We start from the raw sequence: 57,671 nt of genomic DNA on the forward strand, positions 1-57,671 counted from the left end.
TCATAGCGCTTTGGATTTTATTATTTATATTATCTTAGGGGCTATCTTGGGTGAAGCTATTGTGAACAATATTCCCCTTTTACCTTCTCTAATAGTATGTTCACTCATTGTTTTCATATATAAGATAATGGCGTTTTTAACTTATAAAAGCCATCGAGTAGGAAAATATATTAAAGGAGAAAAAATTATACTCATAAAAAACGGAAAATTAATTAAAAAAAATCTCGAATGCACTCGAATTACAAGGAACGATATATTGCAATCATTAAGACTGCAATATGGCCTTTGTAATCTTCAATTAGTAAATACAGCTATTCTTGAAAGAGGAGGACAAATTTCCTTTCAAATGAAACGTCGCCATTCTACTTAATAATCTATTTTATAATAATTTTTTAGAGAACTAGTGTTGCCCAAATTAATACATCAACACGCACATTTTTGTCATTTTTATTTTTTTATGATATCTAAATCAGGTTCTATAAAATCAGCTATAGATGGAATGTAACTTCGGCTTAATCGTATACTATAATGTTTCTAATAAATCTTTTTCTAGAGAAAACAAAGTCTCGATAATTAAAGCTAGTTTTCCAAACAAGAATATAGAATTATTTATTTAAGAATTTAAGGGATTAAAATATGAGAAAAGGAGTTTTTGCTAATTTAAAATATGATTTTCAAGCTTCGATAGTTGTGTTTTTAGTCGCTCTACCTTTGTGTCTTGGTATTGCGCTGGCATCAGAAGCCCCTTTATTTTCTGGGATTATTTCTGGAATAGTTGGTGGTGCTGTTGTTGGATTTCTTAGCAGTTCAGCTCTGGGTGTTAGTGGTCCCGCTGCAGGTCTTGTAGCAATAGTTCTCGCTGCACAACAATCATTAGGCTCTTGGAACACATTTTTATTGGCTGGATTTATCGCAGGAATCTTTCAGATTATAGCTGGTTTTCTACGTGGTGGAATTATTGCTTATTATTTTCCATCCTCAGTAATCAAGGGCATGTTAAGCGGTATTGGCATTATCATTATTTTAAAACAAATTCCTCATTTAATTGGTTATGATGTTTCTCCTATTTTAACTGACTTAACTGATGGTCGGCTCGAATTTTTTTATATTAAAAAAGCGGTTGAGAACATTAACTTTGGTGTGGTCATTATTAGCATGATTTCACTTTTAATCATGATATCATGGCAATACTTAATTAATAAAGGGTACAAACTATTTGAGATGTTACAAGCTCCTTTAGTGGTCGTTTTGTGCGGACTTGTTCTGACTTTGCTTTATAAAAACGGAAGCCTTCCCTTTCACTTAGAGCCATCAGAGCTCGTACAAATTCCTGAATTTAAAAGTATTACTAATTTGGCTCAAGCAATAACTTTACCTAATTTCAATCAACTTGGTAACATGGAAGTATACCAAGTAGCAGCCATTATTGCTTTAGTCTCAAGCCTAGAAACTTTATTATGTGTTGAAGCCACTGATAAACTAGACCCTTATAAAAGAATTACACCCACAGACCGAGAATTAAAAGCTCAAGGAATAGGTAATATGCTTTCTAGTTTAATTGGTGGATTACCCATCACACAGGTAATCATACGTAGCTCTACAAATATTACCTTTGGTGCTAAAACTAAGCTATCCACTATTTTGCACGGAGTATTACTTTTGGTTTGCGTACTCACTATTCCCATGATATTAAATCAGATTCCACTAGCATCATTAGCTGCAATTTTAGTCATGATTGGATATAAGCTAGCTAGTCCATCTGTATTTAAGCAAATGTATCAAAGGGGATGGGAACAATTTCTTCCCTTTGTTGTTACTGTGGCAGGAATTGTAGTGAGTGATTTACTTTTTGGCATCAGCGTGGGCTTTGCTGTAGCTATTTTCATTATTTTACGCCACCATTATTTAAACGCCCATGACACTAGTATAGTTATGGAAAAAGGCATGGTTTATCACATGGAATTGGCTGAAGAAGTATCTTTTTTAAATAAAGGCAGCATAATCCACCAATTTCGGAAAATTCCCCCTAATTCTACTGTAATCATTGACAGCAGCCGCTCAAAATATATTGATAATGATGTGCAAGAGGTGATTAACAATTTCTCAGAGAGTGCTAAAACAAAAAAAATTACCATTAAAATACGAGGAGTCTCATTTCAAAATAATAATAACTCTGGTCACTAGTCAGATCTTATTAAAATAAGAACTTCCTTTCTAAATTTATTCATTATTGCGTTTAAATTTCGAGATCATTTTTTGAAAAGAAAATATTATAATAACTACAATTGCCCCTGATAGAATACCAATAATAAAGTCTATACCTAATGACATAAGAAGAGTGAGATTTTGTGTTTTATAATGGAGGCTAGGTATGCCATGGGAAATGATACTCCCGCCCACTAGAAACATGACAATAGTTCCTAACAAAGATAAAGTTTTCATCAAGATTGGAGCAGCTCCAGTTAAAAGAATTCCAATTTTTTTAACTGGATTTCTTTTTTTCACTAAAATGAGGCCAAAATCATCCAACTTGACAATAAATGCGACTAATCCGTAAACCCCAATAGTCATTATCAAGGAGATGAAAATTAAAACGATAACCTGGTTAATTAATGAAGCAGTAGCCACTGTACCTAAGGTGATTACTATAATTTCAGCTGATAAAACAAAATCGGTACGGATAGCACCTTTTATTTTTTCCTTTTCGAAAAGATGCTTATCCATGTTTTCTAACTTTAGCGTATCATCCACAGCGCCTTTATTCTTATGAAGGTTGCTTATAATTTTTTCAAAGCCTTCATAACATAGGTATAACCCCCCAATCATTAATAAAATATTAACAAGTATTGGTATAAAAAAACTTATTAAAAGAGCTAAAGGAATTAATATAAGCTTATTAATAAGAGAGCCTTTTGCGACAGCCCATATCACCGGTATTTCTCTATCGGCATGAATTCCTATAACTTGCTCTGCATTAAGTGCCAAATCATCACTCAATACCCCTGCGGTTTTTTTGGTAGCGACTTTGGTCATTATAGAAATATCATCAAGTGCAGAGGCTATATCATCTATAAGTGCAAATAAGCTTGTGCCTGGCATTCTGACTAATCCTTAATTTTATTAAAAAAATTCAACCTAATCTTCCTGAGGCTATTATAAATATCGCTTTCTGTACAACATCATTTTTTGATGGGAATATTTTTCCCGTTCATCATGAAGTTAAATTGTTCAAGGAACGCATTAAAGTTTTTCATTTGGTTTAAATTTGACGCTCACCCACCTAGTTTCGGCATTTATAGTGTCTAATGATTTATAAATGCCGATCAAATAAAGCCTATTGGTAGCTATAAATAGGCCAAATGCTACTATATAATTTTGACACATTTATGTATCGCAAGAATAAAAATTTTTGAATTTTTATTCTAATAAGTCCGAAATATGCATATATAGAGGAATCGACCATTGAATCAGAAATGTTTGGGGAGTATTTTTATCACAGTGGTCAGCCGTCTCAACAAAATAGTCAACTGATGCTAAGTACAGGATTTACTATCCTTTCTGATAAAATAGATCAACCTGGAAATCAGGTGATTTTAGCGAAAAAGGAAACAGATTAAATGCGTTCTCCACCTCAAGAAACAATTCAAAAGTTAATTAATGAGCGCTATTCAGAAGCAGGTGCTGTTTTTTGGTCTGGTTCCTGTTTTAATCAAGCGTTTCAATTTACTGATCCTAGAGGATTACAAAAGATTACTGAAAAAATACTTAAACCCTATGGCGGTTTTTTGTGGGAAGGCTATTACTCTGACGCACCACAGGATGCAAAAATACCAGAGTCCATAACCTTAGCCAAAAACAATGATTATGAGATTTATTTCGAAGAACGGACAAACCCTGAAATCACAGCTATTTTATCTGCTGGGTTAAAATCCTACAACGAAGAAATGATTGGTGCTTACAATCATGCTCCCTTTACCCTCTATATAAAATCTATCGACAAAGGCATTGTTTTAGCAGGTTGCTATGGGGATATCACTCGAGACAATTGCTATGTGGATTGCATTTGGGTTCATCCTAATTCTAGAAAAAAAGGATTAGGGCACAACCTTATGGAAAAGCTTGAGGTCTTTGCAAGACAAAAAAATTGTCAAGTGATTACGATTGAGACGGCCGAATTTCAGGCAAAATCCTTTTACGAACAGCTTGGGTATGTCGTTATATCCATGACAGGGCATAACTGCTTTTTGGGTTCCAACGTTTATCTGATGAGAAAATCACTGTGAACATCAAAGAATTACACGCTGCTTTAAAAGTTGAGGCAGCAACATTGGATGATTACCCTACTCTCCAAAATATGGCACGATTTTATGTATATGAACTTTCGCGGGACTGCGGTTTTATTTCAGAAGATTGGGCTTTGCCTGCCGATGGTCTTTATGAAAGCTTTGATTTTAAAAATTACTTTGAAGAGTCGACAAGAAAAGCTTTTCTTATCAAAGTAGGTAATGAATTGGCAGGTTTTGCTCTATTAAACCAAGAAGGACTTTACCCTGATACTGCCTGGAATATGGGAGAATTTTTCATTACTGCCAAATTTCAAGGCAAAGGTTTGGGGTATTTGGCTGCTTCTGAACTATGGAAAATGCATCCAGGATTATGGGAAGTTTCAGTGATTCCAGAAAACAAGCGAGGGCTTAGCTTTTGGCGCAAGACTATTTTAAGAATTACAATGAGCAATTACCAGGAAGAAATTAAAACAATCAATTATGATCCGTATCAACCACAACGAGTAATTTTTCGTTTTAAGAGTAACGCACATGAATGTAGGGAACCCTTAGAAAGCAAGAAGGAATATCAAATCCTCTTTGTTAATGAACTTGATGAAGCAACCGAACAAAGAATGACAAAAGGATTTGTTGCCTATGAGGCTCAGCATGGTATCGATGTCAATTATCGACGTTTTTCAGTGACCATCTCTTCTGCCCAAGGGGACATTGTTGGTGTGATTAATGCCTTTACTGCGTTTGCAGAAATTTATGTTGATGACATTTGGGTAGACAGTGCTTATCGTGGTAAAGGGTATGGCAAGCAGTTATTGCTTGCTCTTGAGCATCACTTCAAAGGTCAGGGATTTAATAATATCAATTTAGTGACCAGTGCTTTTCAGGCGCCAGAATTTTATAAGAAATGCGGCTTCATAGCAGAATTTACGCGAATTAATAAAAAAAATCCCAAGTTAAGCAAAACCTTTTTCGTCAAATTTTTTAACGAAGAATCAGAAACACAAGGCATTCTTAAGGCAAGTTCATCGTGAATAAAAATCAACTGCAAACAATCTGTAAAAAATTAAAGATTCACCAATCTGATGACTTGCCACAAAGAATTTATGGTGGTCTTTTACATAAAATGTGGTATTTGAAAAGCAATGGCTCGCAATTTGCTGTAAAACAGCTCAATAGCCAGATTCAATTGACTGCAGAAGTTAAATCTCAATATGAATTGACAGAAGAGATAGCCTTTCAATTTTCTCAGCGTGCTATACCTGCAGTTCATGCTCTCAAAATAGAAAATAATTACTTAATCCTTTCAGAAAATAAGGCTTTTCTTATTTACCCTTGGATAACAGCAAAAGCGTTGGATAAAGACGCCATATCTGAGGTGCCTGCGCTTAAAATAGCTACTCTCTTAGCTAAAATTCATCGCATTAATCTTGATGTCCCTGAACTGATCTCTCAAGAATTTGATATTCATCCCAATGAAAAAATTAGGTTGTTAATAGACCAATCAGTGAGCCAAAATTTAGTGTTTAAGAAACAACTAGAAAATAATCAATGGATAATCATCGAACTTAACAACCTCTATCAAAACGCAATACCTATTTTACAAAGTAGTAGTGTGGTAAGCCATGGCGATCTGGATCAGAAAAATGTGTTATGGGATAAAAATGATGCTCCTTTTCTCATCGATTGGGAGTCTGCTCGAAAACTTAACCCCACCTATGAAATGATCAATTGTGCTCTGGATTGGAGTGGCATTACTACCCCACTGTTTAATAAATCCTTATTTATGAAGATGCTAAAAACATATGCCTCTTCCGGAATAGGAATAAATAAGGATCATTTTGAAGCTGCGTTCTATGGTATTCTTGGCAATTGGATCAATTGGCTAGTATACAATATAGAACGTTCATTTAGCTCGGATAAAGAGCAACATGCTATTGGTGTTGAACAGGTTATTCAGGTTTTGCCCACTATTCTTCAAGTCAAAGCGAGTATTGCAGAATTAACTCAATTAATGTCCCAAGAATTGTAACATAATGAAAACTGACTATTCATAGAGGTATGAACGTCTACTCAAATCGCCTAAGTAAGATTTTAGTTTTTGAAATTTGTCCTTAACTTCAGCATCTTTGCAGTATCCACTCCCTGTTTCATCTCAACCAGTGCATTTATAACCGCTCCTAACTTGAATTTTGCATCATCAAAACGTTTAGGGATAAACTCATCTTCATCGCCATCAATCACTTCTCCAGTTCCAAGGCCTCTTTCAAGAGCGCTGGTAACTGTACTAAGCTCTGATTCAAACTCCAACAATAATTCATTATGGTCCTTTACAGATTGCAAGACTCCATGCAGCTTTTCCACTACATTTTCTGGAATATAAAGGGTACCTTCACAGCATTTTCTATATTCACGCTTTTCAATGGGTAATGACAGTAGTTCATCAGCCTTATGTTGACTCATTTGAAATATTTGTTTAATGGATTGTTTTAGTTCTAATGGAGTTGGTGGCGAATTGCCATATTTCAAAGAGGCTAGAAGTTTATCACTAGCAGTCACCCTTCCATCTTTACTATGTTCTTGCGCTGTCTCGATAGGGGTCTGTCCTTTCTTATTTTGCACTTCAAGACTAGCACCACACGCTAATAATTTTTTAATGAGATGCAAAGGCTCTTTTCTATAATTATAAAAATTCTGCGCTGCATAGTGCAAGGCCGTCATGCCTTTTTTATCAGTATTATTAATATCAGCACCATGTTTTAATAATAAATCAATAATACTATCATTACTTGGGCCACCAACAAGGACTTTTCCACAACTTACCATTGCTCGCTGTAACAAGGCCTTATTAGCTAGAATTGCCTCTAGCAAGTCTTCATGGCCTTTAAATACAGATGGTTCTTTTAAACCTAAGAGAAGTTCTAGTACGTCTCTATCTGTCAGTTGTTCTATAGGATCTGCTCGCTCTAAGATACCACGGACACGTGTTAAATAATTTTCTTGTTCTTTACCTAAAATTTGCTTTTCCTGCTCAACAAACTTTGCAATATTCTCTTCTTCACGTTCCAATTCTGGAAAATCATCAATTTTTTTTAAATCTTGAATAGTTAGAATATCGCGACTTAAAGCTATTTTCGCTATCAGCTCCTCACTGCCATCTTTACCTAGCATTGCACGTGCATATTCTATGGTGTTAACTTTTAATTCTTTAGCCGTTTTGGTTGAGGCAAATAAAGATTTTCGAACAGCGACTTGATCTTGGCCATGATAAAAAATAACACTGTTTCCAGCCTTCCAAATATTTCCTGCCATCGATGTGATAGGAGCTTCCGGCGTCAGTGATCGGAAGCCCGTCTGCGCATCTTGAATATCCCATGGCCCAGTCCCACCAAACGTAATTTCCGGATGATTTACTGATACTCTTTCTAAAAATGTTTTTTCCTGCTGGTTCGCTGCAGCATCAAGCTGACTGTCTGTATTGCAGCCTTCTAAAGTCACAAAAACTTCGCCATGATGTTCGGGCAATGCTTGTTTAAAGCCAGATAATAATTTATCAAAATTCTTATCATATAAATGCTCACTTGGCCCATGGCAATTACCCAAACCATAATAGCCACCATTACCATGCCCCATAATAAATAATTTCGGGTTTTCTTCGAATATAGTATCTAGTCTTTTTGGTAAATTTTGTTTGAGTTCATCCCAACTACTATAGATTTTTGGGGATTTATCACACTGATCGAAAAAATAATACCTCAGCTCGGAGCCCTCTAAATAGACACCAATTGGGAGAAAGTGTTTAAAACGTTGTTTTAGGCGAGGGTTTACCACCACACCTCTTTGCTCTTCAGGCACTGGATGCTCTGGATCTGGTTTATATATTAAGATTTCTATTGCAGCATCTTTCATGGCTCAACTCGACAATATTAATTCATGCTAATAGATTGATCTTATCAAAAATGCTTAGATCAAATGTATATATATTGTACAAATATTTCTGCTTTTAAAATGCTCTTTTTGTCGCGGGATATGATGATAGATTTGCGACAGATTTCGTGACGCGCTCCTAAGTTTACAAAAAATCCTAAGGCCGAGGTGAAAGAATTTTTTAACCAATTTGGTCTGAAATGATGTTTCAGTTCAGTGTTACAAATACACGGCGCATCTGTACAATTTATATACAATTAATCGTTCGTAACTCGATATAATGATAGCTAAAGGATAAACCTATGGAGATAAATCATGAACGCTTATGTTAAAAATTTTGATGAATATAAAGAAATCAAATCTTCACACTACATTTGCAAATCCTTGAAACCTGCTTCAATAGCATATACGGATGAAAAGCCTTGTGAGCATTGCTATCCCGAAAAACGCTCTCATTTTCGAATGAAATTTTTTAATTTATTTGATTACTTTATACTCAATCCATTTATCTATATTTTGTCTAAACTCTTTCTCTTAACAGAGCATGATTTTTTACGGTTCAATAACCTATTAAATCAGTTGGTCATCAATATTTTCCAAAAAATAAAACTATATACGAAGACTCAGGCCATTGATAGGAAACAATTTAATAACAGTCTCCTTGCATTTTGGGATGAAGCACAAAGAAAGGGTCTAGAGCTGTATAATTTTAAGGAATCTAACTTGCATACTTTGTATTTTAAGTTGGTCTACAATAGAAAAAAATATTATTTCATGCAGACCCCAATCTCTCTTATTTCTCAAAAAAATACACGCTTTGATGAAGATACCAAATATGATAATAAATGGACCCTCAAGAAAAAATTATTAAATAGTCAAATTCCATGTCCTTTAGGGAGGGTTTTTATTTCCAGCAAAAACGCCTACAACTATGGCATTTCATTAGGATTTCCTCTTGCGGTTAAGCCATTATCTGAATCTCTAAGTATTCATACTTCATGTAATATTCAAACACCAAATGAATTAAAAGAAGCAATAAAAATAGTAAAGCAAGTTGATTTTCGCGTACTGGTTGAAAAACACATTCCTGGTGATGTTTACCGATCATTAATTTTGAATGATTCGTTAATCGCTTGTGTAAGGCGACAACCTGAGAGCATTATTGGCGATGATGTCACCACACTTCAAGAGTTAATTGATAAAAAATGCAAAAGTACGTGGAAAAAAGTTAATGGTAAATATTCATACAAAGTTACTCCAAATAGTAACTTGACAAAAACTTTGGCAGCGCAGGGAGTTGATCTTAATACAGTAATAAACAAGGGACAACAAATCTTTATTGCAAAAAAAGTTACCATGAGTAGTGGTGCAAAAATCAGTAATGTTACCGACCTAATACATCCCGAGAACAAACTGTTATTGGAAAAAGTACACAAAATACTCAATGTACCGCTTACAGGCCTTGATTTTATTTGTCAGGACATTTCTCTTCCATGGCATAAGCAACAATTTGGAATTATTGAAAATAATAGCTTCCCTTACATTGATTTACATCTCAATCCATCTGATGGGGAAGGAATTAATGTAGCAGGTAAAATTTGGGACTATGTACTCGATGTTTTAAGTAAAAAAAACGAGTAACCCGGGAAATGTACATTTTATATACAATTGATTTTTTTTAACTCGGTATAATAACAGATAAGTAAATCTCTATTAGGATGAAATCATTATGAACTTGCACTGGAGTATTCTCATGAAAAAAGACAAAGAAAAACATCAGACCATCCCTGAACCAACCATTACAAGTGGAGCAAAAGAACAAATCTCTTCAGCTGCACTAACGTTACAACTATTAAACAAAGAAAAAGAAAAAATTAAAGAGAAAGAAAAAAAAGAGTTTGCTGATGAAGCCGCAAAAGTACGCTGTCGGACTTGTTTTAAAGAAATAGCCCCTACCCGTCGTTGTTTCGGACATGGTGGAGGAGGCGGTGGAGGTGATGGTGGCTCTGGTAATACCTCCGAGGAAAAAGCAAGTTCTGGTGAAGATAAATCGCTCACTAAATCAGGGAAAATAGTTGAAACTACCGATGAATTGATAGGCCAGTTTGCTTCTATGGAAGATAGAGAAGCACTTGATTTAGAGTCTAGTTTTGACCCAGAAATAATTGAACAATTAATTGCTGATGGGAAATTGCTGGTTGATAGTGATCGCGAATCAATGACCCTTACCATTAAATTGCTTTGTGAACCTAATGAATTAACTGAAGAACAAAGAGAAGAATTAAAAAAATTCATAGAAGCAATTATAAAAGAATTCAATGAATTTAAAGAAGAAAATAATCTTTCCGATGATTGTTTACAACTCATTCAAGATGAGGAAGGAAACATACGTTCTCTTCGTATTACTATGCCCACTTTAGCCTTATACGATGCATTTATCCAACGGCTGGCAAATAATTTAGTACCCATACCCAGCCCAAAGGCACAAGAAAAGGATGAAGCCACGAAAGAGCGAAGTTTTGCTCCAAATCCACTTTCGATGGAGCCTAAGCCGTCTAATAAGTTCTCTAAACAAGAGGAAATTGAGCAAAATAAGGATATAGAACCTAAAAAGACGGAAAATGAGGGAGAAGAACAAGTAATCTTTAACCCATCTCCTTTCAATATGAAACCTTGGTAAAGTAAGGACTAATAATTGTTTATTCAACTAAATGACCTATTCTAATCTAAATAAAATCCATTAAATTATCATTTAATGGTTTAAATTTTAGTATACAGTCAAAAAGAAGCAGCTTTATAGTGTTGAAACACGTTCAGAGGATATTTTACTTTTTTTCAATTTCTCTAAAAATTCGTTAGCCAGTGTGGGAGGATTTCCTTTTGCAGTATTAATAACAGCATCAAAGTCTATGCCCTCTGAAATATTAAGCGAAGCACGTTCTTGATTTTCAAAAAAACCAAACCGATTAGCTAGCTTACTATACTCCTCAATAGTTTTTTTAGAGCCTATGCGTGGTAAATCATCGGGGGTTGATTCCAGCGCCTCATCGTTAATCTGCAGTTTGATCACACGATCTGAGGTAGTTATTATCTGAACTTCTTCGTCGTAACTTTGTTGTAGTGCGTTCAGGTCAACAGGATTTTCTAAAAATAAGGGATCACCATTTTTGTCTGTATTTGCATGTTTATTGACCATGTAAAACAGTTCATTTCTTGAAAGTATGTGCTCAGAAGAATCATCAAATAATTTATCTGCCGTAACTAATGTTGCTAACTGATGAAATGGAAATAACCCTACCCGTTTATCCATAGGATTATCGATGTCAGCTTTACGATTTCTCTCTTGAATACGCTCACTTAATTTCTGCACAGGGCAATAAGCAAAAACTATAGAAGTGCTTAATGTTTCGCTTGGATTTTCTTCACTATATTGCTGCGCACGCTTTTGAAAATAGTCTAAACATTCTTTAGCACTTTCATCTGGGGATGGCACAAGATCGATAACAATGGATTGCCCGGAATTGTCCTTATTGAACACCTCATCATAAAGCCTTACCATAGGATCATTAATTTTGGTAACAGAACGTAATTCTTTAGCCAGTTTAGATATTTCGCTTTCTATAAATCCCGCCTTTGTTAGGACGTCTTCGAGATTAGGAAGTAAGGGATTAGGGAATCCATGGGCTGTAATTAGATGACTGCCTTTGGATAGAGTAAGTACCCCTGTACCACATAATGTTAAAATTTCCTCTTCAGTCATTAGTGCTTGAAGGTTTTGTATAACACCCGATGCATCAAGTTTCTCAAACATTAATAACTTTAGATCACTCGGACTCATATTAACAATTTTACCCACCACTTCATCAATACTCGAAGATTGCCACCCGTGTGTTGTAACCAACTCTCTACACAATGATGATTTTCCTGCGGTTGATGATCCTAATAACAAAACAACATGCATGGTAAACCTCTTTAATAGGGGAACAATAGATACCGCGTAAGCTCTCAGAGCATAGTAAATTGCCTCTTACTATGTCCCGAGATTATACAAAAAAGATGCTTCATTTTTCTTAATTCAGCCTATTTTGCAAAAAATTTACATTGAATGATATTTGGCTTTGAGGAGGAAGTTGTGGAGCTAGTGTAAGTAACCACTTACAGCTTTAAAACCTCTGGCATGAGCATTTTACAAGATCTAAAACTTATTCTAATATTAATCTAAGTAGGCTTTATTGGAATGGCACTCTTTTGATCAAAGCCTAAGCTTTGGAAAAGACTATTGAATATATAATTTTTTATTTGCTGGTTTATATGTCTAAGAGAGATTGTTACACACTAAAGTTGAAATTAAATGTGACTAAAATTCCTGTAGATGAAAGAGAAGCGAACATTTTTGCTATTTATTCATTATTATCGAAAGAAGACCTCTTCAAGGGAGCTGAAGGAATTCTTCCTCAGGTTATCACCAAGATAAAAAATATTATAGAAAATATTGATCTAGATAACGAAATAGAAATTTGCGAATCAATACTTAAGATTAAAGAGGAAATAAAGAATCACCTCAATGATGCTTCTAATTCAAATCTAAACGATTTATTAACCGCATTTAATTGCACAACTAATTTAACTTATAAGACAATCCTGAGTTTTCGGCAAGCGAGCGTGACTAAAGACAGAGTTGTTGTTTAGCCTATAGCCTCAATGATTTTAGGAGGCGACTCAATGATAAATGGCACCAATAAACTAGAAACTGTCAAACAAGCCTTTAGACACTGGCGATCCACAAGAACAAAACGCGGGCAAATCCCCGATGAGTTATGGGAGCAGGTCAAGGGACTATTGGTTGATTATACTCCTTCGAAAATCGGCAGTCATTTAGGGATTAGTCCAATCCAAATCAGGAAAAAATTAGTACCTGTCCAGAATACTAGTCCGCAGTTTGTTGAGGTAAAAGGAAAACCTACGAGGCTTGATTCAGAGTTTCTATCAAATAGCGATGCGCCTTGTAGTGTTGAACTTCATCGCCCCTGTGGCAGTATACTGAAAATCAACGCAGTACCGATGAGTAGGATATCAAAACTCATGCTGGATTTTATGGGGTAACGATGCTGCAGATTACCCCACAACATCGGTTGTTACTTGCTGTTGAACCCGTTGATTTTAGAAAAGGCATCGATGGCTTAAAAGCCTTATGCCGACAAAAGCTACTTGATGACCCATTCAGCGGTACCGTATTTGTTTTTACCAATCGCATGCGTACCTCAGTGAAACTATTAGTGTATGATGCGAGTGGTTTTTGGCTATGCCAGAAACGGTTCAGTCGAGGCAAGCTGGCTTGGTGGCCTAGTGGATTGGGTCCCTCTGTTCAATTACGCTCCAGTGAGTTATTGATACTGCTTGCCCAAGGCCATCCCATAAAAGCAAGCCTTCCAGACGATTGGCGTTCTATGGCTTATGCGGCCAGTGATGATTCTAATGAAGCCAACGTGTTTTCGTAATTCCAGGGAAGCCAGGCTTGAGGTTCTTTAACAATTTGGTCTTTGTAAACCTGCAGTGCAACCAGGTATTCAAAGGGATTAATGCCGGATAACTCACAGGTATAAATAATGCTGGTGAGTACGCCACCTACCATAGCGCCGTATTCGGTTTTATAAAAGAACCAGGTGTTACGTCCTCGGATAGGGATTTTTAACCCTCGCTCCAAGTCATTGTTGTGGATGGGCGCACCAGGAATTTGTAGAAAACGGGTGAGTCTCTCCCAATGCTTCAGCATATATTTTATGGCTTTGCCTAAGGAATCATTAGGCTCGACTTGTTTGGATGACAGCAGTTTCTCCATGTACGCTCGGGCTTCAAGCATTGCAGTTTTGCTGTACTTCTGGTGGTAGACTAGACGCTGTTGTTCATCATGTCCAAGTTGTTTTGATTCCTCATCCATCTTAAATGGAATAGAAAGCCATTTCATGATAGGCAAACAGTGTTCCGGGTAAAATGTTTGTAACTCTTCAAACTTACGAAAGCCATGAGACAAGCAGTTACATACAATGGTGTCATGGGTCACTGGGATATTATGACTTAGTGCATCACACATTTGGATGACCTTGCCATTATTCTTATGGCGCTTATTAAGAAGGCGCTCCATGTTTTCGCCAGAGTGACGTTGGCTGTTATAAAAGAGTGCTATTTTATGGGCGCCGTTTTGTGCCAATATTCCTGTGGTGTACATGCCAGTTCGTTTTTTATCAGGGTTTAGTCTGTTGTGCCGAATCGTATCTACAATTCGAAGCACCGTATCGTCATTGTGAATTAAAGAGCCATTCGCTGCGAGTTCCTCTAAAGCAGGGAATACTAACAATGCACATCCAGCTAATTCTTCCATGAGTTGCCATTGGGTAGAGGAGGGAATGGGAAAGCCAATGAGCGATTGAAAATATTCTTGTCGATGAAAAGGCATGGCCATGTAGTATTTTTGTAAGGCTAACATGGCTTTAAAACTTGGATGATATTTTTCCTGGTGGACATGAGCCGGAATATTAGCTGAAAATATCTCATTGCATAAAGCACATCGCAGCTTCTCAATCCAATATTTATTAACGGATGCTAGATTTTGTCCTTTTATATTAATGAGGATGCCAGGATTGATGGAATAAAGCCTGCCACCACAGTGATGTGGGCATAGTTGTCCAGCACTTAGGGACTCTAAGGCAATGGTGTGTTCCTGTGCATTGATGTAGGCAGTATGTGGAAGGCGTCCATGTCCTGTGGGTTCTTTGGGCTCATTGCTCTCATCATTTGATTGGCTGGGCGCAGGTTCTTCTGCGGCAGTGTTATTTTGTTCTACCTTTAAAGATTTGTCGTGATGTTTAGTAGTCTTGTCAAAGATAAGCCGCTTTAAATTGGATACAGTGATTTTATGCTCGATCAGTGCCCTCGGGATCCAAGAAGCCAGGTTAATACACCCAATGACAAACGGTTTTGTGCACTCAGGTAGGTTTGATGAGTGCACTAATGCAACGATCTGATCAACTTCTTCCTGTGATTTCTCAATGACAATAGGTAATTCTTTTGCTGGTGTCATTAGCAACATTGCTCCTCTTAATGGCAGCAAGATTAGCTAGCAGTCGTAATAAAATCAATAGGTTGTGCTGAAAATCAATGATTTTTGTTGCAAAGTCACGTTATCTATGGAGTTACGTCTTGATAAATATGATTTAAACAAAACCGTCATGGTTATAAATTTGCATATCGCGATGAATCTTTATGCGCAAATTTAAATCATTTATGCTCTAGCGCTATAACCATGATATTCCAAAATGTATATGGAGTTATTTACAAATTTCATAACTTATTAAGTAAGACTTAAGAATTTTTATTTAATAATATTCGCCTCAGAGTTGTGCAATAGCTCTAAAAACTCTGGACTAACTTTATTAATAAATTAATTAGGAAAAAGTATGACTAAAATTGTTTATTCCTTCGATTATGATGGCTGTTTAAATCCCGTCCGTTTCGCTATAGATCCGGATGACTTTCTTCAAATTAACGAAGATTTGCAGCAATTACTCATAAACAAAAACCGCAATTATGATAAAGCATACGTTTTGATTGGTTCCAATCGTCAATCTTTTGGTACCGAACAGTATAATGCCGATGAAAATATAAATGGTTATGCTTTTGAGAATATTCCTTGTTTTGCTAAAGAAATCGGAGCTGAATTTATTCCATTCTGGATGACTGATATATACAATGGTTTAAAAATGGGAACTGCTTTTGAATGTGCTACCAATGAATATACTAATAAAACGGTTGGTTCACATGCATCATACTTATTCGATGAGCTCAAAATCACCCTGATTTATGCGCAATTACAATATATCGCTTTAGCAAATCCAAATGATGAAATACATTTTGAGTTTTATGATGATAAAGCTACTATTCTTAATGCATTGTCTGATTTTTTCAAAAAGAACCAACAACTTATTCCAAGCAATATAACACTTAAATTAAAACAATACTTTGGTGTTAATGATAATTATAGGATTACAGAAAAAGGAGATATCTCTGGCACAGGTATACCTAACTCTAATTATCAAGAGCTTTTAAGAAAACTCGGTTTTGCCATACTAAGCAGAGCAGAGCATGAAAATATTTTATTGGATACAAACAATAATCCAACTACTGCTGAAAAAGTAATACTCAATAATTATAATGATTATTTCACCTTTCCCATTACAGCAGACGAGTATGAATATTTAAGTTGTCCAGAAAAAATTGAACAGACAAACATAAAACACAATGATAAAGTAGATTTAGCGAATCAAACAGAATATTTATTACACTCTGTACCATTGTGAATTAGTCAAATTTATTCGTAAGCGTTCAACAAATTAACTGCTACTTTGCAAGGGTCGCGCTACCTCGTGAAAGATTCCGGGACGTCCCAGTCCCCGAAATCGACTCGCCAACTCATCGGTACTGCATTGATTTTCAGTATACTGCCACAGGGACGATGAAGTTCAGCACTACAAAGCGCATCGCTATTCGATAGAAACTCTGAATCAAGCCTCGTAGGTTTTCCTTTTATCTCAACAAACTGCAGGTCCGTTTTCTCTACAGGCAATAATTTTTTCCTGATTTGGATTAGACTAAATCCCTAAATGACTGCCAATTTTCGAAGGCGTATAGTCACCCAATAATCCCTTGACTTGTTCCCATAACTCATCAGGAATTTGCCCTCGTTTTATTCGTGTAACTCGCCTGTGTCTAAATGCTTGTTTGACAGTTTCTAGTTTATTGGTGCCATTTATCATTAAGTCGCCTCCTAAATTCTTCGAGGATATAGCTAAACAACTGAACTGTCTTTAGTCACGCACGATTGCCGAAAACTCAGAGACAATCCGTAGTGCTTTATGTGCTAAGAATGAAACCATGAAAAATATTTTGTCTTCTTATGATTAAACTCAGTGAGAATGAATCTATAAAAAAAACCTCTCATTAAGATAAACGAAGTTGAATTTGTTCTATTGATTACTGAGACATACTCTACTCTGCGAGGCCTCTGTGTATCTTATTGTTTTTCTGTATGCCTACATTTTATTTAGTGATATGAAATTTGCATCACTTTCGAGTAGCAGCTAATGGGACTCATAATTTCGTTCATAGAGGGATTCGCTGTCAATTCGGTGCGAATTTTTCGAAAATCACAACAATCTGGATTGGAAAATGCGTTAATGAGATCACGTGCGTTTTTAGTATAATTACTTTCTTCAGACTTAATAATTTTATCTTTAATTTCAATAATGGCACTTGCTATAGCCTCCTCTTTGGAAGGATCAAGGTTTCCTACAATATCTCGCATCTCTTTGATGATATTTGGAATGGAACCGTCTTGGTTTCTTAGTATTCATTATTATTTAATCCAGAGTAAACCGCTAAAACATTTTCTTCTCTTTTCATTCGTAGGTATTCTGATAATATTTGATCCTGACTTTTACTTTATTTGGCAGCGTTGGTTTATCTGCTACGTGACTTCCCTCCTCTTTTTTATCATCAGGAAAACTTGATTTATTGTCAGGTTGAAGTTTTTTATCAGAAGAGTGGATTTCAATCTGTGTCGTATTTAATTCAGGTCCACCCATTGGCGCTTTGAGCTCGCTTGAGGTAACACCCTACTCTCTTCCAACAAGATTTGAGCTAAAAGACATATTATTTCTTCTAAAAGCGCAAAGGAGCAATATTTTATCACTTAAATTATTAATCAATCATTAAGGGCTTTGTTTGAGCCAATAAACGTCCTAGTTTGACTCGTCTGACCTAGAAGAAAGTATACAATTAGGAATTTTCTTGGTAGGTTTTATTATCTATTTTGAAGAATTTTAAATTTAACTTTTCAAACTTTATAAATGAAGCTGGATATTAAATTTTCCAGCTTCACTTATTATATCAATCTTTTGCTTCGCAAGTTATTTTTGTGCAATCGCGACAGTTTTGAGCTGCAAAAGCGAATGATTGTGCTGCAGGACCTTGAGTATTTGCCATTTTGTCATCAGCTGCTTTATCGGAAGGATTATCACTGCTACTCGCATTAGTAGTACAAACCCATTTAGAATTCATATCTGTTTGAGTTGCAGCATAACTTACAGATGCCCCTAAAATAAAAAAACTTACAATTAACTTTTTCATAACTCTCCTTGTTTAAATATTTATTATTAATGTTTAATTTGTTCTCGGAAGTCTTTAACGGCTTTCTCAGCTTCATCTTTTGAGTAACCATAGTGTTTTTGCAGTTTTCCAAAAACTTCTTGATGATTGCCTTCAATAACTTTAAAGTCATCATCGGTTAATTTACCCCAAGTTTTTTTCATTTTACCTTTTAGTTCTTCCCATTTTCCTTCAAATATGTCCTTATTCATTTAGCTCTCCTTGATTATTTGATTTTAAAATATAGAAGACTGGTTACTAAAAAAATCTATCTTTAATCCTATTAATCGCTTATTTCACAAGTTATTTTTATACAGTCCCGGCAGTTTTTAGCAGCAAAAGCAAAAGATTTGGCTGCAGAACCTTTGGTGTGTGCCATTTTGTCATCAGCAACCCTATCTTTATAATTAGCACCACTACTGGCATTAGTAGTGCAAATCCACTTAGAGTGCATATTAGTATGATTTGTTGCAGCAACGCTGACACACGAACCTAAAATTAAGGCACTCATAATTAACCTTTTCATAATATTTTCTTGCCTTATCTTTATTAATATAACCTTAAAATACTTACAGGATTTTTATTGAAAATCTATTGGGGTATTCCTTCAGGAAAAATTGTTTTATCGAAACAAATGGCTGTATTTAATACATCTCATTTAGCTAATTGCACCAGATTACCTTCTCATTAGGAATATTTAAGCCTGAATTAAACTGTTAACAAACAATGGGTTATGTCGATTCAATCAAACCATTAATCCATTCAAAGTAAACTGTCGCAAACACGACAAGTTTAAAATAGTTCTTTAATGAAAAATCATTAAAATGTTGGTGAGTAAATAATAAAGGTAAATAGTTATGTCACATGTAGATAAAGTAAATGAATTTTTTTGTGGTGATTCCTTTAACAAAAAGGGTATTTATAAGCGACTTTTAGATTTTTCACACTCCCCATATAGCGGGTGGAGTTTTTTCAAAGCGAATAAAATTGTTGATGTTGGCGGCATCGCGTCAGGAGTTATAGCGCTAATGGAAGATATCGCAACCAAAATACTTCTTTCACCTGTTTTACTTCCAGCAATCGCAATAACATCTTCCTTAGCGCTAATTGGTGCCATTATATCTGGTATAGCCCATATAACGAGCTTAGGTGTTGCTGCGGTAATGGATCACGTTCAAACTCAAAATAAAGAAGACAAGTTGTTGCCTTCTCTTAATTAAATGCTCTCAAAAATCTTACAGGAACGGTTCTAAGACCGTACCTGTTGGTTTGGGATGAAAAATCCTAACGAATCATCCTAGACTTCGTCATTAATTCACTACTGAAGAGTACTGTAATAAAATTAGCTAAAAAAACAAATTAGATGAAGCACTTGAGCTGATTAGCTTAACCCACAAAGCAAATCATTAAGTGTAGATGATAAAAAACTTCTTGCTTAAACTTATTTGCCTCTTGAGAAATCGGGAAGAGGCCTCTATAGGGCTCCTAACGATGCCACAATGTGGCATAACTGCAAGCCAGAACCAGGTAGTTCTGAGTCGTTTGAGGCGTATCATTAACCAACAGGAAAGTAAATACTGAACCTTGAACCTGATAAGATAGGAGAATCCTCTAAAATAATATGCCCTCCATGTAGTTCTACTATCGACTTGGTAATAGCTAAGCCTAATCCCATGTGTTTATCAAAAGATTCTCCTGTTTCCAGCGTTACAAATGACTGGAATATAGCTTTCTTATTCTCATCTTCTATCCCAGCTCCATCATCATCAACATGTATAACGATAGAAATATTGTTTCTATGTAAAGTAACTTGTATTTTATTGTTTGCAAATTTTAATGCATTACTAATTAAGTTATTAACAGCAAACTTTAATAACTCTGGGTCAAATTCTACAATGCTTTTTTCATCATCAAATACTTCTAAATTAACCTTCAACTCATAACCCTGGTGGCTGTTAACTAATTCCAAAAGCCACTTCCTTATATCTAAAGACTGCTTTTTTATTTTCATTTCGTTACTTGTGCTTTGTGAATATATTAAAAAATAACTTACTAATCGATTTAGATCTTTAATATCATCTCTTAAGCTATTTATATGCTTCGCAGGATCCTGGTTCTTTTTAAAAGCCTTTTCCATTGCATCTAAAGCCAATTGCATCGTATATAACGGAGTTCTAATTTCATGAGCTACAAAACGAGACATATTTTGTTGCGTTTTGATTAAGTTCTTTATTTTACCTCCCATACTAACAATATTATTATGTACACCATAAAGAATAGAGAGCCGGCTAAATTTAATTTTTTTATCAAATACTCCCCTACTGTAGTTATTAGTTAATCCAAATAGCTTTCTCACATTGCGACTAAATATCCAGGTAAACAAAAACACAGTCAAAGTCGTTAAAATCGTAAAGCTTATAAGATAGTACAACTGTATTTTAGGCACTTTAATTAAAAATTTGGGGTAATTTATAGGTCCTAGAATTAGTACCTTATTCAAGTGCTCCAACTTAAAATAAACTTTTGTAATGAGCCCATCAGGCTTAGGGAGTTCATACTGCAATCCCTTGATATATTGTTTGCTCCTAATAGTTAAAGGTAATTTTTTGCTATCTGTAGATACAATTTGTAAAGGAATATTATATATCGACTGGAAATGCTTAATAATTTTAGGCCAATTGTCTTTTTTTGAGGTTTTAAGCTTAGTTGTAATAAGATGGATCATCCATATTGTATTATCTTGGATCGTAGTATACATTGTTGTCTTATCTTGGATTTGCAAGACATAGTTTGTGTCACCTATTTTTTGCAAAGCAAATATATCTGGCAAGAAATAATTTAAAAAATAGTGCACCGGGCCGGTCAGTATTACTATCTTACCTTGCCTTAAATCTTCTTGTTGCTCCTTCGAAATTTTTAACTTATCCATTTTTAGTATTTTAGCCTTAGGCCTATCAGCTGGCTGAATAGAATCAAGGACGTCACCCCATGAAGATGGAGGATTATTTTTAAGCAGCTGTTGAATAACAGTAAAATTACCATTTACAAAAAGACGATTTATTGTTAATCGATTTAAATCAATAAGGTGAAAGTAAATAAAGTAAAAACTACCCAAGATTAATAGGGATATTATTACTGACAGCGTGACCGTCTTAGCGTAAAGATTAAGCATATTTATTCCCAAGCCGCAGATACAAATATATATCCTTTTTTATGGATTGTTTTTATCCGATAGGGCTTTTTAGCATCATCATTCAATGCCTTTCTTAAACGTGATATTTTTAAATCAATACCTCTATCAACTCCATCATATTCGTGCCCAGAAAGAGCGTACTGAATGTTATCTCTACTAAGTAACCTATCATGATTCTTAACCAATAAAGCAAGGACTTCAAAATCACTACTGCTTATTGAAATTTCTTCACCAAAGAGATGAACACTCTTAGTGCTAAAATTGATAGAAAAATTGCCAAATCGAAATTGATTTTGATTATTAACTAAATTAGGTCGACGTAACAATGCTTCGATTCTTGCTTTTAAAACCTCGTCTGCAACAGGTTTAGTAAGGTAGTCATCTGCTCCTAAGTTTAAAGAAGAGACTTCACTTTCAATATCATTAATGGCGGTTAACATGAGTATTTTCCCCAAATACTCCTCTCTAATGGTGTGACATATTTGATCTCCATTCATGCCAGGAAGCATTATATCCAATATGACTATATCAGGTTGCTCGCGAATAATACGATAGACAGCCCTATCACCCCGTTTTTCAATAGATACATCATAACCTGCTTCTTGTAGGCTTTCTTTGAGATAATTGGCTAATTTAATGTTATCTTCTACAAGCAATATTGATTTATTTGTCATTCTTACTGTCTCAGCCTCTTTAAATAAGAAAAACCATTTCACAAAATTAAGTCTGAAATGCTGTGTCAGTTAAGTTTTACATAGATATAAGGAACTAGGCAAATACAGGGTATTTATACATTTTATATACAATTGATTTTTTTTAACTCGATATAATAACAAGTAGGGTTATTTTTGTACTGATTCATCATCATAGCTAAGGAATAAGTGTGTAGAGATAATTTATGAAATCTAAAAATAATTTTGAGAATAAACTTGATAGCATTTTATTAATTACTCATTCAGTTAACTTAACCCACGATGTCAAATCCTCTAGGGAACTATCAGAAATGCAATTTGCTTCGAAGCAATCAACAAGCTCTTTGGAAAAATTACAAGAAAAAAATCATATTCCAGGTATTGCTACAGCAATTATTTCTAATCAAGGAGCGGTTACGACACAATCAGTAGGAGTCACAAACTCAACTGTATTTGAAGCCGCCTCATTAAGTAAACCTGTATTTGCGTACCTTGTTTTAAAATTAGCGCAAGATGGAAAAATTAATTTAGATAGCCCACTCTATAAATACGGCCATTTTGGCCCTCCAGAAATACAATCTCATGAAAATTATAAACAATTAACTGCACGTATGATTCTATCTCATCAAGCAGCTTTACCTAATGAATCAGTATTACCAGAATTTATTTCTGAAACTAAGATAGGGGAAAAATTTAATTATTCCGGTGTAGCTTATCAGTTTTTAGGTGAGGTGGTGCAAAACATCACTAAAAAGCCACTGGAAATTTTGGCGCAAGAAACATTTGAGAGGATTGGCATGGCAAACAGCAGTTTCATGCCCCCAACAGGTTGTAGTCTCATTAAACTTCCAGATGACGCGCCAAAACCAATACCCGAAACCACGAAAGCATTATTAAAAGGTACATTAGATAGACATGGTCAATTAAGTATCCTTTATCATCAAGATAAATTATTTGTCGCAGAAAAAGCAGTAGATGGCCAGATACAAATAACCGAAAAGGATCTGAGTCAAGTAGCAGAAAGCAGCCTCGAAGCAATGAAAAACCGCTTTGCCGACATACCAAATAATCCTTTCTGGCTATCAAAACCTATATCCATTGAGGCACGAGAATTACCTCTTGTGACTGCTATTGTCGGCCATCCTCCAAAACACGCCGCAACGATAGCAATAGGTCATAACTCAGATAATTCAGTGGATCTTAAGCAAAAATTTTATATTGCTCACCCTGGAGCCTCTTTATACACAACTGCTGAAGACTATGGCAAATTTTTAAGAGAATGTACTACCGCTGAATTTATTCGAACGGAAATGTTTGGAATGAGGAGATCAGAAGAGGAAGATAAAGAAATATATATTCCAATTGTTCCCAGTTTAGCCGGTAAAGATACCAAAGCGCAGGATAATCTAGTATCTTCGGATATTTTAATGCAAATAGCGTGGGGGGTGGGGATTGGCTTACAACGTAATCCAGATGGTAGTTTGATTGCCTTTCATTGGGGTGATAATGGAAGCGGGCGAAATTTGGCAGCGATTAATCTTTCCACTAAGGAAGCTGTTGTTTGTCTCACCAATAGTGCTAATGGTCCAGCAGCTTTTCGGATAATTGCAGAGCCTGTAGTTGGAGATTTAAGTGCTACAAGTCAGTGGTTGTCCCTACGAGAGGGATTACCTATGAATCAACGTGCCACAGCAAATCCAACTCAAGAAATGAGACAATATTTACAAGAGCAAAAACAAGCATCAATAATTAGTGTAGGTTCAAACTTAAATAAATGCTGGTGATTCTTACTTTCCTGGGTATAGAACCCAATTTTTACCAAATCAATGAGTTCATCATTTGAGTAAGTAAAATATATCTCAGGCGATAAAAACCGCTGTTTACTTGCGTGTGAAGACTGTTGGGCAGCTCCTTACACAAAACCGAATATCTAGCCTTCACAGGATCCAAAAAATCCAATAGTCCCACATAGACTCTGCAATATTTTACAGTGGGTCATTAGTTTTTATAAATTTGTAATACTCCTTTGAACTACCTTATTGAATCATTCACCAGCCCCCTTCTGGAAATTCCTTGAAGTTGATTGTACTATTTAATAATAGATTGAATATCCTATAGATTCTTGCTTAACTAAAAGGATAAGAGTATGTGCAAGTTACTATTACTTCGGTTCATGTTACTTATTTCACTTTTTGCATCACCGTTAGTATCTGCTGTTACGAATAATGAAGTAACAGATTGGGCGCAGAAAATATTAATGGATACTATGTCAATTAGTTATCTGACTACACCTAATGAAGAAAAAGAGGCTGAAAAAAATTTCTCTCATGCTGCCTGGGAGCCCATGAATAACTTTTATTTTAATGAATCCAAAATAATTAAGCATTACAAGCTTACACTTCATCCTAGGCCATTGAACCACCCAACTTTAATCAAAGAAGAGCTTTGTTTTGGGTCACCGTGCTGGCGAGTTAATCAAACTTATAATGTTCCTGAGTTGCATCTTAATGTTGCTTTCTCCTTACTCATTACTAGTCAAAAAACAACTAATAAGTCACCTTTTATAGTGAAAAGTCTTGATATGAAAGTGGAACATTATTAAATCATGCACCGAGATAACCTAGCAAACATATTGAAATGCAAAAAATGCTCGGCTCAGAATTATTCTGCTAAGTATCCTTTTGTTTGATTGAAATTCTCATAAGTCGCCAAGCTTGTTTGATAGTAGCTCGTTTCTTTTTGCCAGCCACCTCTTAAAACATAGGCTAAACAACAGAACAGTCTTCAGTCCCTCATGCTTACCCAAAGGTTGGAAAATATTGGATCAAAAATGGGATGCCTAATTATTAATTCACAATGTCGTATTTCCGACAGTAAGCATCATTTAACATTCATCGCAATTAGTTAAAATTTAAACTATTAGATTAAGTTTATAACAGGAGAATATGATGTTTACCAAATTACCTCTTATATTAAGAAGAACGCCCTCTCACCGCCCTTATTCAGGCGGGGCGGCTCGAAATCCTAGCCCTATAAAGTTAAATGGCCCAAAATACTTGGAAATACAAATAGAGGCAGCAATACTTGAGGGTCTTGAGCAGAAACAATGGGAACAAGAGCTCAATACTTATAATAAAGTCAAAACGATGCTTGAACCTCAAGCAACCGAACATCAAGAAGCAGTACTCCAAACTATGACGCCTAAAGAAGCATCCGCTAAATCTCTGGATGTGGCATTTAGCCAAATACGAGGATATCTAGGGGATACACTCACTAATTTCATAGAGCCTCCTCTTCGAGCTTATGCTTTCCCTAAACTTGAAAAAGCATTTACTTATTTAGCAAAAGACGGGCGAGTGAGTAAAAACATGGTAGATAATGTTTCAAAATATGCGTTATATATGATTCTCACGCTTGCAAGTTTGTATGTTTATGAAAAAATAAAATCACATAAAGAGGAGATTGAAACTCTTGAAAAAGAAATTCAAGAACTTGAAAAGCAATATACCGATAAAAATTTTGAACACAGCGATATCCGAGACGAAATATTAAAGAGGCAAAAACAGCTTCTTGCAAAACAAGATGAATTGGAAAGATATACAAATATCATTGAAACACTTGGGGAAATAAAAAAAGAAATTGCTTTAGAAGCAAAAAAACAAACATATACAGCACAGATGAAAGACCAATTTTTTTCTGTAATCAATCCAGATGGATATGAAAAAGAAAAAGTTAAGTCTCACCTAATCAAACGACATAGTGACACTTCAACTGGTGATGAGCTTGATAAATGGGCCAGTGTCCATGGGGCAACAGTTGAAGCCAGAGAAAAAATCACTAAAATCAGGGTAAAATGCGATAATATAAAACAAGAAATAACCAAACTCGAGTCAGAATCTGAAATGGTGGCACAACGAGCCCAAGAGATTGGAGAAAAGCTTGAGAGCAAGCAAATAAAACTAAATAATAAATGGTGTTACTCATTCTTTAGTCACTCAAAAGAACAAACCAAAGAAGAAATCCCCACACCAAAGGCACGCCTTGAATTTTAAACGCTCATTTTAAGGGGCTGCAAGTAGCCCCTTTTCTTTTTTTTATAATCATGTATCTTTAATTTGATTTATTTTTTACTAAGGAAACATTATGTTTAACAAAGATGAAGCAAACAAATGGCCTCTCAAAGATAAATACAAGTATCTCAATGAACATATAGAAATAACTAGAAATAAAGAAATGGAAAATGAAATGTTGTTCTTTAGTACCCTATCAAAAAAAATGAGAGAGCACCCCTCAAAAGAAAACTTAGAGGCGTTAAAAAAATCAGATGAAAAAATCAATGAAATGATAAATTACAGTGCAACTACTTTCATTAAATAACTTTACCGCCAAGGATGGCAGCAAACTCAACCCCATAAATCATATGTCTAACATGGATTTGAGCTATAATTTACTTAGGTTTATGTGCAGTTCAAAACATCATAATGAACGCTATATCTAATATGAAAGCTCATACAAGCTTTCTGTACAATTGCTATCATGATATTTTTGAAAATACACCTATAGATTTCTGGGGATACCTATATTTTGATTTTCAAGGACACTACTTACAACTCATTTCAGAAAAATCTATTATTGATGATATTCTAAATAAAGAATTATACATCGAACAAAATCTTTGTAAAAAAAACTATCAACATGACAGTCTCTATGTTTGTAACGTGGATAGTGATAATGTCATAGCATCAGGAATAAAACATTGTTTATTAGAACGTGATTTCACCTATTTTGTGGATATTATTCGCCAAGACTCAAACCGAGTTGAAATGGTTACCTTCGCCTCTTCTCACCAAACGAATCACATGAACAATTTTGCATTTAACAATCTTGACTATCTCAATATGATTGCTCAAAACCTGTCTAAAAGAATTAAAAGATTACATACGAAAGATAATTTTTTAATTTTACCTAAAGAATGCATAATCCAGATGAATGAACGAATTAGTTTAGGAAATAGCGATAAACCGGATAGTCTTAAGGATATTCTTCTAAAATCCTCTCATCAAAAAATGGTTGAGCTCATTAAAGATGACGTATTCGACTATAATCAACTTCCTTTTAGTTTTTTAGCGGCTAAAAATTTCACTCATAGAGAAAAAGAACTGATATATTTATATTATCATGATTTTAATTTACAACGTATTGCATCTATTTTTGAAATTTCCAAGCGTACCGTCGAGAGGCACTTTGAGAGTATAAAAAAGAAACTTAATTGTGAAAACATCGGCCAAATAATTCCTGCTTTAATTAAATACGATCATTCAATAAAAAAAATCATCAGCCTATAGAGTGCTTAAAAAAATACGACATTTGATTTATATAACTCAAAAATGCGAATTAGGAAGATACTATAACTTGCATTGTTATATATTTGGGCAGATAAAAGAGGTAAATATGAATAAGAAAAAGCTAGACCTATCAAACTTTGATTTTAACGAAGTTAAATCAGAAGCATTAAGTCAATTAAAATCACGCTAATCACACCCATCTCTCTGATTTATTTGGATTTTAAAGCTCCATCAGAATGAACTGACAGAGCTTTTAAAAGTGACTAACTAACTTACTTACTAGCTGCAGCTTTCTTTTCTTTTTCTTTAGCAATCACTGCTTCAGCTACACTGCTTGGGCAAGGAGCATAGTGAGAGAATTCCATTGAGAATTGACCACGACCAGAGGTAAGAGTGCGCAAGGTACTGATGTAACCAAACATTTCTGAAAGAGGAACATCGGCCTTAATGCGGACACCAGCTGCACTGGGTTCTTGGCCTGAGATCATGCCACGACGACGGTTCAAATCACCAATCACATTACCTACATCCTCTTCTGTACTATAAACGTCAACCTTCATAATTGGTTCAAGCAATTGCGGAGCAGCTTTTGGTATAGATTGACGAAAAGCGCCTTTTGCAGCAATTTCAAATGCAATTGCTGAAGAGTCAACGGGGTGATAAGCACCATCGGAGAGGTCAACTACAACATCCAATACAGGAAACCCTGCTAAAGTGCCTGTATCCATCATTGAGCGAAAACCTTTCTCAATTGCCGGAAAGAATTCTTTGGGGACGTTTCCACCCACAACGGAGGTGGTGAAAGTAAATCCAGTGTTTGGCTCACCAGGGGAGATAGTGTAGTCAATTTTACCGTATTGACCAGCACCACCTGATTGTTTCTTGTGGGTATAGCTGTCTTGAATCGATTTGGTTATTGTTTCGCGGTAAGCAACCTGTGGTTGACCTACTATTAATTCAACGTCATAAGTACGCTTCAGAATATCCACTTTAATATCAAGATGCAATTCACCCATACCGCGAAGAATGGTTTCACCTGAATCTTCATCGGTTTCAACCCTAAACGTTGGATCCTCTGCAACCATTTTACCAATAGCAATACTCATTTTTTCGGTGGAACCCTTATCTTTTGGCGTGACTGCGATAGAGATAACTGGCTCAGGGAAAACCATTGCTTCAAGGGTACACTCGTGATTAGGATCGCAAAGAGTGTGGCCAGTGCGAACGTTTTTCATGCCTACAATTGCAATAATGTCGCCTGCTTCAGCGCTTTGCAATTCATTACGCTCATTTGCCTGCATTTCAACCATACGGCCGACACGCTCTGTTTTACCAGTAAAGGAGTTAAGGATCGTATCACCCTTATTGAGCCTTCCTGAATAGACGCGTACGAACGTTAGAGCACCAAAACGGTCATCCATGATTTTAAATGCCAAGGCGCGAAATGGCTCATCAGGAGAAACAATAGCAAATTGACCGTTTGGCTCGCCTTCAGCATTGGTCAATGGTTGTGGATTCACTTCATGAGGAGCAGGCAAATAGTCAACCACTGCATCCAATAACAACTGCATTCCTTTGTTTTTAAAGGCTGAACCACAATAAGTTGGGAAGAAGGCTAATTCAAGAGTGCCTTTACGGATACAACGCTTAATTTCTTCTATAGAAGGCTCTTCTCCTTCTAAATACGCCATCAGCAAATCATCATCCACTTCAAGTGCTGTTTCAATTAATTGTGCACGATACATTTCAACGTCGTCATGCATATCGGCGGGCACATCAGTGACTTTGTAATTTTCTGGCTGGCCGGACTCGTCCCAAACATAGGCTTTACGGGTTAATAAATCGACAACACCTACGAAGCTGTCTTCATAGCCAATAGGCAACGTCATAATTAAAGGATTTGCACCCAATACTTTTTTAATTTGTTCAGTTACTTTCAAGAAGTTCGCGCCAATACGATCCAGTTTGTTTACGAAAATCAAACGAGATACTTTTGAATTATTCGCATAGCGCCAATTGGTTTCTGACTGAGGCTCAACACCGCCAGAACCACAAAATACCCCGATACCGCCATCGAGTACTTTCAATGAACGATATACCTCTACAGTAAAGTCAACGTGTCCTGGGGTATCAATTACGTTGAAGCGATGACCCTTCCAGAAGCAACTTACCGCTGCTGACTGAATGGTAATACCACGCTCCGCTTCCTGTTCCATGAAATCGGTTGTTGATTCACCATCGTGAACTTCACCTATCTTGTGGATTCTACCAGTGAGCTTAAGAATACGCTCAGTAGTGGTGGTTTTTCCGGCATCTACGTGGGCGAAGATCCCAATGTTTCTATAAAGGTTTAAATCAGTCATAGCACTCTTATTAAAATTTAATGGTTAAAAAATTGTCGCATATTGTACAGGATTTTATCCTGATTTGCAGCAGAATTTGCCCTATTAACTTATTTATTTTTTCTTATTGGTTTATAAAACAGAACAGCTAGCACTCGCTAATTCATCTTTAGAAAACTCTATTTTTTTTCTCTGTAAAATTTCATCGCGACTAAATTCAATAACATTTTTGTTTGCTATACATCGCCAATTTTGCATGTTAGTTATATATTCCTTCTCTTTAATCTTAAATACATCGGGTATGAATGCTGCTGCATTTTCTCCCGCATTTTTATCTCTTGCTGAAGCAAATATAAAAGCCTCTACTTTTGCCTCCCTCATTTCCGTACCTAATAGTTGGCTGTGCTCATAATTTGTTTTACTAGAAATTTTATCTTGATATTTTTGAAATGGCGCTTTTGTTAAGTCAATTCCATTTTTTGTTTTTATATAAGCCTTAAATGCGGTCATTCGAATCTCAATGTACTCTAAATTAGCCGAAGTATCATCAAAAAATTTCAACCGGTAAAAGGCTACTTCTGCAAATGCTGTTTGCAGAGATAAAGACCCATACCACAGTGAAGGTTCATAAGTATTGCCAAATCGAGATCCATACTCAAGCGGAGGATATCTGAAAGGAGTAAAAATTAAATAATGCTTACTATTGGTCGCTTGAGGTTTTGAATTGTCTAGTAATTTTTCTAAAAGATCATGTTCTTCGCTACTATCAACTAAATCTCTAGAGCTTGAGCTATATTGATCCTCAACTATTCTCCAAGGCTCCAATTCTAAATATTTGAAAAATTTCACCCCCTCACATTCAGTCCAAATACTCATAATTTACCGCGCATTGCATCTAAATAGTTAAGTACACGCATTAAACCAGGAATAGTTTTTATTTCTTCAATAGGTTTATTTTTAAAATATTTATTTTGACTATTGAGCCATAATTTAGCTTTTTCATGATTATTTCCAACCATAGCATTTAAGCTTCTGTATATCCTTAAAAGTAATAAAGCAATTTCACCTTCTTTTGTATGAGGTGAAATTAACTTTTTTCCCTGACTGAGGCGAGATGTGCTAGGCTCACTTATTCCAATGATTTTGCTTAAATCTTTGCCCGTTAAAGAATAAAACTTTGCCACGTTGCATAAAGCCTTCGACAAAACAATTTCTTCTTTATGATGTACATTATTAGAAGTTTTCATTTTGACTCTCCTTTCATTTGAAATTATAGTAATACTATATTTCATATGCAAGCTATTTTTTATTCTATTTGAGAATACTAATCATACTAAATAAAATGAGAGTATTAATTTATTCATTTTTAATGCTTAAATTTAATGAAAACTAAAGAGTACACATATGGAGTAAACTTATAACAAGTTAAGTAAAATCTTTCGCTGGCAAGATACTCATTACCTTATTGAGGGTGAAGAAATCTCGGGTTCAGCAGAGGGATTGACATTGAATGCAGAGGGGGGATTTATTGAATTTTGCTTACAATAAGAAATGACATCTGCTTTACTTCCCATTATGTAGTGCTTACCGTCAGAAAAAGCATAATTGTCACAACCAGACTGTTTAAATAAAAATGCATACCCTTCTTTCGCTTGGCGACGGAAAAAATCATCTGCTTTTTTATTGTCTTTATCGTCTGGAAAATGTAGCGCATTGTTTTTGATATTATCTTCACCAAATTCTTTTGCAAAATTTTCAAAGATTTTCTTTAATGCCTCATCACTTATAGATTCAGCCTTATATGGTTTAGTAGCATGCTTATACAGTTTTTGTACCTGTTCTAATTCTTCTAGTGATGGAAGTTCATCCATTGCTTCGTCTTCGCTTAGTTTTTCTTGCAGCTCAATTAATTCCTTTTGCCTACCCTGAGCCAATTGTCCTAGTCTCGCTTGAATTAGTAAAGCTACCTCTTGTTCACTGAGGATTTTTTTTAATTCTTCAGGGGTCAGCATAACATTTTATCCTTTGCTCTGTACTATTTGAAAACAATACATTAAATAAGCAAAAGAAAATCATATTGATTTATAATTTACATTATTTTGACAAATTGAATTTTTTATATGACATAAAATTTCATCATCTAGCTGGATGATGTGCTAGCTATTCTTTAGAGGAGACAAAACTAGGCGCATTCCAGAGTCTAGATAGCTTGATCAAGCGCACGGCGCTATCAAGGGCAATTCAACCGTAACAGATTCGCTTGTTTGATAAAATGGATTTATCACTTCGCTGCATTCATTTCCTGAGATCTTAATGCAACTGAGAATGTCTTTGGGCATAAAATTTAATGCCACCAAATAACCTTTACCAACACTTTTGCTCTTATTGAGCGTTGCCATTTGTGTCGCATTAAGCATCACCTTGTAACAAGACACTGTTGTCCTTCTTGCTTCCAGCGCTTCCTGTGCGAACAGAGCCTCAGTGGAAGTATAGAGCATCCGAGACACCAAAGGATTTCTTGCATAGTTCCAAGCGCTTACTTGCTGCATATTATCTATTATTTCAACAATGGGAATGTAATAGGTTTTCAGATCATTTTTTTTTATTGAAGGAGTATCCCTTTGGGTAAAAAAAGTTGCTTGTACCATTTATATTCTCCCTGTATTTATCCATTTGTTTCACATAGAACTACTTATATACACCAGTTTATGGTGTTTTTAATAAATTCTTAATTCTTATACCATATAATTTGACTATTAACCACACACTTTTAATTAATTATGAACGAACTTGGCAGCACAATTACAAAAGCAAATGCAAAATTAGCAATCTTCAAAGAACTTGCCCGTAAAGAAAGTATAAAATGGTTTCACGATGATTCGCGTTATCAAGCTATTAGCTACATCGAAAAAAAACTAGCATTACATGATCATATGACCATTAGCGAGTTAGAGAAAGCCATTCGTTTTATAGAGGAAATGAAGATCTCTACCGAAAATAAAAAAATAGAGAGTTTCAAAAATGTACTTTCTAAAGACTTTCATTATCGAACTCTAGCTTCTTTTGATATTGATGAATTTACAACCAGAGTAAAAACATCTCAAAAACCAGAACCAAACGTTATCATTAGTAAAACCAGCTCCTTATGTGGTTTTCTTGCAGAAGTCCATAGTACACTCATTAGCCACTATGAACTCTCCAAAGCGCATACGGAAGGGCATATTCCGGTGAGCAAGATCCACTATACTGCTGATTTAATGAAACAGACGCAAATAGCACAGGACATTGAAAATACAACAAAAGCAGCTACAACCAGTGATAACTCAACGTCTGTTATGGATATTCGCCGTGGAGGAACGACCTTTTATGGGGTAAAGATAGACACCGGAAAAAACGATGTCTATGCTCTTTCCACTATCGAAAATTTTACGGGTGATAAAATTGATGTCCTTGGCTCTAAAGCTAATAAAATTTTTCATTTTGGTGGCCAAGTACTACATGGGATAATTTTAGACGAATTTGAAAACTCGATGGAATTAATCGATGGAGCTCAACATTTGACTGAGGGTTTAAAGCCCACTCTTACGCGCGGGCGAGTCAATTGGTCAAAAAATTCAGAAACCGGTCAAGTGTATGCAACAGTGGAATTAAAAATCCTTGCTTGTGCTTTTATCGATCCCATCAATACAAGTAAAATGCCGAAACATTTTGCAATAAGAAGTGATGGCACCACTTTAGACACAATTGATGAAAGCATGCTTCCTCATCTCAATCGAGTCGCTACGCGGGATGAAAATGATATTGTACCTATTTGTACTTTTAGAGCCAAATTGGATCTGACTCAAGACCCACACACTCAGGAGCATTATTTAAAAATGAAAGAATTTATTGTGAATATAAATACCCCCGATATGATTTCTCGTAAAGATCCGAATCACCAGCCACAACCTAGTTGGTATTATGATATTTAAAATATCGCTAGTCATAGATACTATTCCACTACATCACTTAAAATGCATCAGATTTAGCTAGACTTTAGAGTCGTTATCTAATGACCTTACTTGAACAAATAAGCATCACTACAAATAACATATGTGAGATGGGTGACAAACAACTCGATGTTTCAGTCAAGACTTGAATTCTTCGGGCTACACATCGATTTATTTAGCTCCACAGAATCTTGAATAAGCAATCGAAGCGTTTGCACGCTTAATTGCATAGCCACTTTATGATTTCCTTTCGTTGTTTCTGATTCTTGACGAGCTCTGATTGCCTTCTCTACTCCTTGTAATAACTCAGTATTACAATCTTCTTCGCCTAGCAGCAGTTTTATGGAAAAAACATTTCTTACTACAGATTCTACTGGAGAAGTTTTTATATATTGACTTAGAATAGTTACAGCCATTTCTGTAGGCTCAAGATTACCACGAAACCGTTCTTCTTTTATGCAATCTAGTCCACCACCACATCTATGAGTAAGTAACCGAAATAATTCTGGAATCCCAGGGAATTCTTTTTTCGCTTTCATAGTAACACCACCACCCATAATGACAAATAAATAACCAAACCATATATTTAGTATACAACAATTTTAAAACAAGCCATTTTGATTATTTTTTGAATAAGTGGATATGAAAGCCTTTTTAAAACAATAGAGTCGTTAACAAATGGATTACGGCAATGATGCATTTAAAAAATTAATGAAAGTATCTAATAAACAAGCATCAACAACTGATGGAAATTTATTCTGAAAGAGTTTTAGGGGGTTGATCCTATAAGATTTATGAATTAAGGCGCAAAAACGGATGAGTCTATACAAAAAATCAAATAATTATCATTAAACACTTAAAATAATCTTATTGCGCCATTATTTAGCATAAGTTTCATTATCAACTTGAGACTAATTATCAGACTTGATTACTACAATCTTGACATGTTAAATATAGCAACTCCAGCTATTGCAAGATGCTTTACTCATTTCAGCGACTTTTTCCAGCTGTCTTGTAAAATAACTAGAAATAATACCAGAGGCTACGTTTTCATCTTTGAATTGGCTCTTTACATAACTCTCACGTATTTCTTGAATGGTATTTCTGCAGACATTGATATAAGTGTAAAGTAAATTTTTGTATAATCCTGAAGAGAGTTTAAAATCTTGATGAAATTTTGGTAATGGCGATTTTAACATCTCCTTATATATAGTTATCATTTCTTTTATGTGACTAATCGACATAGGAATATTAATTAATGAAAAGCCTTGCGCAGCGGCATGTAAATAATCAGAAAACCCATTCGGGAGTCTATTAGCTGAATCAACATCAATCAAGACTATTCCATCTTTATTATACCCCCAGTTTTTTTGATGCAGATCTTGGATGAATGTAGATGCTACCATTAATTTAGCTGCTTCTTTTTGAGGAATATTTTTTAGATCACTTTTATTTTCATCCATATATTTGAAATCTATTTCTGCATGACCAGAATAAAAGTTTTCATGTGTCCCATTATTTTCCCTAAAAAATTGATCGTTGGGTGTTTGTATTTTTAAATTATTTCTACCAAAATTCTGATTGAATTTTTCATAGCTTATCAGCCCAGGCTGGTTATGAGTTGCACTATTTTCTTGCCATGAATGATGAGTTGGTAATTTTTTTAGGAAGAATCGCGTATTATTAAAATGGCATATTTTTCCTTGACTTACGCCATCTTTTTTAGGTCCGCAATTCATATTCTCAGTAATATCAATTATGGGTTGATCATGAATGGTTGCCTGTTTTTTAGGTAATAATGGTTGTTGCTGTCGTTTCGGATGCATGGAGTTAATTAACCCTGGCACCAGCGAACGTATTAGATAAGGAGCAATTATGGTAAATAAAATAATAGTGCTGTAATTCCATTGAAAAGATTGAGAATCATCCTCTAGTTTTTTACGCTTGGTTTTTTTGCTAAAAAATTCTTGTTGTTTACGTTGTAATGAAAGTTGCTCTGGAATATGCCGGCCTTGTATGTGTTGTACATGCTTATTTAACTTCTGTTTCATATGACCTATATTTGATTAAAATTTAAACAATATATTATATTATTATTCTTAATAAATTATTAAATTGCTCTTTTTAGCCATTTAAAAAACACGATCAATTTAACCAAATAATGGAAATAGGACATCTCGAAACTAGAGCTGTTGACCGTCATTAACCAGTGCAAATGCTTCATCCCAAACTCATCGAAGGAATCAAGCGATTTGGAGGGACCCTCTTAAGGAGGCATTTAAAGCTCGTAGCGATTGCAATCCCTTGAGGATTGCAGTGCCCATGTTTATCACTTGGAACCATGTATTTCTTATTGCAATTAAAAAAAGATGGTCGTGCTTAATCAAATACCGACTGCTTAAATCAAATATTAAAGAAAATTAATATCTACCCTTTTCTCATCTAATCGGGTTTTATTGCTAATATAAAATTATACTATTTTTTAAACTTATTGTTTAAATAAGGATATGTATGAAAAAAAATGGTAGTAAAATTAATATATTCACATTCATCTTAATATGGTCAATGTGGCTTTTAGCCAGTTTAACTTATTTCCATCAGTATTTTTTACGTCAAGTAGTCAGCACTTTGTCTCATTATTTAATCAATGATTTTTTCCTAACTATTGTTGATCTAACCGATTTAGCAGCTCTTTTCTTCATAGCCTACGTTATTACTTTACCCTTTAGTGGGGTTTTAATTGATCGTTACGGCGTAAAAAGAATGTTACCTCTGGCATTGATAATAGCTGCGATATCCTGTTTTTTATTCTACCTAGCTAAAACTGATATTGAATTAATCATAGCCCGCTTGTTGATGGGTGCATATGCAACTTTTACACTACTTTCTTCTTACACCGTTATTAGAAAATATTTCCCTACCCATCTATTCCCATTACTCTCTGGTTTAACCCTCACCATAGGTTTAATAGGCGCTATTTGTGGTAGTTTTATTCTTCTCAAATTCACTACCCCATTTAATTGGCGTGATTCCTTAATTTATGCAGGTTTCTTTGCTTTAGCACTTGCATTACTGTTCTTTATTTCTGTCCACTTACATGATGCAAAACACGGTAAGCATAAAAGCAATAATACAAATATTAAAATTTTTTTTAAGGACTGCACCTTTTTTTTAAAGAAATGGAGTAACTGGTTCACTGGCTTTTATGGAGGTTGTATTCTTACGCCTATCATTGCTTTTGCAAGTTTCTGGGCAACACCATTTCTAACCCTTCATTATCATATGAATCAATTAAAATCGACCTATTTTATTTCATCTGCTTTTATTGGCTATGCGCTGGGTGCTCCAATTATTGCTGTTTTAGCTCAAAAAGTTGGCCTAAAAAAAATGATGATTCTCTCCTCTGCTTGTGCTTCCACTGTGTTAATTTTAATAACGACTGCTAATTTCAACGAGTTTTTCTTAATGATTTGTTTCTTATTATTAGGTTTTACTGCTGGTGCATTTTCTTTAAGTACTATTCTAATAAAACTATCCATTCCTGACGATATTACGGCCAGTGCTTTTAGCTTTAATACTATGATAGCTCAGTTATTTGGTGCCTTTATCTTATGGGCAATGGGAGAAATTATTTATTATTTTCATAAAACGAATCTCGTAAATAAACAAAATCTATATTCAGAAACAGTACTCCAACATACCATGTATTTACTCATTATGGTTTCCTTGTTAGGCCTAGTTATTGCCTGTATTATACCGTCTCTAAAAAAAGAGTCCGCGAAATAAAATTGGAGCCTGGAATAGGAATAATTGTTTTTGGAGCAGCCAGTAAATACTCTTTAATAAAATTATTACAATTATTCCATCAGTGCTGCAATAAATCCTCATACACTCATAAATTTATTTTTTCTTCTCGATCCCCACATTCAGGCAATAGGTTCATAGAGTTGACTCTAATAGAATCCCCCTTCTTGCTCCGCACTTTAGCGAACGGTTGGTAGTACTGAGAGTCTTTATAAATAGCATATTTTCTATTTATAAATTTTACTTAATGATTACAAAATAATCACAACGAATGTATACTACACTAAAATCACATTATAGTGATTGATTAAAGAGAATAATTATGGCACCCAAACCGATCAGTCAAGAACAGTTAAATAAATTACTTGGTAAAGTACCTGATGAACAGAAAAAAGAAGAATTAAAGTTTTGCATTGAACAATACAATCAAGCCCTCTTCCAATTAACAGAGCTAAAAAGAAATTTCGAATGGAAACTCATACTAGAACCCTCTCTTTTTAAAAAGGCGGAACAAAAACTTGCATCAGCCTATAAAGATTTAAAGTCAGGTCATGTATTAGATAGTAAATCGTCTGATTGGGCGAGACATATGGAGCACTATAAAAACGCTGTAGAAAAACTTAAAGAACAACGAATCGATAAGAAAATAAAAGAAAAATTCAAATCCTTTTTTGAAGGGCGCGCTCAAAAAGCAAAGGCAGATGAATTCGTCGAAGCATACAATAAAAAAATGGCAGCTTTAGAGCAAGAAAGAGAAGAATGGCAAAACAAACACGATGAATTAGGAAATGTACTGTACGATCCGATCATGGAAACAGAAGTAGATAAGCAACTTAAAATCGTACAAGCACATATGATTCAAGCAATGCAAGCCGTCACAGCAGCGGAAAAAGCAAAAAGACTGAGCCTCGCTAAGGAAGCACTTGCTGGAGTAGGTATAGCTTTGGCAGGAGCAGGTTTAGGCATGACCGCCGCTGCTGCGGCAGGCAGTGCTTTACCTGTGTGGGGAACAGTTATCGCAGGGATAATAGGAGGTGCAGCAGGTGGAATTTTTGGGGGCATAAGAGCATTTAGAAATTATGAAATCGCTAAAGCAACACTTCAGGCTAGAGTAGATAAGGTTCTGGGAGTCATTGCTGAATATCCCACAATAGATAACTCTACACTAATGAATCCAGGTATAGCACAGCTTAAATCACTAGATACTTTTGACTGGTTGGTGGGAGGCCCCAGGAAAACTGATTTTCAAAGAATATATGAAAAATACACTTCATCCGGCAAAAACCTTGAAGAAAGTGATAAAAACAGACTCGATGTAATGTTACAGAGTAAATTTGCTGAAGATAGAGGCGCTTACTTTCTTATGCTGCAAGATATGATCCGCGAGGGTGCTGCCGATGCAGCGCTACAAGTAGCTGCAGGCCTCACTCCCGTAGCCCCATTTGATCCCTACGCAGCACTCCTCATATCCTCACAATTTACTATAATGTGCACTGCTCAAATAGGAACAGCTCGCGCTATGGCAAATCTAGCCCCGTCTGATGGCATGCCGATGGGACATGTACCCGTGGGTAACAATAAAGAGTTACTGCATGAAGCTGCTGCAGGATTAGCCTCTAATGCCGAATGTTTAATATCGCTTGCACATCAAATTAATATCTGCACCACTATAGAACCAAGGATGCTATGGATAAGTTAGGACTCTAATAGACCTAATTATTCTGTGAGTGTAGTGAATTTAAAAAAACAACAAAATGAGCTATTTCCACTGTATAATTTATAACAAGCTCCATCTATAAATTAATCTTAGGAGGCAATTAATGAAAACTACAGATGACAAACATAGCAAAAGAAAAGAACATCAAAAAGATAGTTTGCATACTACTGAAGATGCTACTCAGCAAATGGTATCAGAAATAGTGGAATATTGCAGAAAAGGGAGTAAGTGGGGTGTAAGAGCGATTCTCGATACAGTTAAAGAGCAACAACGTGGCTTTCTGTTAAATCAACACGATCGTTTTGGCGATACAGCACTAACAGCTGCTGCATCTGGGGGGCATAATGGTTTGCTGCAATACTTACTTGAAATACCTGGTGTAGATCCCAACATAACCACTGAGGGAACAAGATTTACACCACTCATCCTTGCTGCAGCCCACGGAAATTCCCAGATAGTCGACAATTTAATTAAATTATCAGCAATAAATCCAGAAATAAAAGATATTAATCAAATGACCGCTGCTGAAGAAGCAACCTATTCTGGTCATTTAGAAATATCAACCATGATCACAAATAGAAAAATATAACCGTGCTATGAGCACCCTCCTGCTTTTACAAAGGGTAACTCTTCCAAGCGTCACCCTTTGTAAAAGCGATAGTCAATTTTTCCTTGAGTTTACACCTATATGCACAGCCACGGGACCCAAGAGGACAATGACTTATTGTCCTTGTTGTTAACAAAGAATCCCCCATTCCTTTATTTTCTGCTTTGTTAATATAGATTTAATTTAATACAGATAAAATAAACAACAGTAATCACTTGGGGAAACATCATCGTATTAAGTGATTATTGAATGAACAAGAGATCATGCGAATACTTGCTAACTACGTATGACCTTAAAAAACTTTTTTATGACAGTGAGCTTAGTAAGTTACAAGTTTATAAAAATGCATTGTTATTTAAGATTAGCGGAGAATTCATTATGCCTATTACTAATAATGACATTAGACCCTATATTGATGAGATAAATAGCGCAATTCAGCAAAATTCCATCAATAAAGCTGTTTCAGCATTTTACAAGCTTGGTAAATATATTCATAGCGAATATCCTGAAGAAACAAAAAATGTCGAAGACACTCAAAAAGCACTAAGAAAAGCTACCATAAACTTTTCTGATTTAGAATTACCTAATCTCGAAATGGTCAGTTTTTTGATTGCGGCAAGAGAAGAATTAGCGACCAGTAATTGCCTGGAATCAAGTGATCTATTAGGGGCCCAATTAATTGGGATCAGCAGTTATTTGGCAATCATGGATGAACCTAACCTTGCTTTGGGTGAAGAAAGTAGAACAACTAAGGCATTTAACCACCTAGGCGAGATCATAAAGATTTATCCAAAAGAGTTTGAAAACAATATTAATAAAATAAAGTGCGTTTTTGAGGAATTTGATAGGATAAAAGATAATCCCGAAGAGTTTGAGCAAGAGAGAACTGAATATACTTCTATTATAAATCTTGAATTTCCAAAAGAGATTGGAAAAGTATCGCCTGAGGCACTAAAAAGGGTAGGAGAAGGAAAAATAGACTCTCGTTTATTAGGACAACATCCAGAAACTATCGATAAAATGTGTGCGATTATGACTCTATTAGCAACATTAGAAGAAAAAACTATTGAGAGAATCAGAACAAGAGAACAAGAAAAAAAGAATGTTGAAGAGCAATGGCCACAGTTAAAAATTCTTCAAAGAAATCTAATGGAAGCAAATAATAAAGAAACGCAAGCCCGTGATAGACTACACCAATCATCTAAAGACGAAAAAGTACAGGCCCTACATGAATTTAATGAAGCAGCAGAACATGCAAAGAATGCAGAGAAAGAGATAGAGGAAGAGCGACAAAAGATAAAAGATGAACCTGGGATCAAACAAGCCCAAATCACTATAGATCAGGCCAAAAATGATAAAGTGAGCATCTTTGCTTTTTGTAGAAATATACAAGCACTTTTAATTCAATATTATTCAGGTGATCTTGAAGCAAAAGTACGTCTTAGTGAGCAGATTAATCATGAGCTTCAAGAATATCAGCAATTGATTCATCAAATTGACAGTAAGCTTCTCAGACAATTAGCAAAAATTAGTATTCCTGCTAATGAGTTAACAAAAATAAACAATTTAATTGATTCATTTAAAGCATTAGAAAAAGAAGTAGAAGAAATTACTGATAGTAATTTTGATAAAAAAGAAATTTTAGATTTTATTAAAAATACCAAGGAGGAATTTAATGCTTATTATGAAGGAAATAGAACACCTCAAAAGCGGCATATGTTGGAGTTAAAGGTTAACAGTCTGATTAGTCAGGTCGAACAAACAGCCAACTGCTCTCTTTCAGTCAAAGAAAAATTTGAAGATGTACTTTCCGTATTAAGAGATATTTTTAGTTTAGGATTTTATTCTCTAGTAAAAACTGGTCGTTGGGGCTTTTATCACCATGAAGCAGGCACTCAACAGGAGGCGAGCAAGATTAGTAATTCGTTTGTTTCATTAAAAAAAGAATGGCTCGCTGAAGAAGCCGAAGAAAACACTGAAAAAATGCTTGGAGAATCTTCGCCCTTTTCTTTTAATCGTGAATAAAAGATTTTATAAAGCTAAAGTTATAAAACAGTTAGGGCAGATAAAAAAAGAAACACAGTTAATATGGCCGCCATGGCTATCCAAATTTATAAAACAAGTGGTGTAAAGGGATTTTATCCTTTAATTGGCTTATCTGCTTTTGGAATGTTTGCACGTGGTATTGCAATTAGCCATGGCAAAAAAATATATGAAGCATTGATAAGTAATGATAAATGTGAAACAAGCAACAAGTTGGAGCTTTCAAAAAATGTATGAAAGGGCAAGATCCCTTATCTCCAACTATTTCCATTGCCAAGTTCATTTATTGAATTGAATGACAAAATTTAAATCTACTATTTTGGGAAGCATACAATAACAAATAAATAGTATATTTTATACTATAATCAAGCATAAATGACACGAATAGGATTTTTCTATGTATGAAGAATTTCCTTTTGAGAATTATTATGCCTTTATATGTAGCGATAATAATGGCTCTATCGCAAAAAGAAAAATAGCTCGGGAAGCACATGTTGCTCGCCTGAATCACTTAAAAGAAGAAGGAAGACTTTTATTAGCAGGCCCCCTTCTTAATCCAGAACATTTAGACATCCCCACAGGTGGCTTAATCATTGCACAATTTAATACTTTGGAGAAAGCAACAGCATGGTTAAATGAGGAGCCTTATTTAAAGACAAACGCTTATAAAAAAGTGAACGTCCATGCGTTTAAAAATGTATTTATTAGATCCCCAACTTGAGTAAATCAATGAATAAAAATAATAACTCACTCATTTTTATTAGCTTAAGTGTCTCTGCAGAAAAAGAGGCTGAATTTAATGATTTTTATCATCATTCTTATATCCCCAATTTATTAAAAATTATTCCTGAAATCAAATTTGCAAGGCGTTATGAAGAACATAATGTTGATGGCACGCTTAGGTATTACCGTAAACAATTTCTTACCATTTATGAATGTGCTACAGAAAGTGACACACAACTTGCCTTAAAAGCAATTAAAGAGCGCCCAGGACGAGAAAAGGAAAAAATGAAATGGAAGCAATTTCAAACTAATGACTTACACCATCTCGAAAGTGCTTGCATTTATACACTACGCTACCAACATCTCCGCGGTATAAAAAATAAGCCTCATTTTGGCAGCTGCCCTTTTTTTATGGTAAGTGTCGAAGTAGTTGCCAAAGAAACAGAAGCGTTTAATGATTGGTATGAAACTATTTATTTACCTAAAAATGTCGCTGATGTGCCGACTTGGACATCCTGTCTTCGTTACAGCAGCCCCACAAGAGATCCCGTACGATATTTCACTATCTATGAAGCACAAGATTTATGTACCTTAAAACAAAGCCTGGAATTAATGCGCGCCCCCCATCGTTTAAAGGAAAATGCATCTTGGAAACAATGGGATACAGGTAATAATGCTGTCATTACATGGGAAGATGCGAGTAGTTTTAAACCCATTTTTCGTTATCCCGATTAAAGTAAGCTCGCTCCTAATAAGCTCTTAATATTATATGTTCCAAATTATGTTAGAAAATAAGTACAAAATGATTCATTTTAAGATTTTCTCTCTCTAATAACTTTGCTGTGGTGGCTTTGTGCTCTCTTTTTCGAAGAAAGAGCTTTTTTGGCGAGGATTGATATTTCATCTTTAGGTTCTTGCTCTGGAAGAAAAAACTTCATAAAAAATAATGGCATGTAATATAAATTAAGCGTATTTGCTATAAAAACCTCCATTTGGTTTTCTATAAGATGGGCGGGTGAAAAAGTTTCACTCCAGTCTTGAAAAGGAGGATAAGCTAAATTTAAAAAAAACCGTTCTGGTGCCATAATGGTAGATAACCAAGCGTTCGGATCTTCCATTTCTATCTCCTTATTAATTCTTAATATTAGTACATCCTATATAACAGGAGTATGTAAAAATAGCTTTTTTACAGCATGCTCAATTAAAATCCCATACTCTTTTATAAAATACTATAAAGGCTCAACATAATAGTTTCTTATTGCTTGAGCAAAGGAATCCGCATTCATATCAGGCCAATTCTCCTTGTCAAATCCAGGAGAATTTTTAAGTTTTTCTTTATCTATATTTAAAATAAATTTTTCAAGTACTGAATCATAAGAAAAAACTTTCCAAGGCAGAGCAAATAATTTGTCACCTAAGCCTAAAAATCCACCGAAAGAAAGAACAACATAAGCCACTTGACCGCTGATTTTATCGATCATAAGTGCTTCAATTTGTCCTAGGTCTTCTCCTGCAGAGTTTTCTACACCAATACCTACTACATTATTTGAGTTTACAAGATTCATCATATTCTCCCTAAATGTATTGCATGATGTTTCAAGATGAGGGGTTTTGACTTTATTCTTATTATTTTTTTTACTGACTTTGCCGCTTCATGAGATTGGGATATTGAAGATAGCATGTGACAGCGCCTGCCTTTCATGTCTATCTCCTTATAGAACAAAGTTACATCCAATATGTATTGTTTATTATAGAGGAAATTTGAAATATTTTTATTATAATTGATGTCTTTTGATATTTATCCTTTAGAGCATTTAGTAACTCAAAGAGTCTTAGGGGGATAGTAATTCTTTTCTCCAGTACTCTTTTTCTTCCCTGCAATAGCGAATCACTTCTGAAAAAGAAATGGGTGCTATAGTATAAAAAATAAACGTTTCAGGAATAAAACGAAAGCCACAATAATATTCACTCATGGGAATAGGTTGATTAAAAAATTGTTCATTGAGTTCTTGTTTTCGCTTGTCTAATTGACGCAAATCCTGAATCACCTGGCCTGACGTGGAGGCGTAAGTTGAAAATCGCAATTGTCGTTCTCGTGGTAAATGATTCCAATAGTACTCATTTTCTTCTGAAGAAATTGGCTTTGCCCACCCTTCAATAATTACTTGGCGTTGTTGTTTTGCAAATAAAAAATTTAGGGTTGCTGCAGGATTAGCAAGCAATTCGATAACCTTTTGTGTTCCTTTTTGTGTAAAAAATAAAAGACTATCTATTTCTATTTCTCGAATAGCAACAACTCGGCTATGAGGTATCCCTGAAGAAGTGCATGTTGCTAAAACAGCGCACTGGGGTTGTTCAATACCTAACTCTTTTTCTTTATTCAACCAATTGATTAACTGATTAAAAGGCATTCCTCACTCCTTATATAATTAAAAATAATTACTCCCAGCGCTTATACATACAAATTTTTATAACTTCAAAAAATTTTTTGGAATGATTTGCTCCAACACACGAATAATCAAAATCTTCTATTGCAGTATTGACTATTTTATTAGGAAGTAGAAACCAATTGGCAACAGACTTAAATTTCTTTGCAGAGGACAATTTTTGAAAAGGGAGATGAAAAATAAGAAATAACTCGCTGATTTTAAAGTGATTTTATATAATTCTTTTCGCCAAAAAAGAGGATTATATGAATAAAATCAGCGAGTTGAAGAGAATATTAGGTGAAAACCTTCCTTGGAACAAGGCCAGATTAGATTGTTTTGCACGCATGCTACTGGCTTTATATGTGGTTCGCACAGTCAATTTAAGTGAACTAGCAGTGGCTTTTGCATCGAAAGCGGAAGTGAGTTCTCGTTATAAACGACTTCAACGCTTTTTCAGGCAATTCAAAATCGATTACACAATTTTTGCGCGGTTAATCTTTAAATTATTTTTTTCTAACACACAAAAAATCTATTTAACAATAGATAGAACCAATTGGTATTGGGGGAAACAAAAGATCAATATTTTTATGTTAGGTGTTGCGTATGAAGGAATATCTATTCCTTTGTTTTGGACTTGTCTTCCTAAGGCAGGAAGCTCAAATATAAAAGAACAAAAAGCATTAATAAATCGATTTTTAAAGTGTTTTGGTTCTTCTCAAATTATGGGCCTATTAGGTGATCGTGAATTTGGCAGTGGTGGTTTATTTAATTGGTTAAATAAAAAGAATATCCCCTTTTATATTCGGATTAAAGAAGGCTCAATGGTGCATATTAAGAAGAAAAAATTATTTACTGCTAAAAAAATATTCAAAGAATTAAAACCTAAAGAACACAAAGTATTTGATGTAGCAGTAGAGTTATTTGGGCAACGAGTTTTCATTGCGGGAGCACGCTCTGAAAAAGGTGAGTTAATGATTGTTGCAACGAATCAATCTCCTAAAAATGCAATTCCAATCTATCTTAGAAGATGGGAGATAGAATGTCTTTTTCATGCTTTAAAAGGACGAGGTTTTCGTTTTGAGGAAACTCACATGACCTCCTTAGAACGCGTTGAAAAATTAATGGCTGTTTTAGCACTTGGTATGTGTTGGGCGCATAAAATAGGCGAATGGAGGGCACGTAATAAAAAAGCCATTAAAATAAATCGGCATCGTGAAAATAATCGCCCTCAAAATAGCTTTTTTCGCTATGGTTTAGATTTTATACGGGATTTACTCATTAATCCTTGTAAGAAAGTATCTCAATTTAGAATATGTATATCCGAATTATTTAATTTTAATACACTACAGATGCTTAGATCATAAAAATTGTCCTCTGCAAAGACTTAAATTTATCGCAAATATTTTCTTAATAAAACCTTAAGCTTTTACTTTTATACTGGCGACGAATTTGGCTTTAATATATAAGGAGACAAAAATTGCCTAGACATCATCACAATCACCCTGGCCACACACATGTACCTCCTCATGTCCATGTGCATGCCCATCCACATATGCATGGCCGCCCTCATGTACATGTTTTCCCTCCGATCCGTCCTTCTGTTCATGTTCATCGAGGATACACATACTATGGTTCAGGAGCATTATTAATAAGTGCTGCGATCTTAATTCCTGCCATAATTCTTGCTTTACTGTTGAGCCCTACTGTAGGTGTTGCTGGTTATGCTGCTTCATCAATGACTTTAGGAGCCGCATCTGTAGGAGCAGCAACTGCGTTTAGTGCAGCTACTTTTGGTTTAGGGGCACTCGCACTTTATGGTGCGATAGGTTTAGCCTATCTTTACTCCAGTGCTAAAGAATGTTATTCAGGTAATAAAAGCATGATGGATATGATGCATTCACGTGTCGTCAATGAAGATGGTTTCACGGTTAAAGGCGTTTTAAAGTCTATAGGCGCTGTGGTTTGGTCACCATTTCTACTTATTGGTGGATTGGCAGGGATGGGAGTTAAAGCTGCTGTCAACGCATTTAATACTCGAAAATCAAGCGCTCAAGTTGAACCAACTGTAGAAAATACTACTACTTCTGACCAAGTAAAAGATCTTGGGTTATCAAGAAAGAGCAACGAACCTACTGCGCCATTTCACACCAAATCAGTATTTGCTACTTTAGACAAAAAGACTGAAGAAGATCTAACACACAATACCAGTTCTACTCTTCGATGTTAATCTAATTGATCCAGTTGAGCCTTAATATATCAAGGCTCAACTTGCTATCCAATTAAACATGAGATTGATGGGGATCAAATGCATCTCTCACCGCATCGGCAAATAAGTTAATCGCTAGCACCAATAAAAACATAAAAAGAAAGGCAGCAAACATAGGCCACCAAATAACAGGATTACGTGCCAACTCAAGACGTGCGCTGTTAATCATGTTTCCCCAACTAATTGTCATTGGTGAAACCCCTGCCCCTACATAAGACAGTAATGCTTCAGCCATAACTAAAAAGCTAAAATCTAACACTAAAGTAATCACGACAATATGCATGACATTAGGCAGTAAATGTTTACGAATAATGGTAAACCAATTGGAGCCTAAAGCACGCGCTGCCAAAACAAAATCTATTTCACGTAATTTCAAGGTTTCAGCGCGCAAAAGCCTACACAAACTGGTCCAACTCGTCACTCCTAAAATGAAGCAAAGAGCTAATAAACGCGCATCAGCGCTTTGGGCTAAAGTAGCAAATTGCCCTGGATGGTTGGCAATATATATCTGTAATGATAAAACTGATGCGGTAATTAATAAAACTCCTGGAATAGAACTTAAAGTAGTATAAAGATACTGAATCACATCATCTGCCAAACCACCAAAATATCCTGCTACTATTCCTAGAAATAAAGCTAAAGGTAACATAAATAATGTGGTTAAAAAGCCAATTACCAAGCCAGTACGAATACTTTTAATGGTGAAATAAAATATATCTTGTCCAATTTGTCCTGTACCTAATACATGAAATGTTCGTGATAACTCATATCCAAATACCACAAAAAAAGTAAGCACTCCTAATGTAATCAGTGTACTTAAACTCGTAGAAGTTAAAGTAAAAAGTTTTAAACGTAGACTAAATCTGATGGTAACTAATACAAATCCACTCAAAAAAATCACAAAAATACCGCATTGCAACGCATCAATGAACGTATTTATGATAACTTTTTTTCTCTCCTTTTCAGTTTTGATCTTGGCAGAATAAATAAGCGGCGGATAAATTTGTTTGACCACGCCATTAATAAGAGTCGTTTCACTGACAAACTGCCTTAAAGCCAACGGTGCTGAATAGGTTTTTTCTGTAATTTGATCAATAGGAGCTAAAATGTTATCAAGAACTGTACTTGCTGTTTCCGCTTGGTGGTTCTTTGGCATCAAATGAATAGAGTCTAAAACACCAATAGTAATAAAAAACAAAAGGATAATTCCCGCACTCACAGCAATTGGTCGATGCAAAATAATGGAAAAAGAACGTCTCACAGGTTGCTTACGCAAACTCAATAAAATAACCAGGATGCTTAAGGCTAATAAAGTGAGGAAACATTTATCTGTCCATAAAAATTCAAAGGTCATTTTGTTCCTTATGTTTCATTAATTTCATAGTTTTACCATTAAATTAACGTGAATTTCGGATAAAGAATCTATTTAGATCCAGTCTTCATCTCGAACCGTTCGGGCTGAGGAGGCATTTATGCCGTCTCGAAGCCTAGAGTAAAGCGACGTGACCAAATCACGATAACTTTACACGCGGATCTACGAGCATATAAGAAAAGTCTGTTAGAACCAGACCAATAATGTAAAGAATAGATCCTAAAAAAACCATTGCCCTGACTATAGCAAAATCCTGCTGCTGGATTGCATCAATCGTATAACTACCTAACCCAGGCACACCAAAAAACGACTCTAGAATTAGACTCCCCATGAATAAGGAAGGAATAAGCACAACAACCCCAGTTAAAATAGGTAACATAGCATTTTTTAATACATGAATGAACATCACTCTTTGTTCAGATAACCCTTTTGCTCTAGCTGTTTTAACATAATCTTTATTGATTTCTTCTAAAAATAAAGTTCTATACCAACGTCCACCAGCCCCTAAACCACTAAGAACAGCGACTGTAATTGGCAAAATAACAAATTTCAGTGCGTCAAAACCTCCGTCATAACCTGAGATAGGAACTAAACGCAGTAATTTCCCAAAAAGATATTGGCCTCCAATAATATAAAACAAACTGGAAATCGACATTAAAATAATACAAATGATCACACCCGTTAAATCAAGATATGTTCCTCTAAAAAATGCCATAGCCATAGCTATAATAATATTGCTGATGATATTCAGAAATAAAACCGGTAACGCAATTGAAAGGCTAGGCCACATTCTATAAGTAATGTCTTCACTAATGTCACGCCCCGCATCAGAAATACCAAAATCAAAAGTAAAGAGCTTCATGGATTTTTGAAAAAATAAAGTTTCTGTTACTTTTTGCATTCCATTTTTTTGCTCATTATAAAACAAGGGTAAATTATACCCATGTGTCATTTTCCAATCATCGATCACTTGCTGTTCAACATATTTTTGTCCTAGGTGCATGCGGGCAATATCGTCAGGTGTATTCACCATAAAAAACAAAATAAAAGTAAGCAAATTAATCCCCAAAAGAATGGGAATTGAATAAGTAATTCGACGTAACAAATACTTAATCATAATATATTAAATCCTTTTTGCAGGTTGTTTTTCTTTCTTGTGATAAGCAATCACCAAAGGAAGAATCAAAACCAAAAAAAGCAAAAATAACAAACCCAAAGGCCAAAAAATAGGCTGATTCCAAGCTTGTCGCAATGTATTTCGCTTTGCTACATTAATCGCTGTATATTTTAATGTTCCATAAGTCATGGCATTGGGCTTCACATGAGAGACCCAACTTTGAGATAATACAAACTCTTCGGGATTAATGCCCCAGATCCAGGGAGCATCATGTCTTACAATATTCACCATAGCATCAATTAGCTGCTGCCTTTGTGAGTCATTTTCTCGATTTTTCATTAAGTTAAATAAACGATCAAACTCAGGATTTTCATAATTAGCAGCATTTTCACCACCAAATTTTACCTTGCCATTGCCTCCATATAATTGAAACAAAAAATTTTCTGGATCGGGATAATCGGCCACCCAACCCCAACTAAATATCTGCGTTTCCCCAGTACGCATTTTTTCTTGAAAACGATTATATAGAGTTGCCCTTACATTCAAATCAATACCAATTTTTGCAAATTGCTTACGCATCCAATCAAATAAAGATTTATCCCCTGGTCCCCCAGAGGAGGTAACATCATAATGAAGAATTAATGGATTGCCTGTTTTTGGATCAATACCTCCTGGATAACCCGCCTCAATCATTAACTGTTTCGCATCACTAATCGGCCTACGTGTTGCTTCATCATTTACCCATTGATAAATATAAGGATTAACGCCTTCTTTGCCTTCTTTATAACCAAAAATACCTGGGGGTATTGGGCCTTGTGCAGCAAATCCCCGTCCATTAAAAAAAATAGCGATTTCTTCATCATAGTTTACAGCAATAGAAATGGCTTGCCTTAACTTACGAGCGCGTTCACTAAAGCCGCCTACAACGCTATCGAGCATATTAAAACCCATATAATAAGTGCTAGGCTGTACCGTTTGCGTTAAATGCATATGTTTTTTGCGCATCTCTCGAGTTAGAATTGCATCTCCATGGCGATTAATATGGATAGCCTGATCAAAACTGTTCGAGCCAATTGCTGAATTATCATAATAACCTTGCAAAAACTTATTCCAACGAGGTATGGATTCTTTTTCCAAGGTAAAAACTACTTGTTCTACTAAAGGGAGACGCTTGCCTGCATTATCTAAATACCCTAATTTCTTATCTCTTGCAGAACCATGACTGGGATAGTAAATTTCCCTAAAATTGGGATTTTTTTGCAATACCATGCTACGATTAGGATTATTTTCCACCAGCATGAAAGAACCAGTACCGATTGGATACCAACTCAGTGTAATATTATTATCAGCCATTCCTGGTTGAGAATAAAAAAGATCTGCCTCCCAAGGTATAGGTGCGAAAAAACTCATGGCAAGCCAAAATAAAAACTGGGTATATACCCCCTTTAAAGTAACCTCAAACGTATAATCATCGAGTTTTTTAATCCCCGTCAAGGGATAACGACGTAAATCAATGTAGTGATTAGTGTTAGGAAGTGTCTGTCCGTATTTTTCAAAGCCAACAATATAATTGTTCATAAGTCCATAAATTGGCGAACTTACTGCTGGATTAGCTAAACGCTTAATTTGATAAATATAATCATCAACAATTAACTCTCGAGTACCACTGTATTTAAAATCTGACAACTGATGAATCTCTTCATCATCTAAATAATCTTTTGATAAATGATGGTAACGGTAGTCCCCTTTTTCATCTTTGGCAAACGCAGGATGAGGTTGATAATAAATTCCCTTTTTAATATGAATAGTATACACACTATAGCTCGGAGTAACCTGGCTTTTTGCAGAGAGTACATTTCCTTGTGCATCCAAGTACTTTAGTTGTGGCATTTGTGTCGCTGTTAATGGAGTTAATTGATAAGGCCTTAATAGATAATCATATTCCAAGAGTGGCTCATAAACTTGAGCAATAAAAAGATACTCATTTAAAGAATAAGAAAGAGCAGGATCTAATGTTTTAGGTTGTTCCGAAAAAGAAGAGTAATAAATACTCTTTTTTGATTCACTTTGGGGATAAGGATTATTTAAAACCCCTGGCCATGCATACACACAGCCTAGATCGTTAAAAAGCATAAAAATGAAAATTATTCGGTATATGCGATTCAAATAAAATCCTTATCCTGAACTCATGTTAATTTATAATAGATGAAGAAATTGTTCTTCATCTAAAATGGAAACCCCTAAATTATTCGCTTTATCAAGCTTGGAGCCTGCTTCAGTACCAGCAATCACATAATCTGTTTTCACCGAGACACTCCCACTTACTTTAGCGCCCACCATGAGTAATTTCGCTTTAGCCTCTTCACGACTCAGTGTATTTAAGGTTCCAGTGAGTACCACTGTTTTCCCAAACAAAGGATGTTCCTTATCCTGTTGTTTTTTCTCAATTTTTGGCCAATGAATCCCAAGTTCTAACAAGCGCTGAATCACTTGCAGATTATGGGTTTGTGCAAAAAAATGTACTATATTCGCAGCCCCAACCGGACCCATATCTTCCAAATCCATGAGTTCTTCTTCTGTTGCTTTCGAAATGACTTCAATATCTCCAAAATGTTCTGCTAATACCCGAGCACTTGCTTCACCAATTTCGCGAATTCCTAAAGCATAAAGAAAACGACTTAATGTAGTCTTCTTACTATGTTCTAATGCTTGTAATAAGTTTTTTGCTGACTTCTCACCCATACGTGGAAGATTTGCTAACGTAGAAACATCAAGCATATAAAGATCTGGGAGATGACGTACAATACCTTCGTCCACTAATTGTTCAATTAAAACAGAACCTAATCCTTCAATATGCATTGCCTTACGTGAAGCAAAATGCCACATCATTCTTTTTAATTGAGCCTTGCAAAATAAACCACCTATACAACGAGCAACTGCCTCTCCCTCCTCTCGAACGACATCCGAATCACAGACAGGGCATTTTAGAGGTAAACAAATCGTCTTGGTATCTGCCGGTCGATGTTCTAAAACAACTGAAACCACCTCAGGAATAACATCGCCGGCCCGACGAATAATCACTTTATCCCCTATTCGAATATCTTTCCTGGTAATTTCATCCATATTATGTAAGGTGGCATTACTCACAGTAACTCCAGCGACATTCACTGGAGCTAAACGAGCCACTGGAGTTAAAGCCCCCGTTCTCCCAACTTGAAAGTTAACTGCTAGAATCTCTGTTATTTCTTCAGTAGCTGGAAATTTATGGGCGCAAGCAAAACGTGGGGCTCGCGAAATAAAACCTAATTGCTGTTGCAAAGGAATACTATCTATTTTATAAACAACACCATCGATTTCAAAGGGAAGATCATCACGCTTGGCGAGCATATTACGGTAATAATCCAAGCAACCGTTAATCCCTACCTCTTTTTTTGATTCAGAGGAAACTCTAAAACCAAACTCTTTTAATAATTGTAATTGCTCCCAATGGGTGCCTGGTAAACGATAATCTTCACAAGCGCCAATACCATAACAATAAATCGCTAATGGTCTGCTTGCTGTTACTGCAGGATTCAATTGCCGTAAGCTTCCTGCAGCTGCATTACGTGGATTTGCAAAGATTTTTTCACCTGACTCTTTAGCTTTTTTATTGTATTCCTCAAATCCCGCTTTTGGCATATATACTTCACCGCGTATTTCAATAAAACGCGGTGGCTTATTGGTTCTTAAAACCAAAGGTATCGCTGCAATAGTTTTAATATTGGCAGTAATATTTTCACCTGTAGTCCCATCGCCACGAGTAGCTGCATAAACTAGTATTCCATGTTCATAAGTAATACTTACAGCAAGACCATCTAATTTTGGCTCACACGTAAAAATTAATTGCTGAACAGGTTCATCTAATTTTTCAGTGGCTCGTTTAATAAATGCCTGTAATTCTTCTTCGCTGAAGACATTTGACAAGGACAACATAGGCTGTCTATGGGTTACTGGTGCAAAAGCATCTGCAGGAGTACCACCAACACGTTGCGTCGGTGAGTCAGCGGTCAATAATTCAGGATGCTTCGTTTCCAAATCTTGTAAAGCGCGAAAACAACGATCATACTCAGCATCAGGTACTAAGGGTTCATCCAGTACATAGTAATGATAATCATACTGTCTTATCTTATCTTTTAGCTTTGTCACTTGTTCCTTTATTTCATCAATAATCATTCATTACCATCCATCTAAAACATAACTACAAAGCACAAATTTAATGCTTATAATTATCCTAAAAACATTAGTTTATCACTAAAAAATATGCTATAGATACATGCTGATTTAATATAATCTAGGATAATAAAATGGATTTTAAACGTATTTTAATCACTTTGTATTTACTTCTATTTTCTTCATGGATTTATTCGCTTCCAGAGCCTAATCCCAATTTAGGGATTGCATTAGTCCATGGCACCAAAGATCATCGTGATGATGCTGAAGGAGGTTACTGGAAAACCGACTTTATCCAAAGTCTCGTTCAAACACTTCCAAACCCCGAAAATTATTACGTAGTGCACTGTGATTTCAGCAAATATATGTGGGATGAGGATGCAGCTGGGTGTACAGCAGATCAATTATTAAATTTCATAGACGATAAAAAAATTAGCTCACTAATTGTATACACCCATTCTAACGGTGGAAATGTGATACGTTGGATTCTTTCTAACTCAACCTATGACAGTCGTTACCTGCGGTTAAAAAATAAAATCGATCAAGTTATTGCTTTGGCGCCCTCTAGTGGAGGAACACCACTCGCTGATGCATTGCTTAACGGTGGAGTTTTTGAAGCTAGCTTGAGCTGGTTATTAGGTTATAGTGGGGATGCTATAAAACAGCAACGTGTTGGTGATATGTACATTTATAATGAAGAGCTTTTGTTTGGTACAAAAAATCGTCCTTCCTTACCTAAGCCCTTTAAGGCTGTCATAGGTACTGATGTTATAGCATCGCCTTTTAATTCATCCAGTTATTGTAATGGTTATATTCTTAACAGTGGCCTAAAAATCGCCAAACTTTATTTAGATAGTTGCGCTGATGGCTTTTTAAACTGCAGCTCACAAACAGTTGCGGGCACAGTTTGGTTTTATGATAAAGATAAATTAGAGGACCATTTGACGCTAAGCCATAATCAGAGCAGACATTCATGTTTTGGTTTGGAAAAAATACTTACCTCTGTTATTGATTCAGAAGGAGCTGCTTGATGAGAACTACTCTTACTTTATTGTCATTATTTTATTGTGTTCAGGTAAATGCATACAACTTACCCCAACATCCAATCAAATCTTATGATTGCGAGAGCTGTGACACTTTATCTCATGAAAAACTACAAGACCGCTGGCAAACTGCTGAGGTTCCGTTGAAAAATGCAAGCAGCAATGTCCAAAAAAGTTACAGCTACAATAAGAAAGTAACAGCAGCACAACTAGAACAAGGAGTTATCTTACCTATTCATGCCCCAGGCGCCGTGGTACGTATTATTCCTTTAGAAGATAAAGCTATTCCTACATTAGAGATTAAAAGTACTTCGAACCCATTCATGAGCTTGAAAGACGCATCGTCTTTATACAGCCAAGATGAAGCCATCGATGAGTCACTAAAAATAGGAACACATCAAACGATGTTGCAAATCAAACCTGAATTAGGCATGGGCAATTTCGTCATCAAAAGCAAAAAGACAAAGTCTCACAATGAGTCGAATGCTTATCTGATTCATGTCTTTGAAAAATATTCGTTACTCTACTTACAAATAGAGCCTACTGCATTGCAGTACCAATATGGTGATCAATTTAATGCCACTATCACTTTAAAAGATAATGAAACGTCTTATCCTATTGATGACATCAATGCTACATTAATCGGCCCTAATGACCAGAGTATTTCTCTTAAATTAAAAGAAATAAAGCGCAATCAATATGAGGCCAGTGGGCTTTTACTTTCAGATATAAATACACATGGTGACAATTGGTATATCGAAGTCGGTGTAACGAGTGAGCTTGAAGAAAATAGTCCTACTTATCGCACTGGACGTGCTGCATTTTCTTATTCCATCCCCTCAGCAGGTTTAGTCAATATTAAGAAAACATCTTCGAAACCATTAACTTTCGCTGTAACTGCAGATGTTGCCACTGCAAGTCGTTATGCATTACAAAGCATTCTCTACAAAAAAAATGCTACCGGTGAAAATATTCCAGTGGAAACCGCTCAAAGCGCACTATGGCTAGAACCAGGAAGACAAATAATTCACTTTAGTTTTGACAATTCCGCTCAATTAGCAGAGGATCAGCTTTCTGTGGGTTATTTACATTTAACCGATTATGGGCAATTAAAACCGGTTTATCAACACGATCTTCCGATAAAACTCAGTCAATTATTGGACTAATGAATGCAATTTTTATCATCAATACCTTTAATTGAGGGCATAGCATATGCTTTAGCCCTCCAGTTTTTAATAATAGTTTGGCTTTTAATCAAACAACATCAATTAAATAACTTTAATAAACAATATCAGGAGAAGATTCTTAGTACATTTACTACGGAGATACATCAAATACATCTCGATATAAGTGAAAAAATTGCTCAAGGACAATTAATGACGCAACAACTCATCCATGATACTGTTCAAAAACAAATGACGGATGTCCGTGAGCAAATAAATCATAGTTTTAAGCAGCATGCGAGCGCACTTACCTCCCACTTACAATTACTGACTGAAGAAATTCGTAATCACCTTCATAGTTTAACACAACAAGTGAATCATAAATTAACTGAAGGCTTTGAAAAAACCTCCTCAACTTTTATTGATGTAGTGAAACGGTTAACCATTATTGATGAGGCACAAAAGAAAATTACGGAATTATCGAACCATGTTGTAAGTCTTCAAGATGTCCTTGTTGACAAAAAAGCACGAGGGGCTTTTGGTGAAGTACAGCTTTCAACACTCATCAGTAATATGATTCCTGCCACTCACTTTCAAATGCAATATACCTTAAGCAATCAAAAACGAGCTGATTGTATTTTATTTTTGCCTGAGCCCTCTGGAAACGTAGTTATTGATGCTAAATTTCCCCTGGAAACCTATCAACGACTCATCAATGCTGATCCAGGAACAATGGAAAAAAAATCGTTACAACAACAATTTCGCCAGGATATTCAAAAACATATTAAAGATATTGCAGATAAATACATTATTCCTAATGAAACAACTGACGGAGCCATGATGTTTATTCCTGCTGAATCTATTTTTGCAGAAATCCATGCCAATTATCCTGATTTGATTTCCTTATCCCAAAGATTGAAAGTATGGCTTGTATCACCAAGCACTTTGATGGCCGTCCTTACTACCGCTAAAGCAGTACTGAAAGATGATGCCACACGCAAACAAGTTCATATTATCCAAAAACATTTGCAAGCGCTCGCAGACGATTTTCAACGCTTTGAAAAACGAATGGATAAATTGTCCAAACATATCAATTTAGCTCATCAGGATGTTAGTGAAGTGAATACTTCGGCCAAAAAAATCACATCACGTTTCCAAAAAATTGAATCCGTTGATATAGCATTAGACGAATTGGAACTTATTGAAACCG

56 protein-coding genes (2 of these 56 cut by a window edge) are annotated in these 57,671 nt (G+C 35.4%); 30 read left to right on the forward strand and 26 right to left on the reverse strand.

Annotated elements, in window-relative coordinates; genetic code table 11:
* Positions 1-370, forward strand: partial view of a DUF421 domain-containing protein gene (locus tag DYH34_RS10075; protein ID WP_058464439.1) — the 3' portion only. 119 nt of this gene lie to the left of the window's left edge; 370 of the gene's 489 nt are visible here — the last part of the coding sequence; its start codon lies off the left edge, out of view; it ends in the stop codon at positions 368-370.
* A 266-nt stretch (positions 371-636) separates the two neighbouring features.
* A complete protein-coding gene (locus DYH34_RS10080) occupies positions 637-2,184 on the forward strand; it encodes a SulP family inorganic anion transporter (protein WP_058464440.1) in 1,548 nt (515 codons plus the stop codon).
* A 36-nt stretch (positions 2,185-2,220) separates the two neighbouring features.
* Here the strand turns inward: DYH34_RS10080 and DYH34_RS10085 are convergent, their stop codons facing one another.
* On the reverse strand, positions 2,221-3,099 hold the full coding sequence (locus DYH34_RS10085) for a DUF808 domain-containing protein (protein ID WP_058464441.1): 879 nt from the start codon (positions 3,097-3,099) through the stop codon (positions 2,221-2,223).
* A gap of 518 nt (positions 3,100-3,617) precedes the next feature.
* Between DYH34_RS10085 and DYH34_RS10090 the strand changes: the two genes are divergently transcribed.
* Genes DYH34_RS10090 through DYH34_RS10100 form a run of 3 tightly spaced genes read left to right on the forward strand, consistent with a single transcriptional unit; the run spans position 3,618 to position 6,312 of the window.
* Positions 3,618-4,283: a GNAT family N-acetyltransferase gene (locus tag DYH34_RS10090; protein ID WP_083502735.1), complete on the forward strand. Its 666-nt coding sequence runs from the start codon at positions 3,618-3,620 to the stop codon at positions 4,281-4,283.
* Positions 4,280-5,314 (forward strand): GNAT family N-acetyltransferase, encoded by a 1,035-nt coding sequence (locus DYH34_RS10095; RefSeq protein ID WP_058464442.1) that lies wholly within the window; start codon positions 4,280-4,282, stop codon positions 5,312-5,314. Before DYH34_RS10090 ends, DYH34_RS10095 begins: the two co-directional genes overlap by 4 nt.
* On the forward strand, positions 5,311-6,312 hold the full coding sequence (locus DYH34_RS10100) for an aminoglycoside phosphotransferase family protein (protein WP_058464443.1): 1,002 nt from the start codon (positions 5,311-5,313) through the stop codon (positions 6,310-6,312). Before DYH34_RS10095 ends, DYH34_RS10100 begins: the two co-directional genes overlap by 4 nt.
* Before the next feature lie 62 nt (positions 6,313-6,374).
* Here the strand turns inward: DYH34_RS10100 and DYH34_RS10105 are convergent, their stop codons facing one another.
* A complete protein-coding gene (locus DYH34_RS10105) occupies positions 6,375-8,189 on the reverse strand; it encodes an ankyrin repeat domain-containing protein (RefSeq protein WP_058464444.1) in 1,815 nt (604 codons plus the stop codon).
* A gap of 333 nt (positions 8,190-8,522) precedes the next feature.
* Between DYH34_RS10105 and DYH34_RS10110 the strand changes: the two genes are divergently transcribed.
* Together DYH34_RS10110 and DYH34_RS10115 are read left to right on the forward strand one after the other, a co-directional pair.
* Entirely contained in the window at positions 8,523-9,848 is a 1,326-nt protein-coding gene (locus DYH34_RS10110) for a hypothetical protein (RefSeq protein ID WP_058464445.1), read from the forward strand.
* 112 nt (positions 9,849-9,960) lie between these two features.
* Positions 9,961-10,887: a hypothetical protein gene (locus DYH34_RS10115; protein ID WP_058464446.1), complete on the forward strand. Its 927-nt coding sequence runs from the start codon at positions 9,961-9,963 to the stop codon at positions 10,885-10,887.
* 114 nt (positions 10,888-11,001) lie between these two features.
* Here DYH34_RS10115 and DYH34_RS10120 read toward each other — a convergent pair whose 3' ends face one another.
* A complete protein-coding gene (locus tag DYH34_RS10120; protein WP_058464447.1) occupies positions 11,002-12,168 on the reverse strand; it encodes a hypothetical protein in 1,167 nt (388 codons plus the stop codon).
* 350 nt (positions 12,169-12,518) lie between these two features.
* Between DYH34_RS10120 and DYH34_RS10125 the strand changes: the two genes are divergently transcribed.
* From DYH34_RS10125 to tnpB, 3 genes are read left to right on the forward strand one after another with little or no spacing between them, the layout of a single operon-like run.
* Positions 12,519-12,896: a hypothetical protein gene (locus DYH34_RS10125; RefSeq protein ID WP_058464448.1), complete on the forward strand. Its 378-nt coding sequence runs from the start codon at positions 12,519-12,521 to the stop codon at positions 12,894-12,896.
* A 33-nt stretch (positions 12,897-12,929) separates the two neighbouring features.
* Entirely contained in the window at positions 12,930-13,310 is a 381-nt protein-coding gene (locus DYH34_RS10130) for a hypothetical protein (protein WP_115342600.1), read from the forward strand.
* A 2-nt stretch (positions 13,311-13,312) separates the two neighbouring features.
* A complete protein-coding gene (tnpB, locus tag DYH34_RS10135; protein ID WP_058465550.1) occupies positions 13,313-13,705 on the forward strand; it encodes an IS66 family insertion sequence element accessory protein TnpB in 393 nt (130 codons plus the stop codon).
* On the opposite strand, the gene DYH34_RS10140 is transcribed toward tnpB, so the two are convergent.
* Entirely contained in the window at positions 13,660-15,285 is a 1,626-nt protein-coding gene (locus tag DYH34_RS10140) for an IS66 family transposase (RefSeq protein WP_083502784.1), read from the reverse strand. The two genes, tnpB and DYH34_RS10140, sit on opposite strands and share 46 nt — an antisense overlap.
* A gap of 376 nt (positions 15,286-15,661) precedes the next feature.
* On the opposite strand from DYH34_RS10140, the gene DYH34_RS10145 reads away from it, so the two are divergent.
* On the forward strand, positions 15,662-16,561 hold the full coding sequence (locus DYH34_RS10145) for a hypothetical protein (RefSeq protein ID WP_058465551.1): 900 nt from the start codon (positions 15,662-15,664) through the stop codon (positions 16,559-16,561).
* Positions 16,562-16,852: 291 nt separating this feature from the next.
* Here DYH34_RS10145 and DYH34_RS10150 read toward each other — a convergent pair whose 3' ends face one another.
* The 6 genes from DYH34_RS10150 to DYH34_RS10175 form a co-directional block, all read right to left on the reverse strand.
* Positions 16,853-17,017, reverse strand: coding sequence for a hypothetical protein (locus DYH34_RS10150; RefSeq protein ID WP_238589531.1), 165 nt, complete (start codon positions 17,015-17,017; stop codon positions 16,853-16,855).
* A gap of 287 nt (positions 17,018-17,304) precedes the next feature.
* On the reverse strand, positions 17,305-17,565 hold the full coding sequence (locus DYH34_RS10155) for a hypothetical protein (RefSeq protein ID WP_058466283.1): 261 nt from the start codon (positions 17,563-17,565) through the stop codon (positions 17,305-17,307).
* Between the two features lie 94 nt (positions 17,566-17,659).
* Positions 17,660-17,845 (reverse strand): hypothetical protein, encoded by a 186-nt coding sequence (locus tag DYH34_RS10160; protein ID WP_058466282.1) that lies wholly within the window; start codon positions 17,843-17,845, stop codon positions 17,660-17,662.
* 304 nt (positions 17,846-18,149) lie between these two features.
* Positions 18,150-18,389 (reverse strand): hypothetical protein, encoded by a 240-nt coding sequence (locus DYH34_RS10165; protein ID WP_058466281.1) that lies wholly within the window; start codon positions 18,387-18,389, stop codon positions 18,150-18,152.
* A gap of 26 nt (positions 18,390-18,415) precedes the next feature.
* Entirely contained in the window at positions 18,416-18,619 is a 204-nt protein-coding gene (locus tag DYH34_RS10170; RefSeq protein ID WP_058466280.1) for a CsbD family protein, read from the reverse strand.
* 71 nt (positions 18,620-18,690) lie between these two features.
* On the reverse strand, positions 18,691-18,933 hold the full coding sequence (locus DYH34_RS10175) for a hypothetical protein (protein ID WP_058466279.1): 243 nt from the start codon (positions 18,931-18,933) through the stop codon (positions 18,691-18,693).
* 331 nt (positions 18,934-19,264) lie between these two features.
* Here DYH34_RS10175 and DYH34_RS10180 point away from each other — a divergent pair, with 331 nt between their 5' ends.
* The gene (locus DYH34_RS10180) at positions 19,265-19,627 is read left to right on the forward strand and encodes a hypothetical protein (protein WP_058466278.1); all 363 of its coding nucleotides are present in this window, start codon (positions 19,265-19,267) and stop codon (positions 19,625-19,627) included.
* 335 nt (positions 19,628-19,962) lie between these two features.
* Here the strand turns inward: DYH34_RS10180 and DYH34_RS10185 are convergent, their stop codons facing one another.
* On the reverse strand, positions 19,963-21,579 hold the full coding sequence (locus DYH34_RS10185) for a sensor histidine kinase (RefSeq protein WP_058466277.1): 1,617 nt from the start codon (positions 21,577-21,579) through the stop codon (positions 19,963-19,965).
* Positions 21,580-21,581: 2 nt separating this feature from the next.
* Complete coding sequence (locus tag DYH34_RS10190; protein WP_058466276.1) at positions 21,582-22,274, reverse strand: response regulator; 693 nt, start codon at positions 22,272-22,274, stop codon at positions 21,582-21,584.
* A gap of 224 nt (positions 22,275-22,498) precedes the next feature.
* Between DYH34_RS10190 and DYH34_RS10195 the strand changes: the two genes are divergently transcribed.
* From DYH34_RS10195 to DYH34_RS10215, 5 genes are all read left to right on the forward strand, one after another.
* Entirely contained in the window at positions 22,499-24,076 is a 1,578-nt protein-coding gene (locus DYH34_RS10195) for a serine hydrolase domain-containing protein (RefSeq protein ID WP_058466275.1), read from the forward strand.
* A gap of 362 nt (positions 24,077-24,438) precedes the next feature.
* Positions 24,439-24,894, forward strand: coding sequence for a hypothetical protein (locus DYH34_RS10200; RefSeq protein WP_058466274.1), 456 nt, complete (start codon positions 24,439-24,441; stop codon positions 24,892-24,894).
* A gap of 343 nt (positions 24,895-25,237) precedes the next feature.
* Complete coding sequence (locus DYH34_RS10205; RefSeq protein ID WP_131775219.1) at positions 25,238-26,344, forward strand: coiled-coil domain-containing protein; 1,107 nt, start codon at positions 25,238-25,240, stop codon at positions 26,342-26,344.
* Positions 26,345-26,435: 91 nt separating this feature from the next.
* The gene (locus DYH34_RS10210; protein WP_058466272.1) at positions 26,436-26,669 is read left to right on the forward strand and encodes a hypothetical protein; all 234 of its coding nucleotides are present in this window, start codon (positions 26,436-26,438) and stop codon (positions 26,667-26,669) included.
* A 122-nt stretch (positions 26,670-26,791) separates the two neighbouring features.
* The gene (locus DYH34_RS10215; protein WP_238589573.1) at positions 26,792-27,637 is read left to right on the forward strand and encodes a helix-turn-helix transcriptional regulator; all 846 of its coding nucleotides are present in this window, start codon (positions 26,792-26,794) and stop codon (positions 27,635-27,637) included.
* 272 nt (positions 27,638-27,909) lie between these two features.
* Here DYH34_RS10215 and fusA read toward each other — a convergent pair whose 3' ends face one another.
* The 5 genes from fusA to DYH34_RS10240 all read right to left on the reverse strand — a co-directional run bounded on the left by fusA (position 27,910) and on the right by DYH34_RS10240 (position 32,627).
* Positions 27,910-30,000, reverse strand: coding sequence for an elongation factor G (fusA, locus tag DYH34_RS10220; RefSeq protein ID WP_058466270.1), 2,091 nt, complete (start codon positions 29,998-30,000; stop codon positions 27,910-27,912).
* A gap of 111 nt (positions 30,001-30,111) precedes the next feature.
* Entirely contained in the window at positions 30,112-30,828 is a 717-nt protein-coding gene (locus tag DYH34_RS10225; protein ID WP_244918535.1) for an RES family NAD+ phosphorylase, read from the reverse strand.
* Between the two features lie 23 nt (positions 30,829-30,851).
* Positions 30,852-31,226 carry an antitoxin Xre/MbcA/ParS toxin-binding domain-containing protein gene (locus DYH34_RS10230; RefSeq protein WP_058466268.1) on the reverse strand — a complete coding sequence of 125 codons (375 nt, stop codon included), beginning with the start codon at positions 31,224-31,226 and terminating at the stop codon, positions 30,852-30,854.
* Positions 31,227-31,436: 210 nt separating this feature from the next.
* Positions 31,437-31,991 (reverse strand): hypothetical protein, encoded by a 555-nt coding sequence (locus DYH34_RS10235; protein WP_058466267.1) that lies wholly within the window; start codon positions 31,989-31,991, stop codon positions 31,437-31,439.
* A gap of 201 nt (positions 31,992-32,192) precedes the next feature.
* Positions 32,193-32,627 (reverse strand): hypothetical protein, encoded by a 435-nt coding sequence (locus DYH34_RS10240; RefSeq protein ID WP_058466266.1) that lies wholly within the window; start codon positions 32,625-32,627, stop codon positions 32,193-32,195.
* Between the two features lie 132 nt (positions 32,628-32,759).
* Between DYH34_RS10240 and DYH34_RS10245 the strand changes: the two genes are divergently transcribed.
* The gene (locus DYH34_RS10245; protein ID WP_058466265.1) at positions 32,760-33,950 is read left to right on the forward strand and encodes a hypothetical protein; all 1,191 of its coding nucleotides are present in this window, start codon (positions 32,760-32,762) and stop codon (positions 33,948-33,950) included.
* Positions 33,951-34,102: 152 nt separating this feature from the next.
* On the opposite strand, the gene DYH34_RS10250 is transcribed toward DYH34_RS10245, so the two are convergent.
* Together DYH34_RS10250 and DYH34_RS10255 are read right to left on the reverse strand one after the other, a co-directional pair.
* Positions 34,103-34,507: a hypothetical protein gene (locus DYH34_RS10250; protein ID WP_058466264.1), complete on the reverse strand. Its 405-nt coding sequence runs from the start codon at positions 34,505-34,507 to the stop codon at positions 34,103-34,105.
* A 408-nt stretch (positions 34,508-34,915) separates the two neighbouring features.
* Positions 34,916-36,019 carry a hypothetical protein gene (locus tag DYH34_RS10255; protein ID WP_058466263.1) on the reverse strand — a complete coding sequence of 368 codons (1,104 nt, stop codon included), beginning with the start codon at positions 36,017-36,019 and terminating at the stop codon, positions 34,916-34,918.
* Positions 36,020-36,479: 460 nt separating this feature from the next.
* Here DYH34_RS10255 and DYH34_RS10260 point away from each other — a divergent pair, with 460 nt between their 5' ends.
* The 7 genes from DYH34_RS10260 (at position 36,480) to DYH34_RS10290 (ending at position 43,597) form a co-directional block, all read left to right on the forward strand.
* On the forward strand, positions 36,480-37,754 hold the full coding sequence (locus DYH34_RS10260; RefSeq protein WP_058466262.1) for an MFS transporter: 1,275 nt from the start codon (positions 36,480-36,482) through the stop codon (positions 37,752-37,754).
* Positions 37,755-38,094: 340 nt separating this feature from the next.
* Positions 38,095-39,471, forward strand: a complete 1,377-nt coding sequence (locus DYH34_RS10265) for a hypothetical protein (protein ID WP_058466261.1) — start codon at positions 38,095-38,097, stop codon at positions 39,469-39,471.
* Between the two features lie 121 nt (positions 39,472-39,592).
* On the forward strand, positions 39,593-40,078 hold the full coding sequence (locus tag DYH34_RS10270; protein WP_058466260.1) for an ankyrin repeat domain-containing protein: 486 nt from the start codon (positions 39,593-39,595) through the stop codon (positions 40,076-40,078).
* Between the two features lie 267 nt (positions 40,079-40,345).
* Entirely contained in the window at positions 40,346-42,121 is a 1,776-nt protein-coding gene (locus DYH34_RS10275) for a coiled-coil domain-containing protein (RefSeq protein ID WP_244918536.1), read from the forward strand.
* 72 nt (positions 42,122-42,193) lie between these two features.
* Complete coding sequence (locus DYH34_RS10280) at positions 42,194-42,376, forward strand: hypothetical protein (RefSeq protein WP_238589572.1); 183 nt, start codon at positions 42,194-42,196, stop codon at positions 42,374-42,376.
* A 160-nt stretch (positions 42,377-42,536) separates the two neighbouring features.
* Positions 42,537-42,860, forward strand: coding sequence for a YciI family protein (locus DYH34_RS10285; RefSeq protein WP_058466257.1), 324 nt, complete (start codon positions 42,537-42,539; stop codon positions 42,858-42,860).
* 8 nt (positions 42,861-42,868) lie between these two features.
* Positions 42,869-43,597, forward strand: coding sequence for a hypothetical protein (locus tag DYH34_RS10290; RefSeq protein ID WP_065240121.1), 729 nt, complete (start codon positions 42,869-42,871; stop codon positions 43,595-43,597).
* A 77-nt stretch (positions 43,598-43,674) separates the two neighbouring features.
* Here DYH34_RS10290 and DYH34_RS10295 read toward each other — a convergent pair whose 3' ends face one another.
* The 3 genes from DYH34_RS10295 to DYH34_RS10305 form a co-directional block, all read right to left on the reverse strand.
* The gene (locus tag DYH34_RS10295) at positions 43,675-43,980 is read right to left on the reverse strand and encodes a hypothetical protein (RefSeq protein ID WP_058466256.1); all 306 of its coding nucleotides are present in this window, start codon (positions 43,978-43,980) and stop codon (positions 43,675-43,677) included.
* Positions 43,981-44,091: 111 nt separating this feature from the next.
* On the reverse strand, positions 44,092-44,430 hold the full coding sequence (locus DYH34_RS10300; RefSeq protein ID WP_058466255.1) for a PRC-barrel domain-containing protein: 339 nt from the start codon (positions 44,428-44,430) through the stop codon (positions 44,092-44,094).
* Between the two features lie 264 nt (positions 44,431-44,694).
* On the reverse strand, positions 44,695-45,273 hold the full coding sequence (locus DYH34_RS10305) for a pyridoxine/pyridoxamine 5'-phosphate oxidase (protein ID WP_058466254.1): 579 nt from the start codon (positions 45,271-45,273) through the stop codon (positions 44,695-44,697).
* Between the two features lie 281 nt (positions 45,274-45,554).
* On the opposite strand from DYH34_RS10305, the gene DYH34_RS10310 reads away from it, so the two are divergent.
* Positions 45,555-46,655, forward strand: coding sequence for an IS4 family transposase (locus DYH34_RS10310; protein WP_058466253.1), 1,101 nt, complete (start codon positions 45,555-45,557; stop codon positions 46,653-46,655).
* A gap of 113 nt (positions 46,656-46,768) precedes the next feature.
* Positions 46,769-47,518 (forward strand): hypothetical protein, encoded by a 750-nt coding sequence (locus DYH34_RS10315; protein ID WP_238589471.1) that lies wholly within the window; start codon positions 46,769-46,771, stop codon positions 47,516-47,518.
* A 52-nt stretch (positions 47,519-47,570) separates the two neighbouring features.
* Here DYH34_RS10315 and DYH34_RS10320 read toward each other — a convergent pair whose 3' ends face one another.
* From DYH34_RS10320 to ligA, 4 genes are all read right to left on the reverse strand, one after another.
* A complete protein-coding gene (locus DYH34_RS10320; protein WP_058464493.1) occupies positions 47,571-48,911 on the reverse strand; it encodes an ABC transporter permease in 1,341 nt (446 codons plus the stop codon).
* Between the two features lie 157 nt (positions 48,912-49,068).
* Positions 49,069-50,046: an ABC transporter permease gene (locus DYH34_RS10325; protein ID WP_058464492.1), complete on the reverse strand. Its 978-nt coding sequence runs from the start codon at positions 50,044-50,046 to the stop codon at positions 49,069-49,071.
* Between the two features lie 6 nt (positions 50,047-50,052).
* On the reverse strand, positions 50,053-52,179 hold the full coding sequence (locus DYH34_RS10330; protein WP_238589473.1) for an ABC transporter substrate-binding protein: 2,127 nt from the start codon (positions 52,177-52,179) through the stop codon (positions 50,053-50,055).
* A gap of 63 nt (positions 52,180-52,242) precedes the next feature.
* On the reverse strand, positions 52,243-54,258 hold the full coding sequence (gene ligA, locus DYH34_RS10335) for an NAD-dependent DNA ligase LigA (RefSeq protein ID WP_058464490.1): 2,016 nt from the start codon (positions 54,256-54,258) through the stop codon (positions 52,243-52,245).
* A 131-nt stretch (positions 54,259-54,389) separates the two neighbouring features.
* Here ligA and DYH34_RS10340 point away from each other — a divergent pair, with 131 nt between their 5' ends.
* The 3 genes in view from DYH34_RS10340 to DYH34_RS10350 are tightly spaced (at most 3 nt apart) and all read left to right on the forward strand, a layout consistent with a single transcriptional unit that may run on beyond the window.
* Positions 54,390-55,286, forward strand: a complete 897-nt coding sequence (locus DYH34_RS10340) for a hypothetical protein (protein WP_058464489.1) — start codon at positions 54,390-54,392, stop codon at positions 55,284-55,286.
* Positions 55,286-56,464, forward strand: coding sequence for a DUF4785 domain-containing protein (locus tag DYH34_RS10345; RefSeq protein WP_058464488.1), 1,179 nt, complete (start codon positions 55,286-55,288; stop codon positions 56,462-56,464). The genes DYH34_RS10340 and DYH34_RS10345 overlap by 1 nt, the downstream gene beginning before the upstream one ends.
* 3 nt (positions 56,465-56,467) lie before the next feature.
* A protein-coding gene (locus tag DYH34_RS10350; protein WP_058464487.1) for a DNA recombination protein RmuC crosses the window boundary here: on the forward strand, positions 56,468-57,671 show its 5' portion. 20 nt of this gene lie beyond the right edge of the window; only the first 1,204 of its 1,224 coding nucleotides appear in the window; it begins with the start codon at positions 56,468-56,470; its stop codon lies off the right edge, out of view.

Source organism: Legionella cincinnatiensis (genome assembly GCF_900452415.1).
GTDB lineage: Bacteria > Pseudomonadota > Gammaproteobacteria > Legionellales > Legionellaceae > Legionella > Legionella cincinnatiensis.

Excerpts from the sequence above, each read along its gene's own strand:
- DYH34_RS10080 (WP_058464440.1), top strand. The coding sequence starts at position 637 with ATGAGAAAAGGAGTTTTTGCTAATTTAAAATATGATTTTCAAGCTTCG.
- DYH34_RS10085 (WP_058464441.1), bottom strand. The coding sequence starts at position 3,099 with ATGCCAGGCACAAGCTTATTTGCACTTATAGATGATATAGCCTCTGCA.
- DYH34_RS10090 (WP_083502735.1), top strand. The coding sequence starts at position 3,618 with ATGCGTTCTCCACCTCAAGAAACAATTCAAAAGTTAATTAATGAGCGC.
- DYH34_RS10105 (WP_058464444.1), bottom strand. The coding sequence starts at position 8,189 with ATGAAAGATGCTGCAATAGAAATCTTAATATATAAACCAGATCCAGAG.
- DYH34_RS10110 (WP_058464445.1), top strand. The coding sequence starts at position 8,523 with ATGAACGCTTATGTTAAAAATTTTGATGAATATAAAGAAATCAAATCT.
- DYH34_RS10115 (WP_058464446.1), top strand. The coding sequence starts at position 9,961 with ATGAAAAAAGACAAAGAAAAACATCAGACCATCCCTGAACCAACCATT.
- DYH34_RS10120 (WP_058464447.1), bottom strand. The coding sequence starts at position 12,168 with ATGCATGTTGTTTTGTTATTAGGATCATCAACCGCAGGAAAATCATCA.
- DYH34_RS10125 (WP_058464448.1), top strand. The coding sequence starts at position 12,519 with ATGTCTAAGAGAGATTGTTACACACTAAAGTTGAAATTAAATGTGACT.
- DYH34_RS10130 (WP_115342600.1), top strand. The coding sequence starts at position 12,930 with ATGATAAATGGCACCAATAAACTAGAAACTGTCAAACAAGCCTTTAGA.
- tnpB (WP_058465550.1), top strand. The coding sequence starts at position 13,313 with ATGCTGCAGATTACCCCACAACATCGGTTGTTACTTGCTGTTGAACCC.
- DYH34_RS10140 (WP_083502784.1), bottom strand. The coding sequence starts at position 15,285 with ATGACACCAGCAAAAGAATTACCTATTGTCATTGAGAAATCACAGGAA.
- DYH34_RS10145 (WP_058465551.1), top strand. The coding sequence starts at position 15,662 with ATGACTAAAATTGTTTATTCCTTCGATTATGATGGCTGTTTAAATCCC.
- DYH34_RS10150 (WP_238589531.1), bottom strand. The coding sequence starts at position 17,017 with ATGATAAATGGCACCAATAAACTAGAAACTGTCAAACAAGCATTTAGA.
- DYH34_RS10155 (WP_058466283.1), bottom strand. The coding sequence starts at position 17,565 with ATGCGAGATATTGTAGGAAACCTTGATCCTTCCAAAGAGGAGGCTATA.
- DYH34_RS10160 (WP_058466282.1), bottom strand. The coding sequence starts at position 17,845 with ATGGGTGGACCTGAATTAAATACGACACAGATTGAAATCCACTCTTCT.
- DYH34_RS10165 (WP_058466281.1), bottom strand. The coding sequence starts at position 18,389 with ATGAAAAAGTTAATTGTAAGTTTTTTTATTTTAGGGGCATCTGTAAGT.
- DYH34_RS10170 (WP_058466280.1), bottom strand. The coding sequence starts at position 18,619 with ATGAATAAGGACATATTTGAAGGAAAATGGGAAGAACTAAAAGGTAAA.
- DYH34_RS10175 (WP_058466279.1), bottom strand. The coding sequence starts at position 18,933 with ATGAAAAGGTTAATTATGAGTGCCTTAATTTTAGGTTCGTGTGTCAGC.
- DYH34_RS10180 (WP_058466278.1), top strand. The coding sequence starts at position 19,265 with ATGTCACATGTAGATAAAGTAAATGAATTTTTTTGTGGTGATTCCTTT.
- DYH34_RS10185 (WP_058466277.1), bottom strand. The coding sequence starts at position 21,579 with ATGCTTAATCTTTACGCTAAGACGGTCACGCTGTCAGTAATAATATCC.
- DYH34_RS10190 (WP_058466276.1), bottom strand. The coding sequence starts at position 22,274 with ATGACAAATAAATCAATATTGCTTGTAGAAGATAACATTAAATTAGCC.
- DYH34_RS10195 (WP_058466275.1), top strand. The coding sequence starts at position 22,499 with ATGAAATCTAAAAATAATTTTGAGAATAAACTTGATAGCATTTTATTA.
- DYH34_RS10200 (WP_058466274.1), top strand. The coding sequence starts at position 24,439 with ATGTGCAAGTTACTATTACTTCGGTTCATGTTACTTATTTCACTTTTT.
- DYH34_RS10205 (WP_131775219.1), top strand. The coding sequence starts at position 25,238 with ATGATGTTTACCAAATTACCTCTTATATTAAGAAGAACGCCCTCTCAC.
- DYH34_RS10210 (WP_058466272.1), top strand. The coding sequence starts at position 26,436 with ATGTTTAACAAAGATGAAGCAAACAAATGGCCTCTCAAAGATAAATAC.
- DYH34_RS10215 (WP_238589573.1), top strand. The coding sequence starts at position 26,792 with ATGAAAGCTCATACAAGCTTTCTGTACAATTGCTATCATGATATTTTT.
- fusA (WP_058466270.1), bottom strand. The coding sequence starts at position 30,000 with ATGACTGATTTAAACCTTTATAGAAACATTGGGATCTTCGCCCACGTA.
- DYH34_RS10230 (WP_058466268.1), bottom strand. The coding sequence starts at position 31,226 with ATGAAAACTTCTAATAATGTACATCATAAAGAAGAAATTGTTTTGTCG.
- DYH34_RS10235 (WP_058466267.1), bottom strand. The coding sequence starts at position 31,991 with ATGCTGACCCCTGAAGAATTAAAAAAAATCCTCAGTGAACAAGAGGTA.
- DYH34_RS10240 (WP_058466266.1), bottom strand. The coding sequence starts at position 32,627 with ATGGTACAAGCAACTTTTTTTACCCAAAGGGATACTCCTTCAATAAAA.
- DYH34_RS10245 (WP_058466265.1), top strand. The coding sequence starts at position 32,760 with ATGAACGAACTTGGCAGCACAATTACAAAAGCAAATGCAAAATTAGCA.
- DYH34_RS10250 (WP_058466264.1), bottom strand. The coding sequence starts at position 34,507 with ATGAAAGCGAAAAAAGAATTCCCTGGGATTCCAGAATTATTTCGGTTA.
- DYH34_RS10255 (WP_058466263.1), bottom strand. The coding sequence starts at position 36,019 with ATGAAACAGAAGTTAAATAAGCATGTACAACACATACAAGGCCGGCAT.
- DYH34_RS10260 (WP_058466262.1), top strand. The coding sequence starts at position 36,480 with ATGAAAAAAAATGGTAGTAAAATTAATATATTCACATTCATCTTAATA.
- DYH34_RS10265 (WP_058466261.1), top strand. The coding sequence starts at position 38,095 with ATGGCACCCAAACCGATCAGTCAAGAACAGTTAAATAAATTACTTGGT.
- DYH34_RS10270 (WP_058466260.1), top strand. The coding sequence starts at position 39,593 with ATGAAAACTACAGATGACAAACATAGCAAAAGAAAAGAACATCAAAAA.
- DYH34_RS10275 (WP_244918536.1), top strand. The coding sequence starts at position 40,346 with ATGAACAAGAGATCATGCGAATACTTGCTAACTACGTATGACCTTAAA.
- DYH34_RS10280 (WP_238589572.1), top strand. The coding sequence starts at position 42,194 with ATGGCTATCCAAATTTATAAAACAAGTGGTGTAAAGGGATTTTATCCT.
- DYH34_RS10285 (WP_058466257.1), top strand. The coding sequence starts at position 42,537 with ATGTATGAAGAATTTCCTTTTGAGAATTATTATGCCTTTATATGTAGC.
- DYH34_RS10290 (WP_065240121.1), top strand. The coding sequence starts at position 42,869 with ATGAATAAAAATAATAACTCACTCATTTTTATTAGCTTAAGTGTCTCT.
- DYH34_RS10295 (WP_058466256.1), bottom strand. The coding sequence starts at position 43,980 with ATGGAAGATCCGAACGCTTGGTTATCTACCATTATGGCACCAGAACGG.
- DYH34_RS10300 (WP_058466255.1), bottom strand. The coding sequence starts at position 44,430 with ATGATGAATCTTGTAAACTCAAATAATGTAGTAGGTATTGGTGTAGAA.
- DYH34_RS10305 (WP_058466254.1), bottom strand. The coding sequence starts at position 45,273 with ATGCCTTTTAATCAGTTAATCAATTGGTTGAATAAAGAAAAAGAGTTA.
- DYH34_RS10310 (WP_058466253.1), top strand. The coding sequence starts at position 45,555 with ATGAATAAAATCAGCGAGTTGAAGAGAATATTAGGTGAAAACCTTCCT.
- DYH34_RS10320 (WP_058464493.1), bottom strand. The coding sequence starts at position 48,911 with ATGACCTTTGAATTTTTATGGACAGATAAATGTTTCCTCACTTTATTA.
- DYH34_RS10325 (WP_058464492.1), bottom strand. The coding sequence starts at position 50,046 with ATGATTAAGTATTTGTTACGTCGAATTACTTATTCAATTCCCATTCTT.
- DYH34_RS10330 (WP_238589473.1), bottom strand. The coding sequence starts at position 52,179 with ATGCTTTTTAACGATCTAGGCTGTGTGTATGCATGGCCAGGGGTTTTA.
- ligA (WP_058464490.1), bottom strand. The coding sequence starts at position 54,258 with ATGATTATTGATGAAATAAAGGAACAAGTGACAAAGCTAAAAGATAAG.
- DYH34_RS10340 (WP_058464489.1), top strand. The coding sequence starts at position 54,390 with ATGGATTTTAAACGTATTTTAATCACTTTGTATTTACTTCTATTTTCT.
- DYH34_RS10345 (WP_058464488.1), top strand. The coding sequence starts at position 55,286 with ATGAGAACTACTCTTACTTTATTGTCATTATTTTATTGTGTTCAGGTA.